We start from the raw sequence: 57671 nt of genomic DNA on the forward strand, positions 1-57671 counted from the left end.
TCTAACTTGCTACGTCCTCGGTCACTACGACCGTTGCGTTCTTGAAATGTTGAATGCCGCAAGTACCGGAACACGGTAGTGCAACCAATACCTAATTTTTGGGCAATTGCTTTTCCTGATAAACCTTAGTTCGGGAGCGATCGCGTGATACTATTTCTACACCGGGATGTTCTTTTAACCAATCGGCTAGGGTTTCGGCTTCACGATCTTTGAGAATGGCTATGGGTTGACTTTTTTCAAGGTCAACTAATATAGAGCCATAGGTGTGGCGTTTACGAAAAGCAAAGTCATCAACTCCCAGAATTCTAGGGGTTTGAATTGGCGCTAGGGGAATTCTACGCACTAAGTTTAATAGAGTATTGCGACTTACTTTGAAGCCGAAATATTGGCTTAATCTAACTCCGGCATTCCCAGCTAAAGATAAACCAATAGCTGTTAAATGTTGAGTTAATCGTTGCGTTTTTCTTGCCCAGGTTGCTGCTATATCTGTAATTCTTTCCGCAAATATGCGGCGCTGACATCGGGGATTGATACAGAAAAACTTTCGGACATTTAACTGTAAAGTGACTCGGAAATTCGCCCAAGATAAATCACTTAATTTTCGTCTGTATTGGCTGTGAATGCGATGACTTACTGCTAAACAAACCGGACATCTGACTGGATTTTGGACAGAAGTGACATTGACTGCGATCTGAGTTGCTGTTTTGTCCAACTCCCAGCTATTTAATTGTAAAATTTCGGGGCTGGGTAGTAAACTGGGAATAATTTCTGCAAATGTAATGTTCATTTAGAGTGCTTAATAACACTCAATTATAAGAGGGTTGAAGAATTATTTGGTGAGTACATTTCAATATTAGATGAGTGACTGGGTGGTATTGACGATCGCTTGCAGTTGGCGAGCGCTACTCTGACATATCTACATGGGTCACAAAGATTACGGAGGTAAGGCGCACAGGCAAGGAGTATTGCGATCGCTACTCTTGAAATCACTTGGATGGACTTCGTTTTTGAGCAGGGCAACCTCAGCCGGGATAATATGAGTTTGATGCGATCGCCATTCGGCATTGGTTCGGATCACCAAAAGTTGCCAAGACCCTTAATTTGGTCTGAAGTTTTGATTCAGTTTCATTTAATGTGGTCTCGAAAAAATCCTATCCATTGACCCATTTAGCGTCATTAATCCTACTACTTTTTTTAAGCTGATTGCTCCGATAACAGTGACTTTTGCACCCCGATCAAATGGTTTTAAATCGTAAACTCTACTACCATACCTTGAACGTGCGTGGGTTCGTGTCAACCCCAATAGAACGCCCATTTTATCCAAAAAAACGAGGTTGTTCGGGTCGATATTTTTGTACAGTAACAAGTTATTTGTCACTGATAAGTTTAGAATATATCTTGACAAAAACTTCAAAGCCAAATTGTAGGAGGAATTCATAAAATGCCTCTACAGAGTAGGTTTTAAAATTTGTTCTATGTAATTCACCCGATTGGGTGAGTCAAAGGCATGAGGTGCGATCGCAACGCGAAGTCATAACATTGATAAAATCAAAATCAATAGGAATTTGTAAATTGAAAGTTTTTAGTACCCTTGAACCCCAACGAAGGCGTAGCCTTCAAATGTTATTCATTGCAGGTCTATTATTTTGGTCTAGTTTGGGTTCCTTACTACCAACTTTGCCGCTTTACATCCAGTCTGTCGGCGGTACAAATCAGCAAATCGGCTTAGTCATGGGCGCTTTTGCCATCGGACTATTGCTATCACGACCCTGGTTGGGGACGATGGCTGATACTAGAGGTAGAAAACTGGTATTACTTGTGGGTGCGTTAGTAGCAGAACTCGCACCAATGGGCTATTTATTTGTGACATCAATCCCTTTGTTGCTAGTAATCCGGGCTTTTCATGGCATTAGTATCGCCGCTTTTAGCACTGGTTATAGTGCCTTGGTGACAGATTTATCACCAGAAGGACGTAGGGGAGAATTAATCGGCTATATGAGTTTGATTACTCCGATTGGCATCGCTATTGGGCCGGCTATAGGCGGATATTTACAAGCTTGGGTGGGTTATACACCTTTGTTTATGATGTCTTCCATTTTCGGAATGTTGGCTTTAATCTTTACTTACCAGGTTTGGGAACCAGGTTATATAGATGCTTCAAAGATTAATCAAAAATCTAAAATTCAAAGTCCAAAATCTAATGAGATTTTGTCTTATTTTCAAATGCTTTGGAGTCCCCGCGTTCGCATTCCCGCTTTAGTTTTGGTGTCCGTTGGTTTGGTATTTGGAACTTTGAGTACATTTATGCCTTTGTTTTTGCAGCAGACAAAGGTAAATTTAAATCCAGGACTATTTTACTCGATGGCTGCGATCGCCAGTTTCGCTATCCGCTTACCTACCGGCAAAGCTTCCGATCGTTACGGTCGCGGCATCTTTATTACTGGCGGCTTGGTCTGCTATGCTCTTTCTATGGTAGTTATGTGTACCGCCAACAGCAGCAATGCCTTTTTGCTAGCAGCCTTGTTTGAAGGTATTGGTGGCGGAACTGTGGTTCCCATGATGGTAACGCTAATGGCGGACAGGTGCGAACCTCACGAACGAGGTCGTCTTTTCTCCTTATGTGTTGGTGGGTTTGATTTGGGAATTGCGATCGCAGGCCCTATACTAGGCTTGGTTGCAGAGTATCTTGGCTACAGAAATATGTTTGCGATCGCCTGCATACTCGCTATCTTCGCTACAATCCTGTTTATCACCAAATCAAGCAAAGATTTACCCCACTCTCTAAGGTTCTCCCTCGGTCAAGGTAAAGATGTCTACGCGCTGAAAAATTAAAAATGTAAAATTAAAAATTGAAAGACAATTAAAATTGTTTTCGCCATTTTTAGTTTTTCATTTTTAATTTAAAACGGGCTTGGAGGGATTCGAACCCCCGACCTCATGGTCCGTAGCCATGCACTCTATCCACTAAGCTACAAGCCCTGGTTGATTTCAGATTTTGGATTTTTCAATCTACAAATCTTTTTCGCACCAAAATTAATAGTAACACAACTTCCAAAATGACGCAAGACCTCCAGCAAAATTTTTCTAAATTGCCCACAGAGACTCAACTAACTCATCTAGACGAACGCGGGGAAGCCCAAATGGTGGACGTTTCAGCCAAAACCCCCACCCTCCGCCAAGCCGTAGCCGCCGCCCAGGTGCGAATGTTACCGGAGACATTTGCCGCAATTCAAGCTGGTAATGCCCCCAAAGGCGATGTCTTGGGAACCGCAAGACTCGCTGGCATCATGGGGGCTAAGCAAACTGCCCAATTGATTCCCCTTTGCCATCCCTTGCCCCTGCAAAAAATAGAAGTACAAGTCACACCAGATGCCGAGTTGCCGGGGTATCAAATTCGCGCCGAGGTCAAAACTAAGGCGGAAACAGGTGTGGAAATGGAAGCTTTGACGGCAGTTTCGGTGGCCGCGTTGACGTTGTACGATATGGCGAAAGCTTTAGAAAAGTCAATCCAAATAGAATCGATTCGATTGGTAAGTAAGACAGGTGGTAAATCTGGGGATTTTGTTAATAGTTAATAGTTAACAAGAGTTGATTTAATTTTCCACTGCGATAGCCCTCCAAGTCTAGCGTCACATAAACAAAACCAAACTCCTGAAATATTGTCACAATTTCCGGCAAATCTGCACTCAATACAAACTCCTTAATTTCCTCTGCTGGTAACTCAATCCTCGCCGTATCTCCCTCGGATCTTACCCGCAGATTCTTTAATCCCAACTGCCGCAAATACTTCTCAGCACGCCCTACCCTTTGCAACTTCAAAACCGTGATTTCTTCACCGTAAGGAAAACGCGAACTTAGACAAGGTTGTGCCGGTTTATCCCACCAAGGTAAACCCAATTTTTTTGCCAATTCCCGCACCTCTAATTTAGTAACATTTACTTCTGCTAAAGGCGATCTCGCACCCCTTTCCTTCGCTGCTTGAATCCCTGGACGATAATCTTTTAAATCATCAGCATTAACGCCATCCACTACATAAGCATAACCTCGTTCAATTGCTAGCGGTTTCAGCGTATCATGTAGTTCGCTCTTGCAGAAATAACACCGATTAACTGGGTTAGAAGTATAATTAGGATTTGCCATTTCCTGAGTTTGTACTTCTTCATGGGCAATCCCAATTGATAAGGCTTGAATGCGGGCATCTTCCAAATCTTCTGGCAATAATGATGGGGAAACTGCTGTAATAGCTAAGGCACGATTTCCAAGGACATCGAAAGCAATTTTCGCTACTAAGGTGCTGTCAATTCCACCAGAGTAGGCAATTAATGCCCGATCCATCTGTCTAAATAGACTTTGTAGTTGTTCGAGTTTTTCTATTAACATAATTTGACGATCGTTTCATTATCCTCTCTCTTCTATTATGCCTTAAAATTCCCGCCGCGAGAAGACTGCGGTCGCAATTGATAACAGCAGCACTATGTACAGCAAACCATAGCCAGCATTAGTGATTAAAGCAACTATATGCGGCACTTGACCGTAAATAGCATCATTTCTTAGATTTAGCCGCGCTAAGTCGGGCAAAACCAGATACAGCCCCATCATTAGTTGCTCAATTGCAGGGTTTTTAGTTAACTTACCTAATGCTACTAAATCGCGGGTTGAGTGCCCCATTAAATAAACTCCAAAGGTTAGTAAAGTTGCCAGTAGCGAACTGGTAAATACGCCAAAGAGAATCCCTAATGCTGTTAGTAAGGACAACTCAATCCAGACAAAAAATGTGGCAATTAAAATGCTTCCTAATGGATAAGAAATTTGACTAAAGCTTAGGATAGCTATATAAATAATAGTCATGCTGGCTACGAGTACAGCCAGGACTATAGATAATCCTATATGCTTACCAACAATCAATTCTGACCGCGAAATCGGTTTAGCAACTAAAACATAAACTGTCCGCTTTTCGATTTCCTTATTAACAAGTCCAGTGGAGACAAAAACTGTAACAATTAAGCCCAAAACTCCAATAGCAGCAATGCCTATATCTAAGATAATTTTTCTTTCTGCTGTTGCCGCTAGTTCTGGGATAAACCGCACCGCTGCCCCCATTAACACCGCAAAAAAAACAATTAGGTAAAGAACGCGATCCCGAATCACTTCCCAAAAAACATTAATAGCAATAGTGACCATTCTACTCAAATTCATACTTTGTTTACTCCTTTTATCTGTCTATTCTCATAGTAGGATTATATATCTTAATGGGGTTACAGTTGACGGTTGCTCGATTTGACACCTTCGCTACCCCACAATCTTTACTCAGGGTATATCCTCCCGGTTTGGCACTAGGGCCGCGCCATATAGCTAACCATTGTATTCTATAAAGAGACTGTCCTTGGATTACGCGAGTTTCTATATCCCATTTAGAGTTTTCTGCGAGAGGAGAGAGATTTTTAAACATTTCATTTCGCATAGAAACTTTTTTTCGGCTCACAGCTATTAGCCATTTTGCCACTGTATCCCAGGATTTTTTTCGAGTTTTGATTATTAGCTGATTCTCCATTAACTTGAGCATAATTATTCCTCTAGAATTATTGATGGATTGCTTCTTAAAATTGACGACAAAACCACTATTGGTAAAATCATCTGCTAATAAGCTTGGATATTCTTTTAGCCAATCTTGAATTATAAAATGAAATGCGAGAAAACAAGTTATGAGGGTATGACTCAGAATTATGACTAAGAATATTGGGCGGACTAATGGGGGAGAAGGTTGCAGTTTTGCACCGGAACTAATAAATTTAATTATAACAGCAAGACATACTGAAATCAAGGGCCAAAAGATGACTGCTAAAGATTGGGAATCGCGAGTCAAATTTTCTGATAAAAACCAGCTAATTAATGCTCCTGTAATCCAAGGACTAAGAGGAATTCCATAGATTATAAATGGATTCTGACTTGTCCGCCAACCAATCCCAATTATTAAAAATAGCCAGCTACAATCAGCTAGAGTATTCTTGAGGGGTGGATTCTTGATTGCTAAGGCTGAGAAGAGGAATAAAAATAGGCTAATTAATATAGGTGTTTTCCAATGTAAAACTTGAGGTGGAAGCAACAGTTTTTGTAAGATTACATTAATCTTAATAAGATTTCTCATGTCACCAATAGTCCTGGAAGTATTAAAACTACTTAATTTAACCGTCAACTATTAACTGTTAAATTTTAACCGTCTTCATTTGCTTTCTAGATATAAGACTAGCAGAATGGCGCAATGACTGCAAGTATGTGCTATTAAAACTACACCCGCTTGAGTGAATACTTGAGCAAATTTTTTATGGCGGTGGCCAAGTGTACTACTTTTCTTTGGTGCTGAAACAGCTAATTTTTTTTGATTGACTTGCAAAAGAAGTTGTAATATTTCTAAGCCCTTCCATTTTCCTAAAAAAGAGATAGTATAAATTAGAAATGCGCCTACAATTAATAGGACAGAAATAGGATTCCACTGTCCTAATAGGATATACCCCATGAGCAGCTCTAATTCGTTTTTTGATAGAAAGCTTTCCCAAATAAAAAAAATCAACCAACCTATACAGGTTGAAAATAAATTAATTACTGCTGCATATTCGACGCTGGTTTTGGGATTGAGTATTAGGAATTTTTGAAAGAACCATGATTCTATTGCGATCGCTAACCACAAAATTAAAATTTGAGATAAAACAGCACGCAAGGGTAAAACAGTGGGAAACATGATGAGGAAGGAAGAAGGAAGAAGGAAGAAGGAAGAAGTTAGACTTGTGGAGTGGCGATGCCATAATCTATATAGTACATGATAGTAGATGAAACAAAGTTTAAGTAGATAAAGTTTTAGTCCTCTTTAGAGGACTTTAGCTATTAGACGGGGGTTTTAAGCCCTGGCGGGTGCGACTGAAAAGCGATCGCCTCTATAATTAGTAATTAGAGCTAAAAATTTCTCCCCTATGCAGCTACCTGATTTAAGTAAGATTCAGACGCGACTTGTCACTTGTGGCGGTATTGTAGTAGCCGGAACATTATGCCCTCTGGGAATTGGGGCAATGGCAGCGGCTGTTGCTAGTGGCATTGTTGCTAATGATTTGGTGGCACATCATTTAAGCCACATCTCGACGCGGTTGCGGAATGCAGATGAAAAGTTAGCTAACCATGACTTGACTCATGCAGTGGGATTAGCGATCGCGCTGATTATCCAATCCTTTGCTGAAGCTGACATTTATCCTAAATATAAAAAAGACCTTGAAGCCCTGGCAAAAACCGCTGTCAAAGCTTGGCAAAATATCGCTGAAGCTACGAAAGGCACACGGGATGATGATTTTGCCCAAATTCAAGATGAAGAGATTTCAGCCCTATTTTCTCAGAAATCAGAGGAGTTTTTTAAGCAGCCAGTTTTGACGTTAGATGCTTGGAAATCTCTTGTTAAAGACTGGTTGAGTCGAGAGGCGAATAGGCATTTACCTGAAGATGTAGTTAAGGAATTGGCGACGCAATTACAGACTAAATTTACTTTAGCTTTGCGAGAAGTTCTCAAACAGGATTTTGAATCGGGAGGAAAGGCGTTTGCAGGTTTAACACTGTCGATGTTGGGGGAAATTAATGCCACTCTCAGGGAACAGCAAAAACTGATAACAAATTATCAGGGTAATAATTCTCAAAGTAGGGACACGGCATTGCCGTGTCCCTACCCGTTATCTGATGATGTCCAGATAGCAATTCAGCAAGTAGAAACCTTGAGTCAAGATTTATCTGGAATTAATTCCAGTGTTGAAGAGATTAAGATAAATGCCGAGCAAAATTTCCAGCAGCTAGGGAATCAGATTAATTCTGGGTTTGCCGAACTCCTCCGAGAATTGGGTTTGACGGAAGAGAGAATTAAGGAAGTTTTGCGGGAACTTAAGGCAGAAATGCAGTCATGGTTTCAGCAGGTAATAGATGGACAAAAGACTTTAATAGAAGGACAAAAAGAGATTAAAGACGCAATAGAGAGTGGTAACGAAAAAATTTTGATAATCCTAGAAGGGATGCGTGGTGAAAAGCCAGTAGAAGGAGGTTCAATAAGTTTCAGCGATCCGCCGCCAACTATTACCAATTGGCAAGGAAGAATTGAGGAAATCCAACAACTTACAGACTGGTTGAATGATGACAACAATCAATTTATCGGCATTGTCGGTTTAGGGGGAGTTGGCAAATCGACTCTGGCGGCCAAGCTATATGTAGAAACTCCGGGATTTGAGGGGAAATTCTGGGCAGATGTCAGCCAAAAACCGTCTTTTTCAGTTTTAGCGCGGCGCATATTGAAGGAGTTTGGAAAATCCCCAGGAATAGTTGAGCAAATTGAGGAATCTCGGCTGGTGGAAGTGGTGGTAAATTGTTTGCGGGAAGGGCGATTTTTACTGGTAGTTGATAACTTAGAAACGCTGCTGCAAGCGGGTGGCGGATGGCAAGATTCAGTTTATAAAGCGTTTTTTACTCGCTGGATCGAATGTGCTGGTAAGAGTGAAGTTTTGGTGACAAGTCAAGAAATCCCTGACTTATATCAAGTGAATCCCTGCTGGGTGGAGTTAAGGGGAATTAAGCCAGATGAAGGGATGGCATTATTAAAAAGTTTGGGGATTCAAGGGACTGATGCAGAATTGCGGGAGTTTGTCGAGAAGGTAGCAGGTTATCCCTTATTATTAAAGTTAGTCGCGGGTTTCCTGAATGATGAAGTGGGGAAAAATGCCAAAATTACCGACTTGAAAGATTTTGGTTTAGCAGATTTAAGTCTGTTGATGGCCGATGAGCGAATTAAAGGGATACATCGGCAAGAAATGGTGCAAGTTGTGGTGGTTTTGGATGCGAGTTTCAACCGCCTTACCGAGAAGTTGCAGCAGCTTTTATTGGCTGTGAGTGTTTATCGGCAAAGTTTTGATGTAACAGCGGCTAATGGGTTGATTGATGAGGAAGTTTCTGTACAAGAGTTGAGAGATTTGGCGAAACGTTCTTTGTTACAGGAGGAAAGAATTAATGGAGAGTGGCGGTTTAAGTTTCAACCGTTGATTGCGGCTTATGCTAGGCAAAAAGCGGGGGATTTGACAGAGGTACATAAAAGGGCGATCGCTTATTATGATAGTAGGAAAAAAATTAAGCAGGAATGGCAGACTTTAGAGGATGTCAGAGAGTATCTGGAAATCTTTTATCATTGGTGTGAGTTGGGAGACTATGTTAAAGCTTTTGATACGATTCGTGGTGGTAGCTATGATGAGTGTGTAGGCTATTTTTTGGATTTACGCGGTTATCACCAAATCCGTGTCGAACTATTTGATCGCTTAGTTAAAAATTGGCAACCCCAAGACAGAGAAGACAGACGATTTTTGGCTTCTCTTACTTCTTTAGGTGGTGCTTACAACTGCCTCGGAGAATACCAGCAAGCCATACAGTTCTATCAGCAATTTCTGAAACTTGCACGGGAAACCCGAGATCGCCAATGTGAAGCGATTTCCCTCGCCAATTTAGGTAATGCTTACTACTCCCTCGGAGAATATCAGCAATCCGTACATTTCCTTCAGCAATCTCTGGAAATTGCACACGAAAACCTCGATCCCCAGGGTGAAGCTATTTCCCTCAATGGTTTAGGCAATGCTTACCACGCCCTCGCACAATACCAGCAAGCGATACATTTACTTCAGCAATCTCTGGAAATTTCACGGGAAATCTGCGATCACCGGGGTGAAGCGATTTCCCTCGGCAATTTAGGTAATATTTACTACTCTCTCGGAGAATATCAACAAGCGATAGAATCTTATCAGCAATATCTGGAAATTGCACGGAAAATAGGCGATCGCCAAGGTGAAGCTAATTCACTCAATAATTTAGGCAATGTTTACAACGCCCTCGCACAATACCAGCAAGCCATACAGTTACTTCAGCAATCTCTGGAAATTGCACGGAAAATAGGCGATCGCCAAAGTGAAGCTCATTCTCTCAATAATTTAGGCATTGCTTACAACGCTATCGCACAATACCAGCAGGCGATACAGTTCCTTGAGCAATCTCTGGAAATTTCACGGAAAATAGGCGATCGCCAAAGTGAAGCTTCTTCCCTCGGCAATTTAGGCATTGCTTACAACTCCCTCGGAGAATACCAGCAAGCAATAGAATCTTATCAGAAATCTCTACAACTTGCACGGGAAATGGGCGATCGAGGGGGTGAAGCTATTTCCCTTTATAATTTAGGCAATGATTACTACTCCCTCGGAGAATACCCGCAAGCGATAAAATCTTATCAGCAATCTCTGGAACTTGCACGGGAAATCCGCAATCGAAAAAGTGAAGCTCTTGCCCTCAAAAATTTAGGCAATACTTACAATACGCTCGCACAATATCAACAAGCGATACAGTTACTTCAGCAATCTATAGAAATTTCACGGGAAATCCGCGATCGCTCTGGTGAAGGTGGTTCTCTGTGCAATCTTGGCAATGCTTACCGATTTTTAAAGGAATACCCGAAAGCAATTGATTATTATCAGCAAGCACTGCGAATTTTACGAGATATCGGGCATCGTGAGTTTACAAGCAATACTTTGATGGGTTTAGGTAATACTTACCAGTTAACAGGTCAATTTGAGCAAGCGATTGAGTGCTATCAGGAGTTACTACAAATCAAACGAGAGAGCGGCGATGATCGCAAAGGTGAAGCTAATTACCTTCAAATCTTATCACGTCTTTATTTTCAGACTGGCCAAATTAAAGAAGCACTTGCAGCCTCTTCCCAAGCAAGCGAGATATTAATGGAAATTGGGAGATTTCCAGATGATTTGTTTTTACCCAAGTGTATAAAATCAGCAATTAAATTTGGACAACAAGGTAAATGGCAAATTGCCTTGTGCTTTGTTGCGGGGTTGATAGCCTTTCCCTTTGCCCTAGTTTGGATTTTAGGTTGTATAATGTGGTGGCAAATATACGCTAAACTGAATCGACATTGAAGTAAAATAAAACATCTCCACATATTTTAAGCTATGAACACAAAACTCATTGAATCCCTAGTACCAATCATCGAGACACTCTCGGAAGAGGAGCAATTGCTAATAAAAGCCAAATTATTTAGTAACATTCCCTATCCTTCAACTTCGGAAATAACCCAGTTAGCCCAAAGTGGAGGAGCGTTTCAATTCCTGCACGATGAGCCTGATATTTACACACTTGAAGATGGAGAACCAATAATGATCGCAAAACTCATTAACAAACAACTAACAACTAACAATTAACTACTAACAATTAACCACTAACAACTTTAAAGAGGTGAAATAAAATGACACTTGTACTACCGAACCTAAAAGAAAAACAAATGGGTCAAGTTCTCACCACAATAACTGTCACCAATCGCATCGATAAAGTTCTCGCCGATCGCGGCTTCATTTCCCCCGATGAAATTCGCACTCTCACCCTCGATCAAGTCCTAGTTGATACGGGTGCAACTTTACTCTCCTTACCTGCTAAAATTATCAGTCAACTAGGTTTAATTCAAGTAGGAGAAAGAGATGTAGAAACATCTGCTGGCATCAAAAAAGGTCGAATTTTTGCCGATGTCCAACTTTTTGTAGAAGGGAGAGAAGGCAGATTTGATTGTTTAGAATTGCCAGAAGGAGTGAACACGGTTTTGTTAGGTGTCACTCCCTTAGAAATATTAGGTTTAGAACCAGATTTGAAAAATCAACGGCTGCGGGTATTGCCGATGAATGAAAAGCAAACATATTTGATGGTATAATATTAAATATTGGGCGATTGAAATCGCTGCTACACAAGCAAAGTCCGCCTACGCGGACTGTAAAAATTAAACCCGCGTAGGCGGGTTTCGTCTGTGTAGACGCGGTTTCAACCGCCGAGTCTAAAAAGGCTATGAACTTTTTATTCCCCTACTTTCTCTATAGCTTTCGGCTTAATTCCCCGCAAACGATAAGCTGTGACAGGATTGCTAAGAATGCGTTCCTCAAAAGCATTATTAGCAATATCTAATAACTCATTAAGAGCATCCAGTCTGCGGCAAACTTCTTGCCAATTCTCAACAGTTTTCTGAATAATCTCTGGTGATGGTAGTTGTGGTTTATCGTTCATAGTAAGTCCCAATCTCTTTTAGTTTCTTTGACAGTAGCTTCTATAGCATCAGCAGTAGCCAGCGCTTCTGCAACTGAGCGATAGAATAATTCTAGCAGACTGGTATCAGCTTCTGGCTGAGATTCATGTACCCGCTGTAAGAGAGTACCCACGCGAGTGTAAGAATTAGTCAACCTTTCTCTGGAATTTTGGAGTTGTGCCAGAGTAGTCATTGTGTTTTCAGTCTCGCCAAATCGCTCATAAATAGTCATATCTGCTTTTGTCACCTCATCAAGAAGCTTTAGCAATCGCCCCTGTCGGAAAAGAGTTACCAATAATGTTTCATCCGATAAACTGGCCATGAAATCAAACTTTTACTTCTAATACACCAAAGCTAATTATATCAGAAATTACTTAACTTTATGCAAGCGATTTATTCCCCTACTTTTTCAGCTAACATTTTTTGAGTCAAAGCCTCTAAATTCTAACGCGCTAAAAAAGCCCTCTTAAAATACACCCCAAATGTTCCCAAAAAAACCATTATAATACTCAACACAAATCCGACACTTACCATTTCCTCTTTACCCAAACTAACTTGAATTTGCTGCCACAAAATCCACACAAACAGCCAGATCATTTCTACCTTCAACCACGCCAAAAGCGATCGCGCTAACTGATATTGCACCCGCGCATTCTCCTCCGTAATTGCCACAGGATAATTGAAAGTGTGGGGATAATTCCCCAATACTGCCCACATCACCTCAAAAAAAGCAGCGACAGCCGGTAAAATCCAGATCGCCACTTTGTCGCCCCAAGCATCAGGCCGCCCAGAAAAGCCAAAATGAATCGGAATGCGCTGAGGTAAGGCATCCCAAGACTGGAAAATAATCCAGCAACCCCATAAAATACCCACAGCCGCCACCACCTCAAGCGCTAATTCCACAGGCGATCGCGGAATGCTGAGAATAGGTTGGGACTTTCGAGAGCGCTTAGTCATAGTCGTCAGATATCCATTAAGATCCATTAAGATTGAAGAGAAGACTATTGTTTAAAATCTAACCCAATTGCGAGAGAAGATACGATGACTTCCGAGGTTTTAGTTGAAAAGAAAAAGTTAGAAAAGCCGCCCCTAACAATACATACCTTGGGCGATCGCGCCCTGCGGCAGCCTGCAAAGCGCGTCGCCAGCGTCGATGACGAAATTCGGCTGCTAGTTCGCGAAATGCTGCAAACCATGTATAGTGCTGAAGGCATCGGTTTAGCCGCCCCCCAAGTTGCCGTCCAAAAACAAGTAATTGTTGTTGACTGCGAACCTGATAACGCCGCCAATCCGCCCTTAGTTTTGATCAATCCCAGTATCAAAAAATACAGCGGCGAAGTCTGCGTTTTCCAAGAAGGCTGTCTCAGCATTCCCGGCGTGTACTTGGAAGTCAAACGCCCAGAAGCCATAGAAGTATTCTATCGCGACGAATACGGTCGGCCTCAAACATTGAAAGCTACAGAAATATTATCTCGCGCCATTCAACACGAAATGGATCATCTTAACGGTGTGTTATTTGTCGATCGCGTGGAAAACAAACTCGCACTTACCGATGAGTTAGTCAAGCACAAATTTTCACCAAAGGCGGTTAAATCTATATGATGGCAGGAACACCCAAAAGTTCTTTGTTATTGGCTGGTTCCTGCATAACTGCGATCGCCGCTGTCGGCTCAATTTTTGAGTTATCTTCAGGAACCCCCCAACTCGGTAGTTTAGTAACTGGTATTATTTTAGCCCTCAGTATACCACTGACGGGACTATTCTTCTATGCAGCGGTTAAAGAAGCCAACGCAAATCAATAAAATTTGCTAATTGCTAATCGCTAATGGCTAATAGACAAAAAATAGCTTTGAGTTAAAAATTTAATTTCTCAACTCATAAGTACAAAATTAGCAATTAGCAATTAGCAATTAGCAATTAGCAATTAGCAATTAGCAATTAGCAATTAGCAATTAGCAAATCGAATGGGATTTCTGTTACAATTGCCTACTAAGGGTGCTCCGAACCCGCAACCCCTAAAACATAAGCTTTCTGAGACTCAGGCAGTTGCGATCGGACGAGAACCTAACTGTCAAATCGCCTTAGATTCAAACATTTATGGCATGGTTTCCCGCCGCCATGCAATAGTCCGTCCCCTCCCTAACAGTAGTTTTCCCCGATGGGAAGTTTGCGATCTCAATAGTGCTAACGGCACTTATGTAAATGGTAGAAAATTGCAAGGGTGTAAAATCTTAGAGCCAGGAGACACCATTACTCTTGGTGAAAATGGCCCTGAATTTATCTTTGAATCTCCCCTAGCACCTATACAAAATCAGCCAGTAGCAGCATCAGCAACTACCAGCCTTTCTCCTGTTCCTGAAAAGGATTATATCACATTAACACAACTATTTCCCATCGCCTCAACGGGAAAACATTTAAGTCAAAAAGCTTATTTATATCCTGGTGTCGCCACCGTAGTTTTTGTAGTGTTAATGTTTGGGGCCGTCGGCAATTCAGTCGCATTTAACTTGTTGCTAGCTGCTTATCTTGCCAGTGCTGCTTACTATTTTGTATATCAACTCTGCGGTAAACATAAACCTTGGTGGGTGTTATTTGGTTCAGCCTTAGCTACAATCCTGATTTTAGTAAGTCCTTTATTAATCGGTTTCTTAGTAGTATTTCGCGCCATATTACCCGGCCAACTGCCAATAGAGGGCGAAGAAATCGGATTTTTTAGTTTCCTAATCCGAATGTTTTTCGGGGCAGGATTGATGGAAGAATTGCTAAAAGCTCTGCCAGTATTAGGAGCATTACTATTAGGAAATTGGCTGCGATCTCCTTGGCGAGAACGAATAGGTGTCTGGGAGCCTTTAGACGGTATTTTATTAGGAACTGCCTCAGCCGTTGGGTTTACTTTACTAGAAACATTGGGACAATACGTTCCTAATGTCATACAAAATGTCACCCTGCAAGGGGGAGCAGATGCAGGTCAATTAGTCGGTTTACAATTACTAATTCCCCGGATTTTAGGCTCTGTAGCCGGACATCTTGCCTATAGTGGTTATTTCGGCTATTTTATCGGATTGAGTGTTTTAAAACCTAGAAAGCGTTGGCAAATTTTAGGTGTTGGCTACTTCAGCGCCTCAGCGCTTCACGCTTTATGGAATGCTTCGGGAACGGTAAGCGTGTTATTATTGTCATTAGTAGGCGTTGTTTCTTATATGTTTTTAGCAGCAGCAATTCTGAAGGCACGAGCCCTTTCTCCTAACCGCGCTCAAAACTTTGCAACTCGCCTTGCCAAATAGGAGAAAATAAGGGAAAATGGGATAAATAAAATCACCAATATAGTCTAAAATAATAGGAGTCAAAGTTAGATCCTTTAATGAAAAATAACTAATGAAAAAATAACGAGGAATAAACCATGACTGTCACACCAACGAAACCAGCATCAAAAACCGAGTATACTATTACTTGGGAAAAATTACCCCCAGATTTTCCCTTACCAGACGATCCTGTGGACAACATTATTCAGCCAGAATTAGCAATTGCCTTAAAAGAAAGCTTAGGAGTAGCAGGACTTACTACCGAGTCAATGTTGATTGCTACTAACTTCGGCATTTGTGCTACCGTCAATGGCAAAACAGTAGTAAAGGCTCCTGATTGGGTTTACGTTCCCAATGTTCCACCCCTAACTTCTGGAAAAATTCGCAGAAGTTATACACCTAATGCTGAGGGACAAAAGGTAGCCATTGTGATGGAATTTCTATCACATACTGATGGGGGCGAATATTCGGTGAAACGCACTTATCCCTATGGTAAGTGGTGGTTTTATGAGCGAATTTTGGAAGTCCCAGTTTATGTAATTTTCGATCCAGAAACAGGAGATTTAGAAGTTTATCATTTAACTTCAGGAATCTACGAACAGCAAAATCCTAATGCTGAAAACCGCTATTGGTTTGAGTCTTTGGGATTATTTCTGGGAATTTGGCAAGGAACAAGATTTGATCTCAATGCCTTTTGGTTACGCTGGTGGGATGCTGAGGGAAATATGTTACTTTGGTCAGCAGAGTATGCTGAGTTAACTAAAGAACAGTTGCAAGCGGCTCAACAACAAGCGGAAGCGGCTCAACAGCAAGCGGAAGCGGCTCAACAACAAACAGAAAAAGAGCGAAATCGAGCAGAAATATTAGCTCAACAACTGCGTTCTCTCGGTGTCGATCCTGACAGTTTAGTTTAAGATAAAATAGTTAAGGGATAATTAGCTAACTTGCCATTTATCCCTTACCTATCACCATCAGGAATCACTGCTAATTGAGATAGCATAACGGGCAATAGCTAAACTCATCCTCGCTTGTTCAATCTCCGATAACTTTTCCCAAGATTCTAGCACAGGAACATCAGACTCCTGTTCAGCATTTCGCATTGCATAGGCTAAAGGGCGGGCTAATACTTGTAAATCTTCCTCTGGCCACTGAGGTAAAATCTCTAAGGTACACTGAACCATTTGATCGGCCAAAGATTGATAGTTAACTATTACCTTTTGAACGCTTTCTGCAATTTTAGCTAGTAAATCTTCAGGTACTAGAGTAAATTTATCAAACAAAGACTTTTTCAGCGCTCTTGCTGACCAAAGTTGATCTAATTGGGTAAATAGTATTTGGGAATTATGGGTTAAATCGGCATCTGAAAGCCAATCTGAAACGGAAAATTCCTCTTCTAAATCTGTAAAATAAACTTCAGAATCAGACTGGGCTGGATTCCAAGGGTAAGGAATATCACCCTGGATAATTGCTTCTAATAGTTCTAACTCAGCCTGAGTTTGAGACTGTGGAAAATGTTGAGGGTTAGTAGTTCGATCTGCCATCATGCAATTCCAAAATTGGTTAGGGGATCTGAAAAAGTGGTAACTGGTAATTGTAGAGCATGGAGTGCTAATTTATCCGGTCTAATCACCCATTACCTGCTTAACTACAGCAGCACTTTAGCTGGTTACGCAATCAACTCCAGTATGAGGAGAAGTTTTTGTGAATTCGATGATGAATTCTAAACTCTGACCTTGAGAACTGCCAAATTTTATCTGTATTCCTGACTGTAAAGCAACTTCTTGGTGATGAACTCTCTGCCAGCCGTCGGGCCCCAAAATCAGCGTACCGTAGCGGGAGAAATCTCGTAGAAAGTATGCCTGTTCAGTCTTCCCGGTGTTATTAACGCTATTGCGGCAAAAAATCTCGGCGTGTTTTTGGGAAACCCAGGATTCGGGAATGGCTACGTCGTTTTCTTCCCCGCGCCCAACTCGCACGATTCCGGCCCCAATGGGCCAAATACGGGTAGTTTCTGTGGGCGATCGCAAATAAGCAATGGGTAGCGATCGCCCCATCCAAGTTGGTGAATTTGCCGGCAATTCAGTTCTAATATCTAAAATAGATGTCAGCAGTTGCCCATCAAACTCTGGGTGCATATATAATACAGGTAATGTCCAAGCCGGTTGATTGAATTTATAAAGCGTCAAAAGTTGCTGTCTAGCCACTCCAACCGCTTGATCTACTGGCATTCGCGCTGCCATTGCTTGGGCAAAAGCTTGGATAAAACTGAGGGCTTCCCTATCTGCGATCGCATCCCGCATCCCCAACACCGCCGGTACGCCGTGATGGATCAACACCTCCGCCAAACTGCTACGAGATAAAACTTGGTGACTGGAATTTGTCAACACTTCCATCGCCGGTTGCGCCCCCCAACAAGCATTAAAAACCGCCAGATTCACCCGACAGCGCACTAAAACATGAGCTAATTCCGTACCATTGAGGGTAGTATCGGGCCCTAAAAATAGTAACCCCCCGTCTGGGCCCGTCATCCCGTGACCCGCGTAAAATAAAATATTGTAAGGTTCCTGTCCCAGTATCGTTCCTGCTTCTAAGCGATCGATCAATTCCGCCGCCGTCGGTTGGATCAGAGTTTCCACACAAGTAGGCGCGATCGCATCTGGATGATTACCATTCGCCTCAGTTTTACTAGAAATCTCCAAAACATTCGCCAACGCCACCGCCTCTGCTTCCAATTCCAAAGCCGTTAGCGGCGAATTTCCTCCCCCTGTCCCCAAAACCAACAAAATATTTAAAGATTGGCTCAAACGTAGCGCTGGCAAAGGTTCCACGTCGCTAGTTGTGCGACTAAATAGCAATTGCTGACCCAGAGAAATCGCCGGTTGACCCGCCTGTGGCTGCATAATTTCCCAAGGTAAAGCAATTAGATCGGGTTCCCGGAGGTCAAGACGCACTCGCAAGGGTAGATTTTGCCCGATCGCAATCCCTTTACTTTCATGGAGGCTACCTTGAATTGACCCCGCGATCAGCCATTGCCAAAGACTCATCCCCAACTGCTGCATCAGGCGGCTGCTATAGCTTAGCGTTTTGCCACCATTGGAAATATCGCTACCAGAAGTCAGCGCTAATACTAGCTGGGGTGTCGGTACAGGGGCAATCCGAGGCAAACTGTGGGGCGAAAACATCTCCTGCCAAGCTTGCCACACCTGGGACAGAGTTTCTGGCCAAATAAAGTCGTGGTGGACGTATCCACCGGGATAAGGGGATTGTAGAACCCAAGCGGCAAAATGGTTTTCCCCAGGGGTTTTCAGACGTGCGATCGCAATACTCAGGCAAGGAATTTCAGGGCGCGGCATTCATTACTACAATTACCGACTTTGGATATAAATTGTACCAACTTTTTCTTCACATAGCTAGATGATATATATTTACACCCTCCTCTGGCAACACTATCAATCGTTTATACCAAATCCTGGTTTATAAGAAAATACCCTGAAAACTCGCTCGACTTTAGTCCAGGGATGAAAGGGTTCGGGAGACTTTAGTCTCCCGGTTAGATATGTCTAAATATAGTACAATTAATCAAAGGAGGTGAAATTAATGTATGCAGTGCAAAAAGATGTTTGGCATTTAACAGGACTCGATAAAGCCATTGTCGAGCAACTGTTAAGATGGTCAAATAACCTGTTTAATGTCGGCACTTACGAAAGTCGGCAACGGTACTTTAAGGACAAAGGCGCAATTAAATACCCCGACCTGTACAAGATTGCTAAAACCAACGAAAATTACGGATTGCTTTACTCTCAAGTCGCTCAACAATCGCTAAAATCTGTTGCTGAATCTTTTAGCTCTTTTCGCGCCTTAGAAAAGTTAGCCAAGAAAGGAGAAATTAATCAAAAGCCGAGATTACCCAAGTACAGAACCAAGGGGGGCGATGTACCAGGTTTCCTATCCGGGACAAGCCTTGAAAATAGTGGGTGATCGGGTGAGATTGCCTTTGGGAACCAAAGGCAAAGAACACTTTGGGACAGAAGCTCTTTGGGTAACATTACCGGAACGCTTGAAAGATTGCCAAATTAAAGAACTTAGGCTAATCCCTAGAAATGGTGAGGTCTGGATTGAGTATGTTTACGAGTCTCTGACTGAGCAAGCTCTTAGTTGCATTCTCGAAGTCACGGGAGTTCTGGGAATAGATCATGGCATCAACAACTGGTTAACTTGTGTTTCTAGCAATGGCAAACCTTTGATAAGAGATGCTGTTAATAAGGCAGTCAGAACCATCGTAGATTATTGCGAAAACCATCAAATTAACGTTGTAGTCTTTGGTTGGAATAAAGGACAGAAGCAAGAGGTTAATATGGGGGGAGTTACTAACCAGAACTTTGTCCAAATCCCTACCGCTAAAGTTAAAGATAGATTGCAGCAGGAGTGTGACTCTCTAGGTTGGAGATTTGTTGAACAAAATGAATCCTACACATCAAAAGCCAGCTTTTTAGATCGAGATTTGTTGCCAGTGAAAGTCGGTGAAAAACCCGACAATTGGCAGCCATCAGGTAAAAGAATTAAGCGAGGTTTGTACCGTTCGGCTCAGGGATTAATTCTGAATGCAGATATTAACGGCGCGGCAAACATCATTAGGAAATCAAAAGTAGCCATAGACTCGATTATCGAGCGAGTGGGTAGCGGGTTGCTGACAAACCCTTTAAGAATTAAACTTTGGGCGGATTCATCCCCTAAAGTTTGTCCTTAAGAATCCCCGTGTCTTTAGACCGGCGAGTGTCAATACCCGCTTTTTCTTATTAGTCCGCGTAGGCGGACTTTGTTTGTATAGCCGCGATTTCTAATCGCCGGGACAAGTTAAGTAGCTGGACAAAAATAAAGAATGTCATTGCGAGCCCAGCGAAGCAATCTCAAAGCGCAAGCGAATTGCTTCGCTGGGCTCGCAATGACATAGCTACGTTTATTTATGTCCGACTACTTACCTCCACCCAAAAATTTATCCAAATCCGGCACATCCACCCAAGTCCCAGTTACATTCGATTCGTGCGTTAAATCCATCAACAATTGAGAATAAACCCCCTCTCTCAAAGAGGGAACCAATGATTTACCAGCATCTATTGCCTCAACCCACTTATCAACTACCCGCATAAATGGTGCAATTCTACCATCAGGATAAACTTGCGGAAACTCCAACCTTTCAGGAATTTTAATCTCCGCTAAAGATTGTCCACCTTTACTTCCCCACAAACGAAAACCATGTACATAATCCTGTTGATTATCGCTACCTAAAACCAAAGTTCCATTACTTCCATAAACCTCTAGCCAATGCCCGCGCCCTTGATAAGTAACAGAACTTAGGCAAACTTGACAAGGTGTTCCATCTGCTAATTCCAACATCAAAGTACATGAATCATCAGCATCAACAACTTTTAATTTACCGCCATCTTTGGGATCTGGACGCGAGTTAATGCCTGTAATTAATTGCCCCGACAACCGCCGAACCGGGCCAAAAAGCCAACTAATATAATCAAAAGCATGGGAACCCGTCGCCCCCAAAACACCGCCGCCTTTATCTTTTTGTGCGTACCAATTCCAAGGGCGAGAAGCATCTGCCCGACTGGATACTAACCAATCAATTTTAATTAAGCGCTTTTCTCCTACATATCCCTCTGCCAACAATTCTGCTAGCATTTGCCAAGCGGGGATGAACCGAAACTCAAAATCCATCGTTGCAGTACAGGCTTTTGATTTTGCCATTCTGTACAATTCTCTAGCTTCAATTGCCGTTAAAGTTGTCGGTTTTTCTAGTAACAAATGCTTGCCAGATTGTAACACAGTTTTTGCCATTTCAAAATGCAGAAATGGTGGGGTTGAAATCGCTACGGCCTTGACTTCAGGCAAAGCCACGATATCTTCTATCGTATTAGCAGCATAGGGTATATTGTTAGCAGACGCGATCGCCTTCGCCTTATCTAAATCTCGATGATAAACAGCTACAACCTCCGTTTTTAGATGTGCTTGAAATGCGGGTAAATGTACTTTTTGACCGAAGCCAGTGCCGACAACGGCAACACTAATGGTAGATGACATAAAAGATTTATTTGAGAAAGTAAATGGTAAGTGTGTAAATAATATAGGACTTAGGCATTACTTACGTAACGCCGCCCTCTGGGCGGTCAAAGAACCGCCAGGATGGCGGCGTTACGGATAGTATACCAGCTATGTAACGCCGTCCTCTGGGCGGTATTGCGATCGCTCAGAGGGCGGCTGTACTGGGTGCGTAAGTAATCAACTGAGGCTAATAGCGATCGCGATTTGTTGAATTTAACCTAAATTTAATCTATAATTAACCTTAATCCCTAGTCAGCAAAGTGACTAACCGTAATTTTTTGAGTAATGAATTCAATATTTTTCAATTCTAGCGATTGGCAAAGTATAACTTTCAGACTCAGTGTAGCTCTGCTGGTCGGCTGTGCGATCGGCATTAACCGACAGCAACCAGGTAGACCCGCAGGCTTGAGAACTTTTATGATTGTAAGCTTAGGTGCGGCCATATTTGTCATGATTCCTTTGCAAATCGACAATGAAAATACCTCTTCCTCTGCCAATGCTATCAGCAGAACGCTCCAAGGTGTCGCCACAGGAGTAGGATTTCTAGGAGCAGGAACTATTCTGCAACAAAATCAGAATAAATTTGGTAGAGCACAAGTTAAGGGGCTAACTTCCGCTGCTACAATTTGGCTAGTGGCTGGATTAGGAGCAGCCGCAGGTTGCGGCCTGTGGCGAATGAGCTTAATTGGAACAGTTTTTGCATTAGGAGTTCTCAGCGGAGTTAAGAAACTTGAGAAAGCTACTTTACTGCGCCGTCCTTATACTCAAAATCGCATCAAAACACGAGTGAAAGAAGCACCATCTAGCCAAGATATACAAGAGTAGAAGGAAAAAGGTAGAAGGAAGAATGCTTATATAGCAAACTCAATGCCACCGATATCTTACGTTAATTCTTCTAAAGGAATGCTAGCTGTTTAATAGATTAAGTTTCAATCCCTGATAGGGATTTAGTTTAATTGCGGCTCTCAATGAAGATGGAGAACCCGTTAAAGGCGCTGTTTCAATCCCTGATAGGGATTTAGTTTAATTGCGGCGTTTTGCTGGCCCTGACAAATCCTACCCAATAGGTTTCAATCCCTGATAGGGATTTAGTTTAATTGCGGCTTTGTGGTGTAAACAACAGCTACGAGTCTATGGTTTCAATCCCTGATAGGGATTTAGTTTAATTGCGGCTCAGGGGGTAACTTAGCTCGTAGGCCTGATGGATCAAGCGTTTCAATCCCTGATAGGGATTTAGTTTAATTGCGGCCTGGGGAGTGGGAAGGCGATCGCTATGATTGTGTACGTTTCAATCCCTGATAGGGATTTAGTTTAATTGCGGCGAAATATTTAGTTTATTACCAATGTTGTCTGGGGATATTTCTTGGTTTCAATCCCTGATAGGGATTTAGTTTAATTGCGGCCCCCTAAGCCCGCAAAGCCTACTCCTCTCAAACCTTCGTTTCAATCCCTGATAGGGATTTAGTTTAATTGCGGCAGGCCCGATGGGAGTGCCGGGTCAATCTGGCGAATGGTTAACGTTTCAATCCCTGATAGGGATTTAGTTTAATTGCGGCGTGGCTATTCCGGGCCATCGTCAAAAATACGGATTGCCAATGTTTCAATCCCTGATAGGGATTTAGTTTAATTGCGGCGATTTGGTTTGTACCAAATAATTTGGTTTCTAATAGTTTCAATCCCTGATAGGGATTTAGTTTAATTGCGGCAATAAAGTGCCATCCGTTCTAAGTACGCGGTAGTTTCAATCCCTGATAGGGATTTAGTTTAATTGCGGCGGTACACCAAAAAGTAGTAACCATATTATTCCAATGAAGTTTCAATCCCTGATAGGGATTTAGTTTAATTGCGGCCAACCGTAACGACTTATTCAACGGCTGTTACTTTGTTTCAATCCCTGATAGGGATTTAGTTTAATTGCGGCAGAAGAAAGCCAACGGAGAGGTGTAAGTACAAGTCTCATGTTTCAATCCCTGATAGGGATTTAGTTTAATTGCGGCGCTCTTGATTCGCTAATTTGCAAGCTAACTCGCATGTTTCAATCCCTGATAGGGATTTAGTTTAATTGCGGCTCTGAGGGCTTTGATGTGCCAGCCATTGAGGCAATTCGTTTCAATCCCTGATAGGGATTTAGTTTAATTGCGGCTCCCGGACACAAATCTATGGGGCAAACCTATTGGCTTGTTTCAATCCCTGATAGGGATTTAGTTTAATTGCGGCTTAATAATATTCATTTACTTTTTACCCTTCACCATCGTTTCAATCCCTGATAGGGATTTAGTTTAATTGCGGCCGCCGGTTTCTGAAAGCCTTACCATATTTAGTTTTCAAGGTGCGGTTTCGGGAACCTGATCTAAAAGTATCATTCCAGCCATCGACTTGTCAATACCCTCCCGCAAACTTTCCCGTAAATCCTTATCCTGTAAAGGTTTCAGCCATTGCGGGAATCGTTTTTTAAGGTCAGGGGCATCAAACCCTTATCGCAGTTGCATTACAGCCGAAAAATTTGATACCCCAAAATTTACACCTACCGATTCCCGCAAACTAGGCAAAAAATATACTCCTGTCCGCTGGTGCAATCCCGCCTATGCGCTCAATTTTACCCCGACAGCAAGCACAGAGGGGAATAAACAGAATACTATCCTCTTCGGGCTTAATAATTTTGCCAAGGCGCGATCGCATTTTCGCATACTGAGTCTCATTCAGATCGGCACACTCAAACCCACTGTACTGCATCCACTGACCGTAGGACTTAAGAATCTTGTGAATCTTTGTCCGGCGTTTATCTTCAGGAACATCATAACAAATGAAAAAGTACATAATTACCTCAAAACTAAAGGTGGATATTGCTCAATTTCGCCCATCAAATATTTCGCCAACAATCGCGCCTGAATTTCAAAAGCTTCTTGATAAGTACACTTTTTCCCAAAAACTGGATGCTTAAACTCAGACTGTTTTTTCTTCTCATAGGCTTTCAGAAACTCTTTCCGTCCCTCCACCGACAACCGCACCACATTACTAATCGGTTCCACCGTAAAATCATTAACAGTAATAATGCGGCGGTTAATCGCATTAAAAATCATATTATCCGCCACCAAAGGGCGAAACTCTTCCATCAAATCAAAAGCCAAACCCACGCGGCCATAGCGTTGTACATGAAGATAGCCCAAATAAGGGTCAAAACCGACAATATTAATCGCACTTTGCACATCGTGACGTAGCAAAGTGTAAGCAAAATTCATCAAAGAATTAACCGGATCGGTAGCCGGCCGATGTCTCGGTTTAAATACAAACCCTTCCGCCCGAATTAATTGGTTGAAAACCCCAAAATAAGCCGCACTTCCCGCACCTTCTAACCCTCGCAAAGAATCAATATTATGAGTCTTGTCAAGTTTGGGAATAATGTTAGAAATCTGAGTAATTGCCGATTCCAGATTAAGTTCTGAATGATCTCGCTTCGTTTGGGTTAAACTATTGCGATAATTCTTCAATTTCCCGCGAATAAAACCCTGAACAACATGAATCGCTTGGGGCGTTTCTCCTGCTGCTTTCCACTGGGCGTTACGCACGAAGATATTTTTACTTAACTCTGGTTCTAGCTTACCTAAAAAGTGACCCGTATCCGAGAGAAAAGTCAAAGGAATTTTCCGCTGCATTAATTCATCAATCGCCGCTGGGGAAATCGTCGCCCTTCCCATAATTACTACGCCGTCTAAATGAATCAAAGGCACATCTTGTAAGGTTTGATTTTTGAGCTTAACGTTCAATCGTTCATCAGTTTTGCCAATAAACACATCATCTTGATTGATATAAAGTGTTCCCATGATTGTGACTCCTAAGTATGAAGGTTAATTGAATTCTTGATAGCGCATCATTTTCTGAGCAACTTGAGGCAAACATTGCTCTTTCAGGCTGCAACCTTGACATTTTTTACTGTAAATCGCCGGCGGCATCTTACCCGTTTGTAGTAAAATCTGTAAAGTTTCAATAGTTGCGATCGCGCTTTGTCTTAACTGTGCCGAAATCTCCACTAATTGCCGTTGATGAGATTGAGCATAATAGACATAACCCTGAGTAATTGTTTGTCCCGTCATCTCCTCTAAACAGAGAGCTTGAGCACAAACTTGTAACTCATCATTATCCCATTCTCCCTTTTTTCCCCGCTTATATTCAACCGGGTATAACTTACCCTCAGCCGACTCAATTAAATCCGACTTACCAATCAATTGATATTTTTCCGACTTTAGCCAAATCGCTCTAACTTGCCAAGTTTCATCCCGATTAACCTCACCCAGAGTATGCACCCGTTCATGTAAACTTGTCCCCTCAATCGTGTACTGATTATCAGAAAATTCACCCGCGCAAAACATCCGCCAACAGCGGTGAGGACAATAGCTGTACTGATTGAGAGCCGCAATAGAAACGTAGTCAATTTCATTCATAAAATTACCCTTCAAAAATTGATTGAATAGCAGAAATCTGCTGTGAAATCTTCTCAGCACTCTTATCAGCCACATCGGGAATTATCTTAATGGGAATCCGCCTAGTCATTCCCATCCCCATTGTGGTTTTCCTCCCCAGTCCGCAGTAGAGACTAAAATCAGCCAAAGCATTAATTCGCTTAATAACTAACGGTTCAACATTTCCTAAAATCCGATAAGTTACTTCCCCGACAATGCCGATAAACTTACTCCGAGAATCTGCTAAAATCTCAGTTTTGATATTGACAAAACTAGCAAAAAGTGTTTCAATAGAAGAGCTGGCAATTTCCACGCCGCTGTACTTATTCCATCGACTTAACAGACTGTTAAAAACGCATTCCCTAGTAGGAATAACAGAGTCATAATCTCCCTGGCGAAAGGCAGTAGGCGTAGCAAAACTGAAGGCAATAATCCGATTAGTTTCTGATGCTTGCTGATACAATTGAGAGTAAGTGCAAGCATTAGCCCAAGGCTGATTAAATTGAGGCGTTCCCAGAATACCAGTGATGTGTAAATCAGCAGGGCCAAGATGCCAAGGATGCTTAGGATTAAGATTGAGCCAGAGGTCAGTTAATTTGCCGAATAAAGTATCATCTATGAGAGTAATTCGCCACCAGCAGGGAGTGTGGGCGGGGATAAGTTGGGTGTGTTCCCATTGGAGGGGATAATGTTTGTTGGAATGGTATTTTTGGGTTTGTAATGGGCTGAGGGTGAAAGCTTTTTCGGAGGTGGACTCGTGGAGGTAATCGCCGAGTTTTTTGTCTGCGGAGCTCACGAGGGTGAGGAATAGGGCATGGAGGTGTCTTCCTGTTAGGTATCCGGGGGGAATTGGGGCCAGGGGGAGTAGGTTGAGGATGAGGCTGTGGGGCATATTAGAATTTTTGGAATCAGGTTGATCGCAAGACAGAAATTAATTTTTAGGTACGTAGTTGGGCTTTAGCCCTCAAAGGTATATAAAATAGGGCTAAAGCCCAACTACGTACCTAACCAGCCTTAAAGCGATATTGCATACAGGCGGGAATTTTGAGGTTTTCAAATTGGTAATATTGCCCGTTAATTTTGACATTTTGAATCAAACTAACGGGAGGCATATTAACCACATCGTAGCTAATCACTTGATGGGTAAACATCACATCTAAGGGATTAAGGGGATGAGGACAAATAAATTCACCATTTTTGCGTTCAAATTTGGTAATTTCTTCAGTCTTTAACTCAGCTTTGCTCATCCATTTACCTAAACGTATCCACTTTGCCAGTTTTAGGGGCTTTTCTGAGATGATAAAAAACTCAAATTTGCTTTCAGGAGCAATTTCTTTTGCCCTGCCAAAACTGGGAATATTCTTCTGGGTTTTCTCCATTTCAACATGGTAATTATTGTTGGCATATTTCCAGGTATTGAGAGTAGAAGAATGGGAGATAGCTTTGGCGGGAGTGACATAAATTCCCTGTTGATTGAGTGGCGTTAAATGCTGCTCATATTTAGGAATTTGTTCAGGGCAAAAGTAGCGATAGGAATCGGCTTCGGGGACGGTGGTAGAGTAGATTTGGCTATCTACTAATCCTAGTGCGTAACAGAGGGCATAGTTGTGAATTATGGGCTCTGTTTCGTAGAGGCGGCCGATTTCGCGGGTGGCGTAATAGAGGCTATCGTGTAGCTCAATTTGGCAACGGTAAATAATTGTCATAATCTTTACTCCGTTGCTGCGGCTGCTTTTTTACTACCCTTTTTATCCTTCTTATCACCATCAGAAGACTTCGATCCCTTCAATACCCATTTTTTAGCATAAGCCTCTGATTCAGCATTTGCTTGAGTCAACATCTCTGTCAGTTTTGTCTCATTGCTGGTGATGGATTTTACTTCATCTAACAGCGGCTCAAATGCCGAACCGATCAAATCAGTGTGAGAAATAAATTCTTTAGACATCAGTTGGGTAATAGCTTGAGTTGCTGCTGTCAAAACATCATCTTCATTTAAAGGATCGGGTGCATTGATTTTACCGTCATTGGTCATCAAATCGTAAATTTTTTGTGTCCAATAAAGATTGCTAAAAATCTCACCATCCGCAAAAATTACCCCAATTAATTCATTTCGTACTCGACCAGTACGGGTAGTTTGCGCTCCGTAATGGCGCGTCCTGAGAATGTTATTGAAGACATAAATAAATCCCGATTCTGTGGGATCTTTCAAGGTAACAATGCTAGGGAAAAAGACTTGAGGTAAAATGTGATCCTGACTGTTAATTCGGCTAGTTACTTCCCCTTGGCGGCTCATTGTACCATTTTCAAAAGGTGCATTTAGCGTGAAATTAAGGTGAGAATCATCAAAAGGAGTGATGGAATAAGCAGTATCTACAACTACTTTAGATTTCTCAGAACCCGAATCCCCAATAGCGAAACCATAGAGAATACAATCGGGCGTAGTTTTGCTAAAATCCACGTTATAATCGCACTTTTCCGCGTCTCCAATTTGGTAGTTTCGCAGCAGTTCCCGTCCGGTTAAACGTTCTGGTGTGGACTGTTTGCGCTTAAACATTGCTAAACGGGTAATCGCTTCGTTGTGTTTCTTTTCGATTCCGGCGCGGACTCTTGCCTTATTCAATTCGCCATCAGTCTGAAATAATGGGAAAGATTCAGTAATCCGAATGGTGATAAAGTGAGCGTATTTTCCCATTGGTTTGGCGGGAATTTCAGAGTGGAAGAATTTAGAGTCAATGGTTTTCAGGAATTTCATGGTTTAGTTACTCCAATGTGGGACATTCAAAAAATGGACAAGTTCTATACTAATTCTTCAGCTTCTGGATCTGGAGGAATATCAACTTCATCTTGATTCCGCTGTTTGTACTCTTCATCATGTGCTAGACGATAAAGATAATCACAGGTATCTCGAATTAGGTTTAATTGTGTTCCAGCTAAACGTGAGCGATCGCCTTTAAATGTTCCATGAAAAATATCCTCAATAAAGTATCGAGCAAAATCATAGATTGCTTGACGTTCCTCTGGAGAGGTCAGATATCGCAATTCTCCATTAACCAGTGCATAAGTTCGTCTTCCTTCTGCTGCTTTACGTCGAACCTTTGTCATTAGTCCTGATGATAAACGTGCTGCAACTGCATCTGTTAAAGATTCAGAATGATTTAGATAAGCCTTATCTATTTTCAAAATCACATCAGCCGCTTCATCAATTGGTTTCAAAACAGCATTAGCTTTAGGTGGCTTACCTTTGGTCTGAGCGCGATAAAAACGGCGATATAGTCTTGTTAGTTCTCGAAATTGATTCACAGTTTTTCCCTCCGGTTCAAAGTAGTAGTAAAATTTTAGGTACAAGTAGATTTTTGCAATTGGCACAGAATCCAGTTTGTCCTGCTTTCGCAACCATTTATTGAGGTAGTGAAAGACATAAAGAGGACTGGTTTCTAAATCCCGTGCTAAGTCTGATAATTTCCCCCAATCTGGATTTCCGTCTTTTTTCCGGTTGACTTCTAAGTGAATGCAATAAGCAGCACTCAAAGCATTTAGTGGGGAAAATTTGCGTTCATTAGATGTTCGAGGTAAAATGCCATCTAAGCGGTAATCATCTCGCTTAATCAGAGAACGAATTGCTTGATGTTCGCCATCCAGCATCACTGTTTTGTCAAAATCTGCGCCACTTAGATAAGGTGGAACTGGCGACTCTGAGACAACAGTTTTTACATCCAAAATTAGCGGTAAGGCAAAAGCTAACCAAGCTGGCATTACCCAAGATTCGGTATCTGTTGCATCTTTTCCTGGTGGTAATGCTAGGAAGAAAAAAGTAAGCGGTTGATGATCTGGATAGCTTAGTTTAAAGGTGCGATCTTCTGCTGCTGGTAAATTCTCCTGAATCAATAATGAATCAACTTTTTGATAGTTTTCAGGAGTAAACTTAGCAATTTGTTGATCGTTAATTAAATGCTTGCGAATATCGGCATCAAATCGAGTCCGAGCAATCCAACTGTAAGCTTTTTGGAGAAAATTATTAGTTTCTGGCGTAAAGAAGTAAGTCGGGTAAAGATAGAGATAGCGATATTTACGACCTTCAAAATCACCTCCTGTGGCATTAGTTTGATTCATCAAAATTTGTCTCAACATAATCTCAATTGACCAAATTGAGCAAATTTGACGCTTAGCTGCTTGTGCATTAAATAAGATTTGGCGGTTGCTATAAACTTGGGGAGTAAATAAAGTTGCCGCTTCCATTTGTTCTGTCACAGTATAGGAAGAACTAGACATTGCACAAACATTTTCTCGTCCTCTCCCAGTTATTTTGGCAGCATTGTAACGACTCAATTCTACTAAAAATGGATCGGCTACTGGTTTAACTACGGCTCCTGTTGGTAATGAAACAATACTACTGACATAAGTTCGTAAATCATGCCAACCATCGGGAAGTGTAAACTCTTCTAAAAAGGGTTTGATGATACTAGCAGCATAGCTAACTATGCCAGCCATTATCTCACGAACTTCAGCATCATTTAAGCCTTTATTGCGCTGAATATACTGCGCTGCTAGATAATACCAATCGAGAGGAACACCGCCTGTTTTCTTGAGAGATTGAATTGCTCTCAAAGCGGGAATTTCATCGGTTAAACCTAAGTGTTCAGCCAGTTTTTCAGTTAAGTCTAATTCTGGCAGAGTTTGACGTTGAGCTTTGGGTAATTCTTTTTGGGAATTAGTAAAGCGATCGCGCCACTTCCCCCAAATACCTCGGCAAAGAATATCTCCAAATTCGGCAAGGCGATCGATCCGATAATCATCGGCAAATTCAACGTTTAAGTGACTCGGTAACTCTCCCTCAGTTTTGAATTTAACTAAGCTATCACTGCGTTTTTTTGCTGACGAAGGCTTAGTTTTAGGAATGAGTCTGCAAGCTGCCTGAATACTGACCTGCATTAACTCAATTGTATCAAAAAATAGCCAATAATAATCAGCAAACTTAAACCCCTTACCATCACGGCTAAATCCTGTAGGATTTTGCTTTAATCGTTCGGCACAAAGGTTAGAAATTTTGGCAACCACTTGATTAGGAATATCATCGGTGTTGATGGGAGTTGCATCAACTTTAGCTAGATAAACCACACCATCTGGTAAGTACAATAATGGCGTGTAAAACTCGCTAGGATGAGCGTCCATTAACGCATTATTAATGATGTTTGTCAAGACACCGCGATTGTCTGAAAGGGAGTGATAGCTAAACTTGAATTGGTGATTGCTAATATTAGCTAAGACTTCAGCTAAACTTTCTTTCTTGTCGCTAATTTGATCTCTGGTTATCTCTATATGGATGGGATGCTTGATAACTGAGGCAAATAAATCTGAAAGCCGAAGGAGATTTGCTAAATTTTCTCTGATTCTACTATCTAGCTTAGGCTGCAATCCGCGACTTTCAAGACCGCTATCTCTATCATATTTGACTCCAGCATTACTGCTCATCCACACTATATCATCAATGTGCGATTCCCAGTTTTCACCCAATAGAGAATCTAAGCCAAAATCTAGTATTTTTTTTGCTACATAATCGCGTCCAAAATTGGGAGCTTCGTTTTTATGAGGGGAATCTTTTCGCCAGTCTCGGTTTTGGAATTTGCCATCAGGATCGTTATCTTCTAGCCACTGACGATAATCGGGAAACTTATCAAAATCGTGCAAAATATATGATGCTACGAACAAAGTAGTTTCGGTATCGCCACAATTGCGTTTTACAGGATTAGTTTCTGGTGTCTCTGTCTTGAGTTTCTTGATAATCCGGTAAGTGGGAAATAAGCCGTTAAGCAAATGGGATAAAAAAGACTGATCCTCTTTACTGCGTTCAACATTCTTACCTTCGGCACGTCGATCTTCAGTAAATTGGCCACCTTTGGCTGTGGCTCCAACTAGCTGCTGAATTAGATTCGGCAAGACGTTTTCTGTAAAGGTGTCTAGGATGCGATCGCTCTCATTTCCTTCAGCTTCTTTAATTGCCTTTTTAAACAGTCGAATTGTTAACAATTCTGACTTGGCTGGTTCTTCTTCATCTTCATTGTCTGGAGAATGTAACCATTGATAAAGATCATCTTCGTTCATTGTTCATTTTCCTCTGTGTTACTAGATCGAGAATTAAAGAAACCCAAATGCGATGACCACGAATACAAGGTTTGCCAAAACAGATATTTGGATCGATGGAAATTCGAGACAGCAGATTATCTTTAGTCATTGGTTTTCCTCCAATTTTTCCGTAATTCATGTAAACAAACCCATTCATTGTTCTTTTTAACTTCGATGTACACCCATCCGTTACCCGAACTACCATTTACCTTGGTTGCTAAGGGACTTGGTTTATCAAACTCTTGTCCGTCAAAAACAATCGTTCCCCTCGCAGAAATTTCTAGGCTATTGATATAGTCACGACCTAATTTTTTAGCGATTTCCTGTTTTAGCTTGACTCTCACAGACATTCCCCGCTTAGTGATACCTGCATCGAATAGCTCAGACAGCTTGACATGGGAGTTGTCTACTTTCTCCTCTGAAGTCTGATTGGGAGGGTCTAAATCGAGACTTAACTGAATGGATTGTGTCTCAGGTTCACTGGAGTGCGGCCGCATGGGTTCTCGGTTAGGCTGTGACGGCTTGGCATTCAGCCGTTTGGGGAGCCAGTCGAGAAACCAAGTGCGTAGCTGTTCCGGCATCTGAGAGATATCGCTGTCGTTGAGATGAATGTCCATAAGACTCCTCTAGCTTTTACTTTCCACTATCATGTCATCCTCATATTAAAATGTCAAGTAGTTACTGTTGCCTTATGAAATATAGTCACTTTAGCCATGTGAGTAATATAGGCAGGGACAAAATCGTGTATCCTATATTTATGGAGAAAGGTCGCAGTTCGGTGCTGCATAGGTAGAAATACCTAAAAATACCTATTAGGGATTGAAACACTGTCGCCTTCTGATATCGGGCAAAACCCTTTCTCCTCAATCTTTTCAGCAAATCCATCCTTCATCCTCCTGCGGTTTCCAGTGCCAAATTAGCGTCTCCAACAACAATGCCGATCGCCCGAAAGCAATGGTATAATCTGGTTTGCCATGAATGCGATCGCTCAATCCATAAGCTTGAAAATGAATCGGCAATCCTAACTTCGCTCGCAAAGTAGCGCGATCGCGGTCAGAAATAAAACACACCAAGCCACGCCTAGATAAAGCCTTGGTAATATCATTGCTACCGCCAGTAATTTCCAAATCTTTGAGAATTTGTACCTTGCCAGATTTAGCAATTTCGCGTAAGTCATCTCGCGAACAATAAAACTGCCAATTTTCGCGCACTTCTCGATATCCAGTCAATTTCAGATAACACAAAGCCTTATCAAAACGACTGATTCCTAACCCTGATTTCTTAGCTTGTTCCATAAAATATGCCTTTTCCATCCACTCAAAATAAAAGTTACTGAGCAAACTAGGAAGATTGTAAGTTTTAAACCGTTCCTTCTCAGGTTCATCGCGATTAGTCGCATCATAAATCCCGCAATCTAGCTGACTGATACCTCGAAAACTTCGAGCTTCTTCAATAATTTTCTTTTTCTCTTTTTCCATACAGCGGAAAAGCTGTGCTCTCATTTGTTTGATAGTTGCTCCTAATGCACTTTCGATATCAGTGGCAAATTCGACCGCCGCTTCAGGATAATCTTGTCGCATTTTATAATTTTTTTCTAACTCAAAATGCACGCAAGCTGACTGAATTGCACCCCACCGCTTCGGATATTGTCGAAACTCATTGACATAGCCGTAACGATCGCGAATTGCATCAGAAAAAGTGATGCGATCGTAAGTTTCTCCATCTTCTAACGGATGTTTATCAACCTCAAATAGCCGCTCTACAATAAAGTTTGGCAACAAAGCATAAGCCTGATAAATATCAAACCCTTCATGTCTCCCTAATCGACCAAAGCGTTGAATAAAGTTGCCAGCATCAGCGGCTTCAAAGACTAAGAAATTAATCCTAAAATCAACACCCACATCAATTGTAGATGTGCCAACCAATAAATCGGCATTTTCGACTGACATAGATTTTTCCGTTTCGCCTGTCAACCCTGTATTTTCCATTACCTTCAATCCCAAAGGTGCAAAAATCGCCTTTAGTTTGGTTACTAATTTTTTCACAGACGCAATGGAATTGAGAATAATTGCACCCTTACTTCCCGGATGATCCTGAAAAAACTTCAAAATTGTTGTTTCAGCATTCTCTAAAATCCAGTCATAACTGGAACGCAAGTTAGGCTCTAACTGTTGCGGAAAGCTGAGATTAATTGGATAGCTAATCTGCCGCCATTTATCAGTAGGTGAGAACCGATAACCATCCTGCTTTACAGGATCGATAGCATGATATCTGAGTCCACAACGTGACAAAAATTCTTGTAATAAGTCGTTGGGAGTGGCAGAGAGAAAGAGGAACTTTTTACCCGGCAAAGTATGCTTAATCAACAGCATTGCATTCAACACACTGGTAATTTGCGGAGATGAGAAGACATGAAACTCATCAAACATAAATAATTTGTAGAAGTTGTCAATGTTAGCAAATAAGCGATCGGCATTATCCCCTTTCCCCTCCTTGTTCCGGCGCAGATAACGGAAATCATGGATGTAGTGAAAAATGTCAGGATTTGTGAGAAGAATCTCGGAATTATTAGCGCGATCTAGTAACCCTGCTAATTTTGAAGACAGCTTGTTAGTTTCAATGAACTCCTCAAGAATTGTTGCAGTTAAACGATAGATTTGCGGGTTATTTTCCGGCTGAAATTGTGCTTTGTAACCTCGTACCTGTTTTTCCTGATCTCGCGCCAGTTCATTAGTAGGGTAAGCTGCTAAAGTGTCAGTGCGATTCGTCATCGCTGCCAAGTACGCGGCTAGACTTTTGCCATCCCCTGTCATGGCTGTGTTGAATACGACATCTATCGTCGGATCGCTCAGTGCCTTGAAGGTTTCCACTTGATGCCAAGAGAGGGAATCCCAACCCGCAGGTAAGGTGACACCTGGGGGAAGCGAATCAGCCGGACGAGAGTACACGGGTTTCAGCGTAATAGTGTAAGCTGTCATGGTTATCTATCCGTGATTTGAGGTAAATTGTATTTGGATAAATCTACTATGACATACCTTTCTTAAAAGTGCAAGTGTAAATTTAAAATGTCGAGAAAAAAAGAAACACTTACCCTTTCAGTTCCACCCGGTATCAAGGATAAACTAGAAGCGATCGCGCTTCGCCTCGGTATCAAATGGGGCAAAAGTCCCAGTATATCTGGGTTGTTGGTCGCGATCGCTCAACAGGAGGTTGAACTGGGAGAACCCTTTACCCTTAACCCCACCCAAGTTGCAGCTTTGCAGCAAGCAGCTAAACTCCTTGTTGATTCAGCTCATCTTCTAGACGCTGAAGTCCTTGCAGCATTGATGTTAGAACGTGGCAAGCTCGATACTCCGCTACGTCAATCTATTCTGCAACTGGTCAGCCAACCCAATGAGGGATGGCGGCCCCGTACCGATCAGCTTATGAATGCTAAACAGCCGTTTCGCTTGCTCTATCGCAATAACCAAGGCGAGGATTTGGAGTACACAGTGCTATACGCCGAAGTGTCTTTTGAAGAAAAACGCTTTTATCTCAATATTTGGTGCGAAGAGACTGATGACATCAAAAATCGTGAGTATCCCGAACTCATCCACAACCGCTGTCTGCGCTTCGACAACATCAAGGCGATTGTTCCTATCAGTGGACAGTGGCGGTACGAAGGCTTAGCTCATCTAAAAGTGTACTTGCACTTTCGGGGCGGACTGATCAAAGCCTATGAACGGAGAGTCGAGAAGGATATTCAGGATGAAGTCTTAGGAGAGGGAAAAACTAAGGTGCGACAAGTCGTGCGGCGCGTCTCTAATCCCTTTTGGCTGTTTCGAGAAATCTTGCGCTATGGCAAAGACTGCGAAATTATCTCACCTGAAAATGTGCGCGATCGCTTCCAACAAGAGATCAAAGCCCTGTGCCAACAATACGGCATAGAAACCCGCGATTAGCCCCCAAATGCGATCGCACCTATCTCCAGAGGCGCAAATGAGTACATAAATAGCCGGGAAATTAACTTCCCGGCGATTAAACTATCAGGGAAAATTCCAATCTTGAAAAAACTTAGCAATGACAAAACCTTAAAATTCACGCATTAAAGATTAAGCCATTTCTCGCAAAATCCCCCCCAACATTTCCACAATCTGATCGATATGTTCCTTCTCAATAATCAACGGCGGCGACAGCGCAATTATATCCGCAGTCGTCCGAATCAATAACCCCTTTTCAAAGCACTTTAGAAAACAATCAAAAGCCCGTTTACCCGGCTTACCCGCAATCGATTCTAACTCAATCCCTGCTACCAATCCCAGATTGCGAACATCAATAACATAAGGCTCACCCTTCAGAGAATGCACCGCCTCTTCCCAATAACTCGCCATATTAGCAGCACGTTCAAACAAACCCTCTTCCTGATAAATATCCAGGGTAGCTAAAGCCGCAGCACAAGCAACCGGATGACCAGAATAAGTATAACCATGAAACAACTCAATCGCATTTTCAGGTGCATCCATAAAAGCATCATAAATGCCAGGACGAACAAACACCGCCCCCATTGGAATCGTCCCATTAGTAATCCCTTTAGCCGTGCAAACTAAATCAGGCTTCACTCCAAAATATTCAGTAGCAAAACTTGCACCTAAACGACCAAAACCAGTGATTACTTCATCAAAAATCAGCAAAATACCGTACTTATCACAGATTGCACGTAGCCTTTCTAAATAGCCTTTCGGTGGAATCAATACCCCCGTAGAACCAGCCACAGGTTCAACAATTACAGCCGCAATTGTAGAAGCATCATGCAAAGTAACAATCCGCTCTAATTCATCAGCTAAATGAGCTCCCCATTCTGGTTGTCCGCGTGTAAAAGCATTTTTTTCTAGGTTATGAGTGTGAGGCAAATGATCGACACCATTAAGTAAACTACCAAAGAACTTACGATTAGGAGAAATGCCGCCGACAGAAATACCGCCAAAACCTACACCATGATATCCCCGTTCCCGACCGATTAATCGTTGGCGAGTACCTTCACCTCTAACGCGGTGATAAGCAATGGCAATTTTTAAAGCAGTTTCCACTGATTCCGAACCAGAATTAGTAAAGAAAACATGGTCAAATTTACCCGGAATCATCTTTACTAAACGTTCCGCAAGTTCAAAGGCCCCCGGATGTCCCATTTGGAAAGGAGGCGCATAATCAAGTTGCGATACCTGCTTAGAAACTGCCTCTACAATCTTGTCACGGGAATGACCTGCATTCACACACCAAAGTCCCGCAGTACCGTCTAAAATTGAGCGATTATCATCTGTAGTAAAGTGCATACCTTTCGCCGATACCAGCATTCGCGGATTAGCTTTAAACTGACGATTTGCCGTAAATGGCATCCAATAAGCTTCGAGATTATCCATTGTTACCTTGTAGTTTTTAATGTGGTCTAGTAGAGATTAAACTTATCTCTGCAATCCTAATTTTACCAAAAAATTAGTGATTTTGGTTAATAGGAATTTCAATTTTGAATTCAGTTCCTTGTTTAGGTTCTGAATAACATTGCAACAGTCCACCATGCTTTTCTACTACAATTTTGTAGGCGAGAGAAAGTCCTAAACCAGTTCCTTTACCGACAGGCTTAGTAGTAAAAAAAGGATCGAAAGCCCGGTTTTTGACTTCAGTAGGCATTCCACAGCCATTATCTCGAATTTTAATAACTGCACGGGATGTTTCCTTGAATAGTTGAGTGCAAATAGTAATATTGCCACAATTCTCACCTATCTCTTCAAACCCGCTCTTTTTACTGCACTCTTCCAGAGCATCAATTGCATTTGCCAGAATATTCATAAATACTTGATTCAGATCCCCAGGATAGCATTCTACCTTCGGCAGGTCGCCATAATCTTTAATAATATTAATTTCCGAGGTTGCCCGCTGAGATTTCAAACGATGCTGTAAAATCATTAATGCACTGTCAATTCCTTCATGAATATCAACTCGCTTCATTTCTGATTCATCATGACGAGAAAAGTTTCGCAAGCTCAAAACTATCTGGCGAATACGTTCAGTGCCTACTTTCATAGAAGAGAGTATCTTCGGCAAATCTTCTACTATAAACTCAAGGTCAATCTCTTCAAGTGAATTTTTAATTTCAGGTGTAGGATTTGGATATTGTTCCTGATATAGTAGCATTAAATCTAACAACTCCTGGGCATATTTACTAGCGTAGGTAAGATTGCCGTGAATAAAGTTAACAGGATTATTAATTTCGTGGGCTACCCCAGCCACCATTTGCCCTAATCCAGACATTTTTTCTGTCTGAATTAGTTGAGATTGGGTTTGCTTTAGTTCTGCTAAAGTCTTTTCCATTTGCTCAGCTTTCTCCTCTAAAATTCGCAGTAAATATACTCCGATCGCTAACATTACAGCCGCACCTAATCCAACTATAATAATCCCCAAAGCTAGTTGATTTGCTGGTGCAAAAGCCTCATCTTGGTGCATTTCAGCTAGCAAAGCTAAGTTTCGTTTGTCAAGCCAGCGATAAACGCCAATTACAGGAACTCCTTGATGGTTGAGGTAAAATCCAGAACTATCTATACCGTTAGTAGCCTCATCGATCCCGAAACTGTGAAAATCTTCTAAGAATTCCTGTTTCCCAGAGTTACCTCCTGAGATAAATATATTTCTAGCCGCTAACTTACCTACTAAATAAGTTTGACCAGTCTCACCCAAACCAGTACGCTCGCGAATAATTTTATCTATCCTTTCTAAACTTAAATTAGCGGCAACTAACCCGATAACTTTACCTTTCAGATCGAGTAATGGGATAGCGGAAGTACTCATTGGCTTTCCTGTTACTGGTGAAGGATAAAAAGCTGGAACCAACTCGCTATTTTTAGATATTTGAGTAAAATTTGATAAATTTTCATAAGTTCCTTCGCGGGATTTTTGATTGGAAAGAATGATTTTACCTCCAGTAGTAACAATGAAAATTTCTCTTAAGTTTGGCTGGGTTATAACTACTTTCTCCAAATATTTGCTCAAAGTGTTGTAAGCTAATCGATATTCTGATTCCGCTTTTTTACGAGTTAATAAATTATTAATATTTCCTTGGAATTCTGAAGACTGATTAATCAACAGAAAAGCCTGTCGCTGATCGTCAAACCAGCGATCTAGTTCACCCTCTTTGAGGATTGCAGAAATACTTAACTGATTGAAAACAAGTCGCTCTAAGTCAGCTCTAGTTTTAGCCCAAGCGACATATCCTACAACTCCTACTGTCACTAGAGACATGAATAAGAAAACGGTAGAAAGCTTGACGGTCAAGCTTTTCTGCCAAAATTTCATGTTTTTTTACTCCCAGTTGATCGAGTGATATCAAATCCGGTTGCATCGGAATTGTATGGGTGGGGCGGGTTTATAAGATTTGTCGATACTTATCAAATATCTCGGCGAACCCGCCCCTACTTGCCATCGCTTTTTTTAAAGACTTAAACTCGCTCCTACTTCCACTCAGAGAAAATCTTTTTAATTTTCGCGATCGCTTCATCAGCAGCTTGTTCTGAGGATAAATTGTCTTTCAGAATACGATTGAGAACTTCTCCCCAAACATTCTCTTGCTGCACTTTAACATACGCAGGGTTCAATACAGGATAAAAAGGGCGAGTTTGCCGCTCAGTAAATTGCTTGAGCGCTATGGGTAAATGGGGATCTTTCGGATTATTCCAAAAAGGAGCTTTCATTAATTGTGGCATGACAGGGAACCATCTTCCTGCTGAATTCTCAATATAAGTTTCTAAATTTTTAGGCTCAACCAGGAAAGATAGAAATGCTTTAGCATCTTTCTGGTGCTGAGATGATGCAAAGATAACTGCTTGCTTAACAGCAGCCATGTATCGATTTGGTTTGCCATTCGGTTGATTGGGAAACTCCATTGTACCGATTTGATTGTAATAAAGCTCTCGATCTTGTTTCTGGGAAGTCGGTATTGACAAGCTAGGATTAGCTGTCATTATCACGGACTTATTCAGGAAATTTACGTTATTATCTGTATTTTGCCAACTCAAAGCAGGTGGTGGAACATATCCATCCTTATAAAGCTTTGCACACCAATCCAAAACTTTAATAATCCCCTGTTTGGTATTGGGAGAATCTAACAAGAGCTTACCGTTGGCATCCAATAATTTCACCTGGTATGCTTCCAAGAATTGCTCAAACATGAAGTAAGTATCTGAAGCTCCCGGAGACATTGGCAAACCCATAGCATAAATATTTTGTTGTCCCTTTTGGCGCAATTTATCCTGCGCTTGTTTCCAGAAATTCCAGAAACCATCCCAATCTTGGGGAATATCTTTTTCGCTAGTGCCAATTTCTTTTAGTAAGTCACGCCAGTAAGAGATATGGATTGTTTGCTGCTCAATTGGCACTGCATAGTAGCTGCGTTTCTTATCTACATTGTTGTAAAAATATACAGATTCTAAGGCGTTAGGAGTGTAGAGACTTTTGATAGGTTCTACTACGTCAGAAACATCGACTAATTTTCCTTCCCAAGCCCATCCCGGACTCCAATTAATATCTGTTAAATAGGCGAAGAAAATATCTGGTAAATTGTTAGTATTGACAGCTTTTTCTGTCTGTTGGATAATATTAGCATCAGTAATGAAAGTTAAATTTACTTTGGTTGGACTTTTCTTTTCCCACTCAGTAACAACTTGCTGAAATGCTGCTTCTTCCTCTGGATAGTAACCCTTATTCCACCAAATGTTTAAGGTATTGTTAGTGGTGGGATTTGCTGGAGTTTGTGTTGGTGTGGATTCTGCTACTGGCTTGTATGTAGTATTCAGGCACGCTACTAATACAAGGCTCAATATAAATAGCAGGATAAATGTTCTTTTTTGTAACATATTTTTACAATTAAGAGACGGTTCGCCGATCGGGTATCTCGATGGATATAGTATACTAGAAGTTACGAGCAAAACTGATGACTTTTTACTCTTTAATTTCTCAAGCGAGAGTTAAAGTAAAAGTGGTTGACAAAGAATTATATAGAACCCATAGATATTCCAATTCACCAGCGAGTTTTAGCTAACAATTTCATTCGGATGCCTAAAGCAGCTTTGGGAATTTCTTAGACGTGCTTAAGTCATGGAATTTTTATAATGAAACGCTTCCAGATGAAAATCTGGAAGCAACGACTAACTGCGATCGCTAACTATTTCCGCTTAGTAGAAGCTTTCTTTTTTGTCTCTTTTTCAACCTTCTTTGCAGCCTTTGCACCCTGAATCTTCGCTAACCTTGTCTCCTCTTTTTCCTCAGCAATCTTATCAAGATAATAGTGATAATCTCCCAAATAAGTGCGAAATTCACCATCCCGAATCTCAACAATTTTGTTAGCTACCTGGGAAATAAAATAACGGTCGTGAGATACGATCATTACCGTACCGTCATAATTCTGAATAGCTTCTTCTAACATTTCCTTCGCAGGAATATCTAGGTGATTTGTCGGTTCATCCAAAATTAGCAAACTCGCAGGGCGTAACAGCATCTTAGCTAAAGCCAAACGCGCTTTTTCTCCCCCACTCAAGGCCGCAACTTGTTTAAATGCCGTATCACCACTGAACAGAAAACGACCTAATAAAGTGCGGACTTCCTCATTTTTCCAATCTGGCACTTCATCATGAATAGTTTCCATGACTGTTTTATACAAGTCTAAAGCTTCCGCTTGATTTTGTTCAAAGTAACCAGGAATGACATTATGATTACCTAATTTAACATTACCGCTTGTCGGTTTTTCCATACCCATAATCATCCGTAGCAGCGTAGATTTCCCCGAACCATTAGGGCCAAGAAAAGCAATGCGATCGCCCCGTTCAATTAACAAGTCTGCACCTAAAAACAGAATCTTGTCATCATAATTATGAACTAAATCTTCAATAATTACTACTTCGCGACCGCTACGAGGAGACGGAGGAAAACGGAAGTGCAACGTTCTTAAGGCTGCTGTGGGTGCTTCAATACGCTCAATTTTATCTAGTTGTTTTTCGCGGCTTTTTGCTTGGGTACTCCTAGTGGCACTCGCCCGGAATTTCTCAACAAATGCTTGCTGTTTTTCTAGTTCTTTCTGCTGGCGTTCGTAAGCATTAAGTTGAGCATCTGCTGCTTCTTCTTTTTGTACTAAGTATGACGAATAATTGCCCAGATATGTGCTAGAAACACCGCGTTCTGTTTCGACTATTTGAGTACAAAGCCGATCTAAAAATTCCCGGTCATGGGATACGATTACCATTGGGGTAATCAAAGCTTTGAGGTAGATTTCTAGCCATTCTATGGTTTCTAGATCGAGGTGGTTTGTCGGTTCATCTAAGAGTAAAAGATCCGGTTTTTGCAGTAGGATTTTACCTAAACTCATTCGCATCTGCCAGCCACCGCTGAAAGCACTAACGAGGCGATCGCCATCTTCGGCTTCAAACCCCATTTCGGGCAATATTTTCTCGATTTGTGCTTCTAAACCGTAGCCATCCAAAGCTTCATAGAGTCGCTGAAGGCGATCTAATTTATTAATCAGCCGATCGAGTTCCTCTGGAGTAGCTGTTTCCATTTCTCGCTGCACTTCCAGTAGAGATTCGTGAGTTTGGTTAGCTTCTTTGAAGACAGTCCAAAATTCTTCTCTGACAGTGCGAGTGGGGTCTACTTCAAATTCTTGACTGAGGTAGGCGATATGCAAACTGGCTGGGCGAATTACTTCCCCTGTGGTTGGTTCTACTTCACCTGCGATGATTTTAAGTTGCGTGGACTTACCAGCACCATTGACACCGACTAAGCCGATGCGATCGCCTGGTTTGACTTCCCAGTTGACATCTTTGAGAACAACGCCATTGGGGTAAATTTTACTGATATGTTCGAGTCGCAGCATTATTTATGAAGGCAAAGTGAGGAGGAAAATTTAGCAGCGGTTGGAATTCCGAGGCTGAGGTCGAGTCGATCTTAACAAATTTTAAAGAACTTTAACAGTTAACTGTTAACCGTTAACCGTTAACTGTTAACTGTTAGCTACTTTGGCTTTTTAGCCTTCTCATCGAAGTAGGTTTTAAATATCTCCTTAGCGATGGGCGCAGCAGAAGCAGCCCCGAAACCGCCATTTTCAACAATCACCGCGATCGCAATTTCTGGCTTTTCAGCCGGCCCAAAAGCCACATACCAGGAATGGTCAGGTTGACCCACCACTTCCGACGTACCCGTTTTGCCTCCCGTCAAAGGAATAGAACCATCATTAAGTCCTTGTCCAGTACCTTCTTGTACCACAGCCACCAGTCCATCGCGAATCACATTAACCGTCTCCGGCTTCATACCAGTTGGTTCTGGTTTAGTTAGTGCAGTATTAGTTTCAGAAGCCAATAGATGAGGCTTAACTCGGTAGCCACCATTAGCGATCGCACTCACCATCACCGCCGCCTCCAGAGGAGTCACCAACACCAAACCCTGACCAATAGACATTGTGACAGTATCCCCCGCATACCAGGGTTCCCCGTAAAGTTTCTCCTTCTCTTCAGGAGTCGGAAGAGTACCATGAGAGCCGCCCCCCAGCCCCAAAAGCTTTAAACTCGTCGTCTCACCAATTCCCAGTAAGTGACCCCACTTAGAAATCTGCTCCGGCCCCGCGGCCATCCCCACTTGATAATAAAAAGTATTACTACTAAAAGCCAAAGCATCGCGAAAACCCAGATAGCCGTAACCACCACTGTGTTCGTTGAATTGAATACCGCCCACAGTAATGAAAGCCGAAGTACCAACAATCGAGTCCGCAGAAAACTTACCCGACTCAATCCCAGCGGCAGAAGTCACAATTTTGAAAGTGCTACCGGGCGGATAACCTTGTAAAGCCCGGTTCAGAAAAGGCTTATCATCTCCTTGGAGGCGATCCCATTCCGTTTTACTAACTTTCCGAGTAAAAATATTGGGGTCAAAATCAGGATGGCTAGCCAGAACCAAAACGCCCCCAGTTTTCACATTTAGGGCCACCACCCCACCTCGGCGATCGCCCAGAGCCTTTTCAGCAGTTTTCTGCATCTCCAAGTCTATAGTTAGCTGCACATTCGCACCGCCCTTCGCCGGCTTCTCTCTCAAGGCTCGTCCTTCCTGCTTCTCACTCACCTGATTGAGGGCATTTACCTCAATCAAGCGTTCGCCCCAGACTCCAGCAATTTGAGAGTTAGCACTCGCTTCAATGCCCATTTGACCTACAACCATCCCCATTGGATATTCCGGGTGACGTTTGAGATCCTCTTCCGTAGCTTCCCCAATATATCCAATGACGTGAGCAGCGATATCGCCATTAGGATAATAGCGACTTGACTCAGGTCGCATTTCAACTCCCGGAAATTCTAGATCGAGCTCACCCAGCAACACAAATACTTCAGAGGTAACGGATTGAGTCAGCCGCACTGGTCTGTAAGATTGATAACCCGCTTGTTCTAATTTGTAAATAATATCGCTGACAGGTATGTTCAGTAAAGAACTCAGCTTAGTTGCCGTCACTTTCCACTGTTCAGGAGATTCTTCCTTTGGCCACAAATAGACTGAACGAGTCAGCCGATTAGCAGCTAATGGTTTACCGTTACGATCTAGAATATGGCCGCGATTCGACGGCACCGGAACTAGGCGAATGCGGTTATTGTCTGCTCGTTCTCGGTGTTGCTTACCTTCTCGCAGTTGCAGTTGTACCAGGCGGACAACGTGCATACCCATCAACAAAGTAGCAAGCAGCATCAGTACCACCGCTCGGTATCCCCGGCGCGGGGGTTGCTTTGCGCCGTCCTCCTGCACGGTTTTGTCAACTAAGCGGAATCCAGAGCCAAAAGAAAATTCGCGTTCCATCATGAAGATAGGTAGATTGCAGATTCTAGATTATTGCTAATCTCCCAAACACCAGCTTATAGCCAGAAAAATTAGAGTTAAGCTCAGCCAGTTAGGGAAAGGTTGCCACTCTAGCCAACCTATAGGCAACAATACCAAAACTTCCGTCAACAAGTAACTGAATTGTAAAAGAATCATCAAAAGAATTATAGGCATCGATCATCCTTCTGCTAAAGATAAAGCGTGTGGCAGAACAACGAGTGTCACTGTAGCTCAATCCCAGGGGGAAGTTTTCGCTTACAGTTAAAATTTAATGGAGGGAGTTTGCCATGCTCTTGAATTTTAGAGTCTGGTTAAAATCTAGTGGAATTTGGAGTGCGGCGATCGCAGCCGCGATCGCTATACCTGTCTTTGCAGAAGAGACGGCTAATTTTGGCACTTTGACCCTATCGCGAGGATTTCAACCCTCAACAGCAGTTTTGAGAGGTTCTACTGGTGGATCTTACTCTTTATCCGCGATTGCCAATTCCGATCTCCACAAGAACAAATGTTTGGGATTTGCTGCCCCGACTCCCGATCATATCTTGATTTTGCAGCAAGATTTTTCGCGGCTAACCCTTGCCATCAATACCGGAGGCAAAGATACCACTTTACTGATCTCTGGGCCTGACGGCAGCACTGTTCACTGCGGAGATGATACAGCTCAGAATAAAGATGCTAGCATTGCTGACTCTGGCTGGAAAGCTGGCACTTACCGCATCTGGGTAGGCACTATAGAATCTGGAGCTAAATATAAATACACCCTGTCGGTACAGGAGTAAAGAGAGTTGAAGTAAAAGTAATCTTGAAGTCGGTTAAAACTAAGATTCCTTTACATCCATTAAGTTTGAAGCCACAGGATGTGAGATCGTTTTTTTGGTAAAATTAAAGGTGGCGTGTTTAACCAATATTGGTAACTCCTCGTGCTAAAGACCCTTCGAGCCGACTTCAGCATTATCTTCGAGCGCGACCCTGCCGCCCGTAACTGGCTGGAAGTTTTATTTTGCTATCCCGGTCTTCAAGCGTTAGTATTTCACCGTTTTGCCCACTGGCTTTTTGTTTTAGGATTTCCCTTCATCCCCCGCTTTATTTCTCATCTAGCTAGGTTTTTGACGGGGATTGAAATCCACCCAGGGGCGACGATCGGTTGCGGCGTATTTATCGATCACGGGATGGGGGTTGTGATTGGTGAAACTGCGATCGTGGGAGACTATGCTCTGATCTACCAAGGCGTTACCTTGGGCGGTACTGGCAAGGAAAGTGGCAAGCGCCACCCAACTCTGGGCGAAAATGTGGTTGTCGGTGCCGGTGCTAAGGTTCTGGGCAATATTCACATTGGCAACAGCGTTCGCATTGGTGCGGGTTCAGTGGTGTTGCGGGATGTCCCTTCTGACTGTACTGTAGTGGGTGTTCCTGGTCGTATTCTCTATCGTTCAGGTGTCCGGGTTGCTCCTCTGGAACACGGAAGCCTCCCTGACTCGGAAGCAGCGGTGATTCGTTCTTTGGTCGATCGCCTTGAAACCTTGGAACAGCAGGTGCAAACTTTAAGCAGCGAACTGTCTGCTTATAAAGAGCCTGCATTGGAATCTGAGTTTGCACGGCAGGCTTTAACTCATGCAAGTGCGGTGGCTTGTCTTGAGAAGGCTCAACTAGCGGTTGCGGCTTCTAGTTGTCGGTTGAAAGATAAAGCGATTCAAGAGTTTTTTGATGGTTCTGGAATTTAGCAAATTTCATGACTTAATATAAGGTATAAAAACGACCCCCCCTAGCCCCCCTTGCAAAGGGGGGGAACCGGAAAAGCCCCCTTTCTAAGGGGGTTGGGGGTAGAAGCTCTTGTACCTCAGCAGACAGAGAAAGGTTATATTTCTGAGACTCACTCTACAAGTTGATTAGTTTTCAATCTTGAATCTCTTCATTAAAAGTAGGTGTATCGGGTGGAGGATTGGCGTTTCTAGGCTCAAAAAAGCCATTGCTGACTAACACCAATAAGAGAATTAAACCACCAACTATTAACCAGAAGCGATCGGCGCAATCGCCTCCCACATCTCTGACATCATACCAATTTGTACAAGTTTTGCAAAGAAAGATGTGATCCCTTGTCGGATGCTGACAATAATCACAGGGGGAGACGCTTAAGATTACTATTTTTGTAGGGACATTCTTGCATGATTTTCAACCTCTTTTTCTGGAAAATTAGCTAAGGATATTAGGGTTGGTAGGCGCTGCTTTTGGATTCGATTGCTGATGTTCAAGGTTTATGAGCAGCGCCACTCTACAGATTTATTAAAGCGATCGCAATTTCATAACCTAATGAGCACCGCAAGTGGGGCCATCGGGGTCACTGTTATTAGGAACACAGGAACTCAGTAAAAATTCTTGAGTTTCACTGCTAACATTATTTGAAGTATGTTTAGCGGCTAAAGCCAACAGCGAGTTAGATGCGATCGCGATCGCGGCCAGTAACAAAAATTGTGAAAAAATATTGCCTTTCATCCCTGTTTACCTTCTCTCTAAAGTTGGTTAATAAAGGGAAGACCGAGTTAGCTAAACTCGCTTAGTGATATCTAGAATTTCAATCTCCACATTTCAATCATCTAGCAACTACCAAAGCGTGAAAGCTCAATCTGCGGTTCAGCATTTGGTTCAGTTGCATCCTTAGCAGCAACAGCACTGGTTCAGCCTTTGGGTCACTTTCGGTGCATCGTAGCTGTATGTAGTTGCGCTTTAGCGCTAAAGCGCAACTACGTACAGGGATTAAGCAACTTTGTCAGCAAGGGCTAAATTGGCGAAGTATTCAGCGCGAGAAAGGCTGTAGTAAGCGTATTGGGTTTGGGCATAAGAAATAATCCCTTGATATTCCATGCCGATTTTGTTGAGGATGTGCCGAGAAGCTTGATTTTCTGGCATTGCATAAGCCACTAAAACAGGCTGATTTAGCTCTTTAAAGGCAATGTCTAAGTTAGCTTTAGCGACTTCTGTTCCTAATCCTTTACCCCAAACTTTGTGCTTGAGAACATAGCCATGCTGGAGGTAAGGAGTGCGATCGCTGTAGTAATGGCCACCGCGTCCAATCAGTTCTCCCGAAGCTTTATCAATTACTATCATCGGCCCACAATTGTGTTTTTCGTAGTGGATAATGGCGGAATTGACATATTCCCAAATTTGGGGAGGAGTTAAAGCTCCTTTGCCGATGTAGCGCATCTCTAATGGTTGGCTATATATCGGTAGCAAGGAGTGGTAATCTGTGCGCTTAAAGGGGCGGAGAATCAGGCGTTTTGTTTCAAAGAATGTAGATTTCATCTGTCATGTCTCCTGGTTGTAAATTTAAAGAATGCTAGAACGAGTGACAGCAAACCAAAGAAGTTGTCTCCGTTGAATTTGTGTCATACTAGAGTTGGTTTTAATTTTCGATGTCTGGCTTCAGTCGGACTGAAGCTAGATATCTTTTCTCTTGAACAACTTCATTATTGAGTAATTACCCTTATAAAACAAGGGTAAAATACAGAATTTAAGTAATAGAATCGCAGAACTTTATAGGTGCTAAACTTCTAAATTGATATCAAAAATCTTCCTAAACTTCGGCAACGAACTTATTATCTTCGTTAACTTCGGTGAAACGATTGGGAGTTATGCACGCAGGGCCAAAAACCCGGTTTCTGCGTCAATCTCTCGGATCTAGCGACAATCTTTCAAAGAAACCGGGTTTTTTTGCGTAGTCCTAATGATGTTTTCTGGCTTATGCTAAAATTCCTATAGGTAGGAAGTGAGGGAAGTGATGACAAACAAACAATCAGAGATTGAACGTGCTCGCGGCCGCATCCTTACTAACCAAGGCCGAGAGAAACTTCAGCCAGCGATTGACAATTGGGCAAGTGAAAATGGCATTAGCAAAGTAACACCTAACCAAATTTACAAAAAATTTAAAGACCAAAAAGAATATATAGGATCTGATACCATCAGAAAAATATTGACTGGTAGTACAGGAGTTGATGAAAAATCTATCCGTATTCTCTTTGATGTTTTTGAATTAACTTTAGAATCAGCCGACCATCAATTAGAAGATGATTCAAAACCTATCATCGACGATCCACCATCAGATGATTCCCAAACGCGATGGGTAGGCCGCGAAACTCTCATCACCGAAATCCTCCAAAAACTCCAAGGAAACTGCCGTATTCTCTCCATAGTCGGCATCACCGGCATCGGCAAAACTTCCCTGGCCAAACAACTCGCCAAACAACCCCAACTCAGCCAAAAATTGCCAAAAAAAGAGATAAGTTTTTCCCAAGAATCTCCCACATTTCAAGTAGTAGCAGAACGCATCTTAGGCGCTGAATTAGCCAACAGTCCCGAACTACAGCAAAATACCGATCATCTCGTTAATGCAATGGTCGATCGGTTAAAATCCCAGCCGATTTTGCTGATACTTGATATGATAGAAGTAATATTAGAACCAGACGGAAAAAGCGGCCATCGGTTTAAAGATTCCCTATTTGCGACATTCTTAGATCGGGTGGTATTAGCGGATACAATGCCGTCGCGAATTGTCCTCACTTCTCAAGATCGACCGCCGATTATGGCACAAGGACGCTACCCTGATGATAGATTTTTTGAGAAACCTCTACGCGGTTTGGAAGAAGAAGAGGCGATCGCATTATTTCGGCAATGGGATGTGACAGTTGAGGGTGAAAAAACTCAGGAATATCTGAAGCGGATTTTTGCGGTTTACGAAGGTCATCCCTTGGCTTTAAGCGCGATCGCGGGGGAAGTTCGCGAGAGTCCCTACGAGGGAAGTATTGAGAGTTATTGGGGTGATTATGGCTATGAAATTGAACAAGCGGAACAACTGAAAGCTAAGACAGATGGCGATCCTAGTCAGGATAAACCTGATATTGACCGCTTTAGCCCTAAATTAAAAGACTTGGTGTTAATTCGTATAGAAAATACGATTAATAGATTGCAGATGGCTGACCGAATTGCCCATGAGTTACTGTGTAGTGGGGCAATTTATCGACGACCAGAAGAACTCGGTGCTTGGTTAACGTTAATGTCGGAATTTGATCGGGAAAAGAAAGCATTAGCCTTTCAAACTTTGCGGCGGCGCTTCTTTTTAGAAGAGGAAAAAACGCCTAATCATCAACTTCTCTATCGCCTCCATCCGTTAATGCGTCGAGTGGCGCTGGAACACTTAGATAAATTAGATATTGAGGTGCAAGAATGACTCAGAATGCTATTGCCTATAGGGTTGTCAATTTGCTGGAATTATCAGAGTCAGAACTGCCAATGCTGCGGCGGACTGCGGCGGGAAAGTGGGTGATACCGCGATGGGATGAAGGAGAAATAGAGGCGGAAATTTCGGCACAGGAAAACCAGGAATTTCAGGGAGTGAGAAAGTTAAGGAAGAAAGAGATGCGCCGTGTCGAGGGTATCTTTTATTATTTAAAAATATACAAACCGCAGGAAACTATTAATAAAATAGAGGGAGTAAGCCACTATCTGGAAGCGTTTCACCATTTCTGTGAATTGGCAGCATGGGAAGAAGCTTGGCAAGTCCTTGCTATTCGCCTCGATACGCCGACAGGCGAAGAATTGCACAATCAGTTAGGTACTTGGGGTTATTATAGGCTACAAATTGAATTGTACAACCAATTGTTAGGCAAGTTAGACAGTAGGGTGGATGGAATTTGTTATCAGAATTTGGGGACTGCCTACTGTTCCCAAAGCAAGTACACCTGCGCCATCGATTACCACCAGCAGCATTTGAAAATTGCCGCAGAAATTGGTGAGCGCGCTGGCGTTGGCAGTGCGTTAGGGAATTTGGGGAATGTCTGCTATTCGCAAGGCAATTACACCCGCGCCATCGAATACTATGAGCAGCATTTGGCCATAGCAAAGGAGATAAATAATCGCGCTGGCATTGGCAGTGCGTTAGGGAATTTGGGGAATGTCTACCGTTCCCAAGGTAATTACACCCGCGCCATCGAATACTATGAGCAGTATTTGTCCATAGCAAAGGAGATAAATGATCGCGCTGGCATTGGCAGTGTGTTAGGGAATTTGGGGAATGCCTACCTTTCCCAAGGCAAGTACACCAGCGCCATCTATTACTACCAAAAACATTTAGAAATTTCCACAGAAATCGGCAATCGTGCTGGTATTCGCAGAGCGTTTAGCGGTTTGGGGAATATCTGCTATTCGCAAGGCAATTACACCAGCGCCATCAAATACCACCAGTGGGATTTGGAAATTGCTCAAGAAATTGGCGATCGCGCTGGCATTGGCAATGCGTTAGGGAATTTGGGTGTTGCTTACCATTGGCAAGGCGACTACAGTAGGGCCATCCAATACCTCCAGCAGAATTTGGAAATTGCTACAGAAATCGGCGATCGCGACAGCATTGGCAGTGCGTTAGGGAATTTGGGGTTGGCCTACTATTGTCAAGGCGACTACACCAGTGCCATCGAATACTACGAGAAGGATTTGAAAATTGCCACAGAAATTGGCGATCGCCGAGGTGAAGCTATTGCCTCGTTTAATTTAGGTGAGGCTTTAGCAAGAGTTGGTCACAAATGGAAGGCTATTCCTGCTTATGAGAATGCCCGCAAATTGTATCAAGCAATGGGACTTTCTCAATACGTTGAAAACTGCAATAATTCTATTCGAGATATCGGGATGAAAGTCGTAGTTGAACCTCGAAGGTTCCTAGAACTTCCTAGCACACCTGCACCGATAAAAGGCTATAAATTTGGTAGGAAATGGCAACAGCTAAAGGCCGACATTGGCAACTCATTTTCTATTTTTTTCCGTTGGGTTTCGCGATGGTTGCGCTCCGTCTTCAGGAAGCACAATCAGTAGGGTGCGTCAGACGCTAAAACCCTGACGATCTCGATCGATTTCTGTGTCTGACGCACCCTACAAGTGGATTAAACTGTGGCTAATTTTCCACCAAACCTTGTACTATTTCCAGCGATAAACCAGTGAGTCTAACCACTTGCTCAATTGTCATATTTTCCCGCAACAAATTCCTAGCTAACTCTTCTTTCGCTAACTGCATTCCTTCTTGTATTCCTTCTTGTAGGCCTTGTTGTAAGCCTTGTTGTAAGCCTTGTTGTAAGCCTTGCTGTAAGCCTTGTTGTAAGCCTTGTTGTAAGCCTTTTTCTCGACCTTCCTGCAAAATATCCTGATAAATCACTGATTCCTGCATAATATCCCCTCGCAAAATTCTTGTAATTACATCTGTCTCCAAGACTAAGCCAGCCAAAATACTTGCTGATGCCATTAAGTTACTCTGTATTCGCCTGTCTGGAATCTCTGCAATGGCAGATGCCACTTGAGTTAAAACCCCCACCGGATCTGCTGTCTGACTTAACACCGCAAAGGGTAAAAGTCCCGGCGCACTTAAAAACATTGCCGCAGGCTGTTCCCACAGGCGAATCACATCAAATTCATGGCGAGTTCTAGTCAAAACAAAAGCATTTTGCCGAACTAAATCTGAACCAGTCTCCCTCAAGTATATCACGACTTGGCGCATTTCCTTACTAGGAAATCGGCGGTAAACCCGCAATCGATAATCTGCCATCCGAAAGGGAATTCTAGCATCTGCTGCTGTCTGAAATTCAGCGTGAAGCACTAAATCCTCAGCTTGCCGTAAAATTAAAGCATCAGCCCGGATTGGCTCTAAAGAAAGTTCTGTAGGACTGAGCTCTGTTAAGATGATACTGTTTGTACCTAGTAGCCAACTTGCAAAATCATCGGCAAAGTTTTCGGCTATAAACTTGCAAATATTATCGTACATGGTAATTTGGGATGATAGAAAATCTACAAACGCCTCATAGTGGCTATCACTGGGATGGTAGCGATCGCCGATTTTTTGAAGGTTGGTATTACCGAGTAACTTTACCACAAAAAAGGCAAACTTTTGCTTTTATGTATTCTATAGAAGACCCCACAGGCAACCAACCTGAAAGCGGCGGTGCAGCCCAAATTCTCGGCCCAGATGATGGCTATTTATGCCGTACTTTCCCGAATGTAAACACATTTTGGGCATGGCGGAATGCTTTAGGTTTAGGTCATTGGGGTAAGACAGATTTACAGATGCAACCTAAATATTTAGAGCCGCAGATGTTTGACTCACATATCCAAGAAGGCTATCAAGCAACTGCTACCTGGCATCAGGGATATTTGCACGATCCGGGGTGCGATCGCGCCTGCTACTGGCAATATGAAATTAAACCTATTTATGGTTGGGGAAACTCCGGGGAATCGCAGCAGTCAACGGCTGGATTACTATCTAGTCTGCCGATTTTTGAACCGGGATGGCAAATTTTAATGGCATCAGGTTTAGCGAGTGGCTGGATTGAATGGGATGGCGATCGCTATGAATTTACAGATGCACCAGCCTACAGCGAAAAAAACTGGGGTGGCGCTTTTCCTAAAAGGTGGTTTTGGCTTAATTGCAATTGTTTTAATGGTGAATCTGACTTAGCTTTAACTTGTGGCGGCGGTAGGCGAGGCGTGTTGTGGTGGATGGAATCAGTAGCAATGATCGGCATTCATTACAGAGGGAAATTCTATGAGTTTGTACCTTGGAATTCTGAGGTGAAATGGGATATTGACCCTTGGGGAAGGTGGCAGGTTAACGCTAAAAATAGTCAGTTTGAAGTTGAGTTAATTGGCACTACTGAACTACCGGGAACACCACTGCGAGCACCGACAGAAAAAGGTTTAGTATTCTGTTGCCGTGATACAATGCAGGGAAATCTCAGCCTACAACTTCGAGAATTGCAAGGCAAGGGTAATTCTAAAATTATCTTGGAGGCCCAGAGTTTTCTTTGCGGTTTAGAAATAGGCGGCGGGCCTTGGGACGAACCTTGGCGATCTTAGTATAACAACAAGTATAAGAACATTATTATGAAATGTGAAATACTGATGAATGATGAAAAAACCAGAAAAATAAGTCTTTTTCTTCTGCCATTGGACATCTAGAAATAATTCCGATTTCTACTTACTCCCTTAAATTATTGATATAATGATTGGCAATTTTATAAAGATTTAACACATTAAGTGCTCTAGAACACAAAAGCGATATCATATTTGTATGATTGCTTAATGTCCAAGGAAACCAATGAGACCAAAGAGCAAAGCAGATTCAACAGCAAGCTTTGACGACCAATCATCAAGTCTCACACAGCCAGTGTTGCTAAATCGAATCACTAACCGCATTCGTCAATCCTTAGAACTAGGGGAAATCCTGTCAGCGACAGTTGCGGAAGTGCGTTCATTTTTGGGAACCGATCGCATCAAAATTTATCAGTTTCAGCCTGAAGGTCACGGACTGGTAATAGCAGAATCAATTTATCAAGATCGCCTACCCTCTCTCTTAGGTTTAAATTTTCCTGCCGATGATATTCCTACTTACGCTAGGGAATTATTCCTACGGGCCCGCCAGCGCACAATTATCGATCTAAGTACCCATCAAATTGGTATCAGTAGCCTGGACTGTGTAGAAACTGGAGAACCTTTAGAAATCGAAGATATTCGCTATCGCCCGATTGACCCCTGCCACCTGGAGTATCTAATTGCGATGGGGGTAAAATCTTCTGTGGTAGTACCAATTATCATCGAAACGGCAAAAAAGAGCGAGTCGGAGCTACCGTCTCTAGAATCTAATCAGTGCCTGTGGGGATTGCTGGTATCGCACCATTCGCAACCGCGAACTGTGACTGAAGATGAATTAAGGTTTATTCAGTCAGTCGTAGACCAAGTATCAGTAGCGATCGCGCAATCAATTTTATTAGAACAAGTTCGCGAACAAGCCAAACAAGAAGCGAATATCAACCGCGTTACAGCAGTGCTCTACAGCCTGCCACCAGTTCAACTACAAGCGGCGCTGGAGGAAACCGTTGCTTTGTTTCGCGGATCGGCAGGCCGGCTATATTTGCCCACAAACGAAACCCAGCAAAGCATTGAGTTGTACGTCTGTGGTACGCAACCAGAACAAATTGATCGCATACACAATCGATACATTGAGGAGAATTTGCTCTGGCAGAAGTTTCTCACCGCCAAAGTACACGCCGGCGATAGCAAATCTAGTTCAGGCATCAAGCCTTGGTCAGTGGAATGGATGCGAGCGATGTATGCCTTGTCAGCCGTTCCCTGGGAATCAAATACCAACTCAAATATTTGGCCAATTGCCGACATCTATCGGGAACCCCTATTTCGCACCTTGGTTCCCGCTTTTCAAAACACCCAAATTCGGGGGGTGCTGATCCTACCACTTTACTTTGGGCAGGAAGTAGTTGGCTGTTTGACTATTTTTCGAGAAGACAGTGATCGCGAAATAGTCTGGGCGGGCGAACACGATCCCGATACCCGCCAACTCTCACCTCGCCAATCCTTTGCAGCATGGCGGCAAATTAAGAAAGAACAAGCACAATCTTGGACAGAAGCAGACATTCGACTAGCTCAAGCCTTGTCCGAACGTTTCTCTACCGCTGTAAAACATTACAGGCTATACGGACAGCTACAAAGCCTGAATGCCAATCTGGAATTACAGGTACAAGTACGAACAGCAGAGTTACAACAGTCCACTGCGATCGGCAACCAACAGCGAGCGGGGGCAGGCATCCTTTCCAAACTGCAAAAAGCATTGGATGTAGAAACTATTTGTCGCACTGCCACCCAAGAAGTACGGCAGTTATTGAACATAGATCGCGTTGCTATCTACTGCTTCGATGCTGACTGGGGTGGTGGATTTATCAGAAATCTTGAATCTGTCAGTCCCGCATGGACGCAGATCGTACTAGCAACTAGAACGGTCTGGAATGATAGCTATTTACAGGAAACTCAAGGCGGTCGCTACAAAAATCATGAAATTTCTAATGTAAGTGATATCTACAACGCTGGACTTTCTCCCTGCCATATCGAAGTTCTCGAACATTATTGCATTCGAGCTTTTCTGGTTATACCCATCTTTATCGGAGAGAAACTTTGGGGACTATTAGGAGCTTATAACCATAGCACCCCGCGCGTATGGAAAGATTCGGAATTAGTATTTACCAATCAATTTGCTGCCCATTTAGGCGCTGTCTTGGATCGCAAGCAGGCAGAAATTGATTTACTCGAAGCCAAAGAACAATTTGAATTGGCTCTTCGTGCTTCCCATGATGGCTTTTGGGATTGGGATTTAGTGACTGGTGAAATGTATTATTCACCGCGTTGGAAAGAGATGCTGGGCTATGAGGATAGCGAGTTAGAAAACTCACCTGAAACGTGGAAATCTCTAATTTTTGATGAAGATTATCCCCTCAGTATTCAGTTAATTGAAGACTATAATACTGGTAAAGTAGATCAGTTTTTAATGACTCAAAGATTCCATCACAAGGATAGTTCTACTGTTTATATTCTCTCTCAAGCAATCCATGTTAAAGATGAAAACGATCGTGTGGTTCGCATGATTGGCGCACATTCTGATATTACCAAAATGGTGAGAATTCAGGAAGCGATGGAAACATCGAAAATGCAGTTATCTAGTGTTTTAAATAGCTCTTTGGATGGAATTATGGCGTTTCGATCCGTGAGAAATAAAGCGGGTGAGATCCAAGACTTTGAATGGCTGTTGGCAAATCCTGCTGCTTGCGAAATGATTAACCGTAAGGCTGAAGACTTAATTGGGAAATACTTACTAGAAGAAATGCCGGGAAACCTGGAGGAAGGACTATTCGATCGATACGTCCAGGTAGTTGAAACAGGCACGATGATGGATCGTGAGTTTTGCTACGACCAAGATGGGTTACATTCTTGGTTCCAAAATATTGCCGTCAAACTTGGCGATGGCTTTGTTGTCACGTTCCGAAATGTCACAAATATCAAACGCTCAGAACAAGCTCTACAAGAGGCTAACAGGCAGCTAGAAGAGCGAGTTGGGGAACTGAATCAACGAAATAGTGAGATGGTTCTCCTCAGTGAAATTAGTGACTTTTTACAAGCCTGTTTAACAATTAAGGAAGCTTCTGCTACGATCGCGACTTTAGTGCAATCGCTGTTCCCTGAATGTTCCGGCGGTATCTTCATCACCGCTAATTCCCGCAATCGTTTGGAAATGGTGACATCGTGGGGAAATCCGCTGTATTCAGAAAGTATATTCCATCCCAAAGATTGTTGGGCGCTCAGGCGCGGACGAGTGCATTGGATGGGTAGCGATCGCCACGAACTAATCTGCAACCACATTAACCATAAAGAGCCTCCCGCCGAATCTCTGTGCATCCCCATGATTGCTCAAGGGGAAACGCTAGGTTTGCTATATTTATGTACAACAGCACCCCATACGATCGCGGAATCTAAACAACGATTAGCTCGTACTGTAGCCGAACAAGTGGGATTAGCGATCGCTAACCTCACCCTGCGAGAAACTTTGCAAAATCAAAGTATCCGCGATCCGCTGACGGGTTTGTTTAATCGCCGCTATCTTGAAGAATTTCTGAGGAAAGAAATTCATCGGGCGCAGCGCAATCAGTATTCTATCGGCATCATTATGCTCGACATCGACCATTTCAAGCAATTCAACGATACCTTGGGACATGAGGCTGGGGATTTTGTGCTGCAAGAAATTGGCTATCTCTTAAAAAAAATGATTCGAGTTTCAGATGTTGCTTGTCGCTATGGTGGCGAAGAAATGACCGTGATTTT

Annotated in this window: 48 protein-coding genes, 1 tRNA gene, 2 pseudogenes and 1 CRISPR repeat array (1 of these 52 running past the window's edge); of the genes and pseudogenes, 19 read left to right on the top strand and 32 right to left on the bottom strand. The window is 42.5% G+C overall.

Translation table 11 applies throughout. The features are described 5' to 3' along the window. Positions 1–91: 91 nt before the first annotated feature. Together PY364_RS00005 and PY364_RS00010 are read right to left on the bottom strand one after the other, a co-directional pair. Entirely contained in the window at positions 92–787 is a 696-nt protein-coding gene (locus PY364_RS00005; protein ID WP_275519245.1) for a transposase family protein, read from the bottom strand. A 147-nt stretch (positions 788–934) separates the two neighbouring features. Beyond that, positions 935–1078 (bottom strand): hypothetical protein, encoded by a 144-nt coding sequence (locus PY364_RS00010; RefSeq protein ID WP_275519247.1) that lies wholly within the window; start codon positions 1076–1078, stop codon positions 935–937. A 494-nt stretch (positions 1079–1572) separates the two neighbouring features. Between PY364_RS00010 and PY364_RS00015 the strand changes: the two genes are divergently transcribed. Beyond that, positions 1573–2832 carry an MFS transporter gene (locus PY364_RS00015; RefSeq protein ID WP_275519249.1) on the top strand — a complete coding sequence of 420 codons (1260 nt, stop codon included), beginning with the start codon at positions 1573–1575 and terminating at the stop codon, positions 2830–2832. A gap of 74 nt (positions 2833–2906) precedes the next feature. Here PY364_RS00015 and PY364_RS00020 read toward each other — a convergent pair. Next, positions 2907–2979 (bottom strand) — tRNA-Arg (locus PY364_RS00020). A 77-nt stretch (positions 2980–3056) separates the two neighbouring features. Here PY364_RS00020 and moaC point away from each other — a divergent pair. Continuing rightward, on the top strand, positions 3057–3575 hold the full coding sequence (gene moaC / locus PY364_RS00025) for a cyclic pyranopterin monophosphate synthase MoaC (protein ID WP_275519251.1): 519 nt from the start codon (positions 3057–3059) through the stop codon (positions 3573–3575). Here the strand turns inward: moaC and larE are convergent. From larE to fraC, 4 genes are all read right to left on the bottom strand, one after another. Then, positions 3565–4380 (bottom strand): ATP-dependent sacrificial sulfur transferase LarE, encoded by an 816-nt coding sequence (gene larE / locus PY364_RS00030; RefSeq protein ID WP_275519252.1) that lies wholly within the window; start codon positions 4378–4380, stop codon positions 3565–3567. The genes moaC and larE overlap by 11 nt on opposite strands. Positions 4381–4422: 42 nt before the next feature. Then, entirely contained in the window at positions 4423–5196 is a 774-nt protein-coding gene (locus PY364_RS00035; RefSeq protein WP_275519254.1) for an ABC transporter permease subunit, read from the bottom strand. Between the two features lie 16 nt (positions 5197–5212). Continuing rightward, entirely contained in the window at positions 5213–6145 is a 933-nt protein-coding gene (locus PY364_RS00040) for a DUF5357 family protein (RefSeq protein WP_275519256.1), read from the bottom strand. A 75-nt stretch (positions 6146–6220) separates the two neighbouring features. Then, complete coding sequence (gene fraC / locus PY364_RS00045; RefSeq protein ID WP_275519258.1) at positions 6221–6715, bottom strand: filament integrity protein FraC; 495 nt, start codon at positions 6713–6715, stop codon at positions 6221–6223. Between the two features lie 250 nt (positions 6716–6965). Here fraC and PY364_RS00050 point away from each other — a divergent pair, with 250 nt between their 5' ends. The 3 genes from PY364_RS00050 to PY364_RS00060 are packed head-to-tail and all read left to right on the top strand — an operon-like array spanning position 6966 to position 11764. Further along, positions 6966–10982 carry a tetratricopeptide repeat protein gene (locus PY364_RS00050; protein WP_275519260.1) on the top strand — a complete coding sequence of 1339 codons (4017 nt, stop codon included), beginning with the start codon at positions 6966–6968 and terminating at the stop codon, positions 10980–10982. A 33-nt stretch (positions 10983–11015) separates the two neighbouring features. Next, a complete protein-coding gene (locus PY364_RS00055; RefSeq protein ID WP_275519262.1) occupies positions 11016–11264 on the top strand; it encodes a hypothetical protein in 249 nt (82 codons plus the stop codon). Positions 11265–11308: 44 nt separating this feature from the next. Continuing rightward, positions 11309–11764: an aspartyl protease gene (locus PY364_RS00060; protein ID WP_275519264.1), complete on the top strand. Its 456-nt coding sequence runs from the start codon at positions 11309–11311 to the stop codon at positions 11762–11764. A 140-nt stretch (positions 11765–11904) separates the two neighbouring features. Here PY364_RS00060 and PY364_RS00065 read toward each other — a convergent pair whose 3' ends face one another. The 3 genes from PY364_RS00065 to PY364_RS00075 form a co-directional block, all read right to left on the bottom strand. Next, positions 11905–12111 (bottom strand): hypothetical protein, encoded by a 207-nt coding sequence (locus PY364_RS00065; protein WP_275519266.1) that lies wholly within the window; start codon positions 12109–12111, stop codon positions 11905–11907. Then, entirely contained in the window at positions 12108–12452 is a 345-nt protein-coding gene (locus PY364_RS00070) for a hypothetical protein (RefSeq protein ID WP_275519268.1), read from the bottom strand. The genes PY364_RS00065 and PY364_RS00070 overlap by 4 nt, the downstream gene beginning before the upstream one ends. Positions 12453–12574: 122 nt before the next feature. Then, positions 12575–13087: a DUF1648 domain-containing protein gene (locus PY364_RS00075; RefSeq protein WP_275519270.1), complete on the bottom strand. Its 513-nt coding sequence runs from the start codon at positions 13085–13087 to the stop codon at positions 12575–12577. A gap of 84 nt (positions 13088–13171) precedes the next feature. Between PY364_RS00075 and def the strand changes: the two genes are divergently transcribed. The 4 genes from def (at position 13172) to PY364_RS00095 (ending at position 16346) form a co-directional block, all read left to right on the top strand. Then, complete coding sequence (gene def, locus PY364_RS00080) at positions 13172–13732, top strand: peptide deformylase (protein ID WP_275519272.1); 561 nt, start codon at positions 13172–13174, stop codon at positions 13730–13732. Continuing rightward, a complete protein-coding gene (locus tag PY364_RS00085) occupies positions 13729–13932 on the top strand; it encodes a hypothetical protein (protein WP_343277541.1) in 204 nt (67 codons plus the stop codon). The genes def and PY364_RS00085 overlap by 4 nt, the downstream gene beginning before the upstream one ends. A gap of 162 nt (positions 13933–14094) precedes the next feature. Then, complete coding sequence (locus PY364_RS00090) at positions 14095–15414, top strand: PrsW family glutamic-type intramembrane protease (RefSeq protein WP_275519274.1); 1320 nt, start codon at positions 14095–14097, stop codon at positions 15412–15414. A 116-nt stretch (positions 15415–15530) separates the two neighbouring features. Then, the gene (locus PY364_RS00095; RefSeq protein ID WP_275519276.1) at positions 15531–16346 is read left to right on the top strand and encodes a Uma2 family endonuclease; all 816 of its coding nucleotides are present in this window, start codon (positions 15531–15533) and stop codon (positions 16344–16346) included. A gap of 57 nt (positions 16347–16403) precedes the next feature. Here the strand turns inward: PY364_RS00095 and PY364_RS00100 are convergent, their stop codons facing one another. Together PY364_RS00100 and PY364_RS00105 are read right to left on the bottom strand one after the other, a co-directional pair. Continuing rightward, positions 16404–16976 (bottom strand): hypothetical protein, encoded by a 573-nt coding sequence (locus PY364_RS00100; RefSeq protein WP_275519278.1) that lies wholly within the window; start codon positions 16974–16976, stop codon positions 16404–16406. A 114-nt stretch (positions 16977–17090) separates the two neighbouring features. Further along, complete coding sequence (locus PY364_RS00105; RefSeq protein WP_275519280.1) at positions 17091–18785, bottom strand: CHAT domain-containing protein; 1695 nt, start codon at positions 18783–18785, stop codon at positions 17091–17093. Positions 18786–19029: 244 nt separating this feature from the next. On the opposite strand from PY364_RS00105, the pseudogene PY364_RS00115 reads away from it, so the two are divergent. Further along, positions 19030–20179, top strand: a pseudogene (locus PY364_RS00115) (transposase). Positions 20180–20403: 224 nt separating this feature from the next. Here the strand turns inward: PY364_RS00115 and PY364_RS00120 are convergent. Next, entirely contained in the window at positions 20404–21519 is a 1116-nt protein-coding gene (locus tag PY364_RS00120; protein ID WP_275519286.1) for a Gfo/Idh/MocA family oxidoreductase, read from the bottom strand. On the opposite strand from PY364_RS00120, the gene PY364_RS00125 reads away from it, so the two are divergent. Further along, positions 21506–21640: a hypothetical protein gene (locus PY364_RS00125; protein ID WP_275519288.1), complete on the top strand. Its 135-nt coding sequence runs from the start codon at positions 21506–21508 to the stop codon at positions 21638–21640. The two genes, PY364_RS00120 and PY364_RS00125, sit on opposite strands and share 14 nt — an antisense overlap. Before the next feature lie 185 nt (positions 21641–21825). Continuing rightward, the gene (locus PY364_RS00130; RefSeq protein ID WP_275519290.1) at positions 21826–22365 is read left to right on the top strand and encodes an MgtC/SapB family protein; all 540 of its coding nucleotides are present in this window, start codon (positions 21826–21828) and stop codon (positions 22363–22365) included. A gap of 101 nt (positions 22366–22466) precedes the next feature. Further along, positions 22467–23830: a CRISPR direct-repeat array (repeat unit 37 nt; unit sequence GTTTCAATCCCTGATAGGGATTTAGTTTAATTGCGGC). A gap of 251 nt (positions 23831–24081) precedes the next feature. Here PY364_RS00130 and cas2 read toward each other — a convergent pair. From cas2 to cas3, 10 genes and pseudogenes are all read right to left on the bottom strand, one after another. Further along, complete coding sequence (gene cas2 / locus PY364_RS00135) at positions 24082–24357, bottom strand: CRISPR-associated endonuclease Cas2 (protein ID WP_272030102.1); 276 nt, start codon at positions 24355–24357, stop codon at positions 24082–24084. 2 nt (positions 24358–24359) lie between these two features. Further along, complete coding sequence (gene cas1d / locus PY364_RS00140; RefSeq protein WP_275519292.1) at positions 24360–25361, bottom strand: type I-D CRISPR-associated endonuclease Cas1d; 1002 nt, start codon at positions 25359–25361, stop codon at positions 24360–24362. Between the two features lie 24 nt (positions 25362–25385). Continuing rightward, entirely contained in the window at positions 25386–25979 is a 594-nt protein-coding gene (gene cas4, locus PY364_RS00145; RefSeq protein WP_275519294.1) for a CRISPR-associated protein Cas4, read from the bottom strand. A 4-nt stretch (positions 25980–25983) separates the two neighbouring features. Further along, positions 25984–26889 carry a CRISPR-associated endoribonuclease Cas6 gene (gene cas6, locus PY364_RS00150; RefSeq protein ID WP_275519296.1) on the bottom strand — a complete coding sequence of 302 codons (906 nt, stop codon included), beginning with the start codon at positions 26887–26889 and terminating at the stop codon, positions 25984–25986. Between the two features lie 112 nt (positions 26890–27001). After that, a complete protein-coding gene (gene cas5d / locus PY364_RS00155) occupies positions 27002–27703 on the bottom strand; it encodes a type I-D CRISPR-associated protein Cas5/Csc1 (protein WP_275519298.1) in 702 nt (233 codons plus the stop codon). A gap of 5 nt (positions 27704–27708) precedes the next feature. Further along, positions 27709–28749 carry a type I-D CRISPR-associated protein Cas7/Csc2 gene (cas7d, locus tag PY364_RS00160; RefSeq protein ID WP_275519300.1) on the bottom strand — a complete coding sequence of 347 codons (1041 nt, stop codon included), beginning with the start codon at positions 28747–28749 and terminating at the stop codon, positions 27709–27711. Between the two features lie 44 nt (positions 28750–28793). After that, entirely contained in the window at positions 28794–32096 is a 3303-nt protein-coding gene (gene cas10d / locus PY364_RS00165; RefSeq protein WP_275519302.1) for a type I-D CRISPR-associated protein Cas10d/Csc3, read from the bottom strand. 22 nt (positions 32097–32118) lie between these two features. After that, positions 32119–32226, bottom strand: a pseudogene (locus tag PY364_RS00170) (DUF433 domain-containing protein); the annotation flags it as partial. Continuing rightward, complete coding sequence (locus PY364_RS00175) at positions 32219–32734, bottom strand: hypothetical protein (protein WP_275519304.1); 516 nt, start codon at positions 32732–32734, stop codon at positions 32219–32221. The gene PY364_RS00175 and the pseudogene PY364_RS00170, both read right to left, overlap by 8 nt. A gap of 255 nt (positions 32735–32989) precedes the next feature. After that, complete coding sequence (gene cas3 / locus PY364_RS00180; RefSeq protein ID WP_275519306.1) at positions 32990–35095, bottom strand: type I-D CRISPR-associated helicase Cas3'; 2106 nt, start codon at positions 35093–35095, stop codon at positions 32990–32992. Between the two features lie 87 nt (positions 35096–35182). Here cas3 and PY364_RS00185 point away from each other — a divergent pair, with 87 nt between their 5' ends. Continuing rightward, positions 35183–36058: a WYL domain-containing protein gene (locus PY364_RS00185; protein ID WP_275519309.1), complete on the top strand. Its 876-nt coding sequence runs from the start codon at positions 35183–35185 to the stop codon at positions 36056–36058. 150 nt (positions 36059–36208) lie between these two features. On the opposite strand, the gene PY364_RS00190 is transcribed toward PY364_RS00185, so the two are convergent. The 5 genes from PY364_RS00190 to mrdA all read right to left on the bottom strand — a co-directional run bounded on the left by PY364_RS00190 (position 36209) and on the right by mrdA (position 44966). Then, on the bottom strand, positions 36209–37513 hold the full coding sequence (locus PY364_RS00190) for an aspartate aminotransferase family protein (RefSeq protein WP_275519311.1): 1305 nt from the start codon (positions 37511–37513) through the stop codon (positions 36209–36211). A gap of 73 nt (positions 37514–37586) precedes the next feature. Next, positions 37587–39440: an ATP-binding protein gene (locus PY364_RS00195; protein WP_275519313.1), complete on the bottom strand. Its 1854-nt coding sequence runs from the start codon at positions 39438–39440 to the stop codon at positions 37587–37589. Between the two features lie 155 nt (positions 39441–39595). Further along, positions 39596–40996 carry an ABC transporter substrate-binding protein gene (locus tag PY364_RS00200; protein ID WP_275519315.1) on the bottom strand — a complete coding sequence of 467 codons (1401 nt, stop codon included), beginning with the start codon at positions 40994–40996 and terminating at the stop codon, positions 39596–39598. Positions 40997–41304: 308 nt separating this feature from the next. Next, entirely contained in the window at positions 41305–43005 is a 1701-nt protein-coding gene (locus PY364_RS00205) for an ABC-F family ATP-binding cassette domain-containing protein (RefSeq protein ID WP_275519318.1), read from the bottom strand. 137 nt (positions 43006–43142) lie between these two features. Beyond that, positions 43143–44966, bottom strand: a complete 1824-nt coding sequence (gene mrdA / locus PY364_RS00210) for a penicillin-binding protein 2 (protein WP_275519354.1) — start codon at positions 44964–44966, stop codon at positions 43143–43145. A gap of 308 nt (positions 44967–45274) precedes the next feature. On the opposite strand from mrdA, the gene PY364_RS00215 reads away from it, so the two are divergent. Together PY364_RS00215 and cysE are read left to right on the top strand one after the other, a co-directional pair. Then, a complete protein-coding gene (locus PY364_RS00215; RefSeq protein WP_275519320.1) occupies positions 45275–45766 on the top strand; it encodes a hypothetical protein in 492 nt (163 codons plus the stop codon). A 141-nt stretch (positions 45767–45907) separates the two neighbouring features. Further along, positions 45908–46708 carry a serine O-acetyltransferase gene (cysE, locus tag PY364_RS00220; RefSeq protein WP_275519322.1) on the top strand — a complete coding sequence of 267 codons (801 nt, stop codon included), beginning with the start codon at positions 45908–45910 and terminating at the stop codon, positions 46706–46708. Between the two features lie 172 nt (positions 46709–46880). On the opposite strand, the gene PY364_RS00225 is transcribed toward cysE, so the two are convergent. The 3 genes from PY364_RS00225 to PY364_RS00235 all read right to left on the bottom strand — a co-directional run bounded on the left by PY364_RS00225 (position 46881) and on the right by PY364_RS00235 (position 48284). Continuing rightward, complete coding sequence (locus PY364_RS00225) at positions 46881–47027, bottom strand: hypothetical protein (RefSeq protein WP_275519324.1); 147 nt, start codon at positions 47025–47027, stop codon at positions 46881–46883. Between the two features lie 264 nt (positions 47028–47291). Beyond that, positions 47292–47477, bottom strand: coding sequence for a hypothetical protein (locus tag PY364_RS00230; protein ID WP_275519326.1), 186 nt, complete (start codon positions 47475–47477; stop codon positions 47292–47294). A gap of 261 nt (positions 47478–47738) precedes the next feature. Further along, the gene (locus tag PY364_RS00235) at positions 47739–48284 is read right to left on the bottom strand and encodes a GNAT family N-acetyltransferase (RefSeq protein WP_275519328.1); all 546 of its coding nucleotides are present in this window, start codon (positions 48282–48284) and stop codon (positions 47739–47741) included. A gap of 475 nt (positions 48285–48759) precedes the next feature. On the opposite strand from PY364_RS00235, the gene PY364_RS00240 reads away from it, so the two are divergent. Then, positions 48760–50205, top strand: coding sequence for an ATP-binding protein (locus tag PY364_RS00240; protein ID WP_275519330.1), 1446 nt, complete (start codon positions 48760–48762; stop codon positions 50203–50205). After that, positions 50202–51839, top strand: a complete 1638-nt coding sequence (locus PY364_RS00245; RefSeq protein ID WP_275519332.1) for a tetratricopeptide repeat protein — start codon at positions 50202–50204, stop codon at positions 51837–51839. Before PY364_RS00240 ends, PY364_RS00245 begins: the two co-directional genes overlap by 4 nt. Before the next feature lie 79 nt (positions 51840–51918). On the opposite strand, the gene PY364_RS00250 is transcribed toward PY364_RS00245, so the two are convergent. Further along, on the bottom strand, positions 51919–52779 hold the full coding sequence (locus PY364_RS00250) for an Rpn family recombination-promoting nuclease/putative transposase (RefSeq protein WP_275519334.1): 861 nt from the start codon (positions 52777–52779) through the stop codon (positions 51919–51921). Between the two features lie 11 nt (positions 52780–52790). On the opposite strand from PY364_RS00250, the gene PY364_RS00255 reads away from it, so the two are divergent. Both PY364_RS00255 and PY364_RS00260 read left to right on the top strand, forming a co-directional pair. Then, positions 52791–53867: a tocopherol cyclase family protein gene (locus PY364_RS00255; RefSeq protein ID WP_275519336.1), complete on the top strand. Its 1077-nt coding sequence runs from the start codon at positions 52791–52793 to the stop codon at positions 53865–53867. A gap of 241 nt (positions 53868–54108) precedes the next feature. Next, positions 54109–57671, top strand: the 5' portion of a protein-coding gene (locus PY364_RS00260) for a diguanylate cyclase (protein WP_275519338.1). It continues 235 nt past the right edge of the window; the window shows 3563 of its 3798 coding nt (coding positions 1–3563); its start codon is at positions 54109–54111; its stop codon lies off the right edge, out of view.

The sequence above is a fragment of the Kamptonema sp. UHCC 0994 genome, assembly GCF_029167235.1.
In the GTDB taxonomy this organism is placed as follows: Bacteria; Cyanobacteriota; Cyanobacteriia; order Cyanobacteriales; family Microcoleaceae; genus Kamptonema.

Coding starts and splice junctions, on each gene's coding strand:
- PY364_RS00005 (WP_275519245.1), bottom strand. CDS start 787: ATGAACATTACATTTGCAGAAATTATTCCCAGTTTACTACCCAGCCCC.
- moaC (WP_275519251.1), top strand. CDS start 3,057: ATGACGCAAGACCTCCAGCAAAATTTTTCTAAATTGCCCACAGAGACT.
- larE (WP_275519252.1), bottom strand. CDS start 4,380: ATGTTAATAGAAAAACTCGAACAACTACAAAGTCTATTTAGACAGATG.
- PY364_RS00035 (WP_275519254.1), bottom strand. CDS start 5,196: ATGAATTTGAGTAGAATGGTCACTATTGCTATTAATGTTTTTTGGGAA.
- PY364_RS00040 (WP_275519256.1), bottom strand. CDS start 6,145: ATGAGAAATCTTATTAAGATTAATGTAATCTTACAAAAACTGTTGCTT.
- PY364_RS00050 (WP_275519260.1), top strand. CDS start 6,966: ATGCAGCTACCTGATTTAAGTAAGATTCAGACGCGACTTGTCACTTGT.
- PY364_RS00055 (WP_275519262.1), top strand. CDS start 11,016: ATGAACACAAAACTCATTGAATCCCTAGTACCAATCATCGAGACACTC.
- PY364_RS00060 (WP_275519264.1), top strand. CDS start 11,309: ATGACACTTGTACTACCGAACCTAAAAGAAAAACAAATGGGTCAAGTT.
- PY364_RS00065 (WP_275519266.1), bottom strand. CDS start 12,111: ATGAACGATAAACCACAACTACCATCACCAGAGATTATTCAGAAAACT.
- PY364_RS00070 (WP_275519268.1), bottom strand. CDS start 12,452: ATGGCCAGTTTATCGGATGAAACATTATTGGTAACTCTTTTCCGACAG.
- PY364_RS00075 (WP_275519270.1), bottom strand. CDS start 13,087: ATGACTAAGCGCTCTCGAAAGTCCCAACCTATTCTCAGCATTCCGCGA.
- def (WP_275519272.1), top strand. CDS start 13,172: ATGACTTCCGAGGTTTTAGTTGAAAAGAAAAAGTTAGAAAAGCCGCCC.
- PY364_RS00085 (WP_343277541.1), top strand. CDS start 13,729: ATGATGGCAGGAACACCCAAAAGTTCTTTGTTATTGGCTGGTTCCTGC.
- PY364_RS00090 (WP_275519274.1), top strand. CDS start 14,095: ATGGGATTTCTGTTACAATTGCCTACTAAGGGTGCTCCGAACCCGCAA.
- PY364_RS00095 (WP_275519276.1), top strand. CDS start 15,531: ATGACTGTCACACCAACGAAACCAGCATCAAAAACCGAGTATACTATT.
- PY364_RS00100 (WP_275519278.1), bottom strand. CDS start 16,976: ATGATGGCAGATCGAACTACTAACCCTCAACATTTTCCACAGTCTCAA.
- PY364_RS00105 (WP_275519280.1), bottom strand. CDS start 18,785: ATGCCGCGCCCTGAAATTCCTTGCCTGAGTATTGCGATCGCACGTCTG.
- PY364_RS00125 (WP_275519288.1), top strand. CDS start 21,506: ATGGTAGATGACATAAAAGATTTATTTGAGAAAGTAAATGGTAAGTGT.
- PY364_RS00120 (WP_275519286.1), bottom strand. CDS start 21,519: ATGTCATCTACCATTAGTGTTGCCGTTGTCGGCACTGGCTTCGGTCAA.
- PY364_RS00130 (WP_275519290.1), top strand. CDS start 21,826: ATGAATTCAATATTTTTCAATTCTAGCGATTGGCAAAGTATAACTTTC.
- cas2 (WP_272030102.1), bottom strand. CDS start 24,357: ATGTACTTTTTCATTTGTTATGATGTTCCTGAAGATAAACGCCGGACA.
- cas1d (WP_275519292.1), bottom strand. CDS start 25,361: ATGGGAACACTTTATATCAATCAAGATGATGTGTTTATTGGCAAAACT.
- cas4 (WP_275519294.1), bottom strand. CDS start 25,979: ATGAATGAAATTGACTACGTTTCTATTGCGGCTCTCAATCAGTACAGC.
- cas6 (WP_275519296.1), bottom strand. CDS start 26,889: ATGCCCCACAGCCTCATCCTCAACCTACTCCCCCTGGCCCCAATTCCC.
- cas5d (WP_275519298.1), bottom strand. CDS start 27,703: ATGACAATTATTTACCGTTGCCAAATTGAGCTACACGATAGCCTCTAT.
- cas7d (WP_275519300.1), bottom strand. CDS start 28,749: ATGAAATTCCTGAAAACCATTGACTCTAAATTCTTCCACTCTGAAATT.
- cas10d (WP_275519302.1), bottom strand. CDS start 32,096: ATGAACGAAGATGATCTTTATCAATGGTTACATTCTCCAGACAATGAA.
- PY364_RS00175 (WP_275519304.1), bottom strand. CDS start 32,734: ATGGACATTCATCTCAACGACAGCGATATCTCTCAGATGCCGGAACAG.
- cas3 (WP_275519306.1), bottom strand. CDS start 35,095: ATGACAGCTTACACTATTACGCTGAAACCCGTGTACTCTCGTCCGGCT.
- PY364_RS00185 (WP_275519309.1), top strand. CDS start 35,183: ATGTCGAGAAAAAAAGAAACACTTACCCTTTCAGTTCCACCCGGTATC.
- PY364_RS00190 (WP_275519311.1), bottom strand. CDS start 37,513: ATGGATAATCTCGAAGCTTATTGGATGCCATTTACGGCAAATCGTCAG.
- PY364_RS00195 (WP_275519313.1), bottom strand. CDS start 39,440: ATGAAATTTTGGCAGAAAAGCTTGACCGTCAAGCTTTCTACCGTTTTC.
- PY364_RS00200 (WP_275519315.1), bottom strand. CDS start 40,996: ATGTTACAAAAAAGAACATTTATCCTGCTATTTATATTGAGCCTTGTA.
- PY364_RS00205 (WP_275519318.1), bottom strand. CDS start 43,005: ATGCTGCGACTCGAACATATCAGTAAAATTTACCCCAATGGCGTTGTT.
- mrdA (WP_275519354.1), bottom strand. CDS start 44,966: ATGGAACGCGAATTTTCTTTTGGCTCTGGATTCCGCTTAGTTGACAAA.
- PY364_RS00215 (WP_275519320.1), top strand. CDS start 45,275: ATGCTCTTGAATTTTAGAGTCTGGTTAAAATCTAGTGGAATTTGGAGT.
- PY364_RS00230 (WP_275519326.1), bottom strand. CDS start 47,477: ATGAAAGGCAATATTTTTTCACAATTTTTGTTACTGGCCGCGATCGCG.
- PY364_RS00235 (WP_275519328.1), bottom strand. CDS start 48,284: ATGAAATCTACATTCTTTGAAACAAAACGCCTGATTCTCCGCCCCTTT.
- PY364_RS00240 (WP_275519330.1), top strand. CDS start 48,760: ATGACAAACAAACAATCAGAGATTGAACGTGCTCGCGGCCGCATCCTT.
- PY364_RS00245 (WP_275519332.1), top strand. CDS start 50,202: ATGACTCAGAATGCTATTGCCTATAGGGTTGTCAATTTGCTGGAATTA.
- PY364_RS00250 (WP_275519334.1), bottom strand. CDS start 52,779: ATGTACGATAATATTTGCAAGTTTATAGCCGAAAACTTTGCCGATGAT.
- PY364_RS00255 (WP_275519336.1), top strand. CDS start 52,791: ATGATAGAAAATCTACAAACGCCTCATAGTGGCTATCACTGGGATGGT.